Raw genomic sequence first — 57,393 nt, 5'->3', positions numbered from 1 at the left:
CGCGGCTGTTGGACCGACGCAGCGGCTCTGCTGACGCCACACGTCGGCAAGACCGCGAACGCGGGAGCCGCCGTGCAGCGGACCGCGCTGCTCGTCGAACGGTGCCTGTTCACCGGTCAGGGCTGGGCCGAGGCCGAGGACGCGCTGCGCATCGCCGAGGCGGTCGCGCAGGACGACGACGACCGGGGCGCCGCCGCGTGCGAGCGGGGCCAGCTGGCGTACGCCGCGACCGTGCTCGGCGTACGGGACCGGGCCGACGAGGCCCGCTCCGCGCTGGGCCGGGCGGCGGCCCTGCTGTCGCCGGGGTCCCGGACCCGCCCGCTGCTGGACTTCCGGCGCGGCCTGGTCGCGGAGCACCTCGCGGACGCCCCGCAGGCGGCCCGTCCGGCGTACCACCGGGCGCACGCGGGAGCCGTCGCCCACGGGGACACGCTCCTGCTGTCCTTCACCTGGCGGCACCTGGCGGCGCTGGCCCTGCGGGACGGCGAGGTGGCGGAGGCCCGCCACGGCTTCCTGGAGTCCCTGCGGATCCGGGAGGAGCTGGGCTTCCTGGTCGGCACGGCCCCGGCACTGGCCGCCCTGGCCGAAGCCGAACCGGAACCGGAGGCAGCCCGTCTGCGTGCCGAGGCCCGCCGCCTGTTCCACCTCCTGGGCGGCATCCCCACCTGGCTGGCGGACCAGCTCCACACCGCGCCCGCGGCGTAGCGGCCCCCGCGGCGCCGGTCTGCGGCGGAGCCCCAGCGGCGGGGGCGGGCCGCGTCAGGGGGCGGAGCCCGCGAAGTGTTCGCGGACCAGGGACTCCACGACCGGGAGGTCACCGGCGGCCAGAGCCTCCAGCAGCGCCGCATGCTCCGCCGCATCGGCGACGAGATCCGCCCGGCGGACCCGCGGAGCGCCCGGCAGCGGCCACTGCGCCCGCCGGTGCAGCTCTTCGGCCACCCGGACCAGCTGCGCGTTGCCCGCCAGCGCGAGGACCTCGCGGTGGAAGGCCCGGTCCGCCTCCGCATACCCCGGCACGTCCCCGGCCGCCGCGGCCTCCGCCGTGGCGGCCGCGGCCGGCCGCAGGGCCTCCCAGGTCTCCGCGGGCACGGAGCGGGCCAGCCGGAGCATGACCGGGACCTCCAGCATGGCCCGTACTTCGGCCAGCTCCGCCAGCTCGCGCGGCGTGCGCGACAGAACGCGGAAGCCCCGGTTCGGGAGGCATTCCACCGCCCCCTCCAGGGCCAGCTGCTGCATCGCCTCGCGCACGGGCGTCGCGGACACGCCGAAGCGGTCCCCCAGCGCCGGGCCCGAGTAGATCTCGCCCGGCACCAGCTCGCCGTCGACCAGCGCCGCGCGCAGCGCCTCGAGGACCTGTCCGCGCACGGAATGGCGCAGCACCTTGCGCGTCTGTGCCGGTACCCGGGCTCGGGCCGTGTCGTGCACTCGGTCCTCCTCGGTGTATCGGCCTGTCCCGAGGATACGGCCTGACCGAGATCGGGTAAGGTAAGGCTAACCTGCTAACGATCGCGCGATTTGGTGGTCCGCCATGACCGTCACGGCCTTTCCCCCCGTCGCCGCCTCCCCGGTGGCGGACGCGTACGCCCGGCTGGCCGAGGCCTACGCCGGGCTGCTGGTCGTCGAGCGGCCCGCGCACGAACCCGCCCCTCGCGGTGCGGGATGGGTCGGCGCGGACGAGCTCGCGGCGGGCGGACCGGCCCTGGACGCCTTCCTCGCCTGGGACGAGGCCCAGGTCCTGCGGGACTACGGGCACCAGGCCCGCCCCGACGTCGTCGCGAGCTTCGGACTGCACCGGTACGCGTGGCCGGCCTGCCTGCTGATCACCCTGCCCTGGTTCCTGCACCGGCGGGTCCCCAGCCTCCCGGCCGCCCAGGTGGCCTTCCACCGGACGCTGGGCCGGATGGCCGTACACGTCGAGGGTTTCGCCTGCCTTCCGGACGACCCGGCGGCCGCCCTCCCCGGGGCCCGGGTCGTGCCCGACGAGGAGGCGCTGCGCGCCGAGGTGCGGGCTGCGGTGGCCCAGCACCTCGAACCGGTACTGGCGGGCTTCGGCCCGCGCATGCGGCGCGGGCGCCGCGCCCTGTGGGGCATGGTGACCGACGAGGTCGTCGAGAGCCTCTGGTACGTCGGCCACCTGCTCGGCGAGGAGCAGCGGGCCATGGCCGAGCTGGAGGCCCTGCTGCCCGGCTCGACCGCCCCGTACACCGGGGGTGCGGGATTCCGTACGCTCTCCGCGCCGGACGGCAGCGCGCTGCCCACGCGGGACCGGGCCAGCTGCTGCCTCTTCTACACGATCCGGCCGGACGACACCTGTGTCACCTGCCCCCGGACCTGCGACGCGGACCGCCTCGCCCGCCTCACGGCGGCGGCCGAGGCGATCCCGAGCTGAACCCACCCCCAAGGGTGACGCTAATCGAACCCAACTCTCGTTATGCGGGCGCCAGTTCGAACCACAACACCCTATCCGGCGGGCCCCGCCCCCCGATGGCGTCCACTTGCCCCGAAACCGGCATGCCGAGCCGATCGGCTGCGCCACTATGGCGCCGGAAGGCCGCACACGCGAGGCAGAGGCAAGGGACATCCGCATGAGACTGACCGACATATCGCTGGACTGGCTGCTGCCCGGCAGCCTGTTGATCCTGGGCGTACTTGCGGCAGTTGCGGTACTGGCCCGGGGCAAGCGCGAGAGCGAGAAGGCCGCTGCCGACGACAGCTGGGAGCGCAGCGAGGAGCGCCGCAGGCGCAAGGAGGCCGTCTACGGAACCGCCTCCTACGTCCTGCTCTTCTGCTGCGCGGCGGTCGCCGCCGCGCTCTCCTTCCACGGACTGGTCGGCTTCGGACGGCAGAACCTCAACCTCTCCGGGGGCTGGGAGTACCTGGTCCCCTTCGGCCTCGACGGCGCCGCCATGTTCTGCTCGGTGCTCGCCGTCCGCGAGGCCAGCCACGGCGACGCGGCCCTCGGCTCGCGCATGCTGGTCTGGCTGTTCGCGGGCGCGGCCGCCTGGTTCAACTGGGTGCACGCGCCGCGGGGGCTGGGCCACGACGGGGCCCCGCAGTTCTTCGCCGGCATGTCGCTCTCCGCGGCCGTCCTCTTCGACCGGGCACTCAAACAGACCCGCCGGGCGGCGCTGCGCGAACAGGGCCTGATCCCCCGGCCGCTGCCGCAGATCCGGATGGTCCGCTGGCTGCGGGCACCCCGGGAGACCTTCGGCGCGTGGTCGCTCATGCTGCTGGAAGGGGTGCGCACCCTCGACGAGGCCGTGGACGAGGTGCGCGAGGACAAGAAGGAGAAGGAGAACGACCGGCACCGCCGGCGGGAGCAGCACCGCCTGGACCGTGCGCACATCAGGGCGCTGGGCCGGCAGCACCGGGCCTTCGGCCGGGTGCGCGCCCGCCAGGTCGAGCTCCCGGAACTGACCCAGGGAGCGGGCTCCGCGCCGGTCGGCGCGGAGCCGGCCATACCGGAATCGGGACAACTGCCGCCACGCCGAAGGCCCTCCCTGCAGGCCGTCAGCCGGACCCAATCCCTTGAGGTGACCGGCCCCCGGACGGTGGACCTCACCGCCGAGGACGACACCCAGACGATTCCCCGGCTCGACTCGCTGGAGCGCAAACTGAAGGACCTGGAGCAGCAGTTCGGCTGACCCGCCCCGGTCCTGGACCCCGGAGGGCTCGCCCGCTCAGGCGAGTCCTCCGTCCAGTTCGAACCAGACCACCTTGCCGCGGCCCGGTTCCACCACGTCCACGCCCCACGCGTCGGCGAGCGCCTGCACCAGCAGCAGCCCCCTGCCGTGCGTACCGTCGTCGGCGGTCGGTACGTACGGCAGGGGCCGCCGGGAGGCGTAGTCCCGGACCTCCACCCGCAGCCGGGCGGCGGCGATGCTCGCGGAGACCTCCGCACCCTGCTCGGTGTGGACGAGGGCGTTGGTGACGAGCTCGGTGATCAGGAGCTCGGCCACCTCCGCGGCATCGGCGCGGCACCGGTGGCGCAGCAACTCCCGTAAGGACCGCCGGATTTCACCCACGGCTTTCAGATCCGCCCGGCGCACGCTCCGGCTGATCTCCAGCCCGTCCACCGCTCCCCCGTCCCCGGCCGAGGGAACGCGAGGTACCGGCCGACCCCTCTTCCACGGCTTCCCCGTGTTCGCCCCCACCCGCACGGCGGTGTACCTCCCGCGTTCATTGCTCTCGAACAGGTCTACGGGATGCATGCCCCCCGGACCGGTCCGCACTCCTGCGGGCTCACGGGCGGGGCAGGTTGCGGAGGTTGGATCGAGCCATCTGGATCATCCGGCCCACCCCGCCGTCCAGCACGATCTTGCTGGCGGAAAGGGCGAATCCGGTCACCATCTCGGCGCTGATCCTCGGCGGAATCGACAGGGCGTTGGGGTCGGTCACCACGTCCACCAGAGCGGGTCCCCGGTGCTTGAACGCGTCCTTCAAAGCCCCTGTGAGCTGCTTGGGCTTCTCCACGCGGACCCCGTACGCCCCCGCCGCGCGGGCGATGGCGGCGAAATCGGGATTCGTGTTCGTCGTCCCGTAGGAGGGCAGGCCGGAAACCAGCATCTCCAACTCGACCATGCCCAGGGATGAGTTGTTGAACAGGACCACTTTGACGGGCAGGTCGTACTGCACCAGGGTGAGGAAATCTCCCATCAGCATCGAGAAACCGCCGTCACCCGACATCGACACCACTTGACGGCCCGGGTCGGTGAACTGTGCGCCGATGGCCTGCGGGAGGGCGTTGGCCATCGAGCCGTGGCTGAAGGAACCGATGATGCGCCGCTTGCCGTTCGGGGAAAGATAGCGCGCCGCCCACACGTTGCACATGCCGGTGTCGACGGTGAACACGGCGTCGTCGTCGGCGAGTTCGTCGAGCACCGCGGCCACGTACTCGGGGTGGATGGGCGTGTGCTTCTCCACCTTGCGGGTGTAGGCCTTGACCACGCCTTCCAGGGCGTCGGCGTGCTTCTTCAGCATCCGGTCCAGGAAGCGGCGGTCCGTCTTGGCCCGCACCCGCGTGTTCAGGGCGCGCAGGGTCTCCCGTACGTCTCCCCAGACGGCGAGGTCCAGCTGGGAGCGGCGGCCGAGGTGTTCGGGCCGGATGTCCACCTGGACGATCTTCACGTCGTCGGGGAGGAAGGCGTTGTACGGGAAGTCGGTGCCGAGCAGGATCAGCAGATCGCACTCGTGGGTCGCCTCGTAGGCCGCGCCGTAGCCGAGGAGGCCGCTCATGCCGACGTCGTACGGATTCTCGTACTGGATCCACTCCTTGCCGCGCAGGGCGTGCCCGATGGGCGCCTTGACCCGGCCGGCGAACTCCATGACCTCGGCGTGCGCCCCGGCGGTGCCGCTGCCGCAGAAGAGCGTGACCTTGCCGGCCTCGTCGACGAGGCGGACCAGCTTCTCGATCTCCCCTTCGCCGGGGCGGACCGAGGGCCGGGCGGTGACGAGCGCGTGCTCGACCGACTTCTCCGTCGCGGGCTGCGCGGCCACGTCCCCGGGCAGCGCGACGACACCGACCCCGCTGCGGCCCACGGCGTGCTGGATGGCGGTCTGGAGCACCCGCGGCATCTGCCGGGGATTGGAGATCAGCTCGCTGTAGTGGCTGCACTCGGTGAACAGCCGGTCGGGGTGCGTTTCCTGGAAGTAGCCGAGGCCGATCTCGGAGGAGGGGATGTGGGAGGCGAGCGCGAGGACCGGGGCCATGGAGCGGTGGGCGTCGTACAGGCCGTTGATCAGGTGCAGGTTCCCCGGGCCGCAGGACCCCGCGCAGGCGGCGAGGCGGCCGGTGATCTGGGCCTCGGCGCCGGCCGCGAAGGCCGCCGTCTCCTCGTGGCGGACCTGGATCCAGTCGATGCCACCCGTCCGGCGGATGGCGTCCACCACCGGGTTGAGGCTGTCGCCGACGACCCCGTACAGGCGGCGCACGCCCGCGCGCACGAGGATGTCGACGAACTGTTCTGCCACGTTCTGCTTGGCCATGCCTCCTATCCAGCCATGGGTGTGCCGGTTACGCCTCCCAGACCGCGGCGGCCGTGCGGTCGTCGGCGTAGCCCTTGAGCCGGAGCTGGGTGTCCGCGAGGAAGGCCGCGAGGCCGGGCGGTTCCGGCTCGGCCCAGCGCGCGGCGAGCTCGGCCGGGAGGTCCGGCTCCTCGCGCATCGGCTCCGCCAGGCCGCCGGAACACAGCAGCAGGGTGTCGCCGGGGCGGGCCACGGAGGCCCGGAACCGGAAGCCGCCCTCGGCGTCCTCGTCCGGCCCGGGCGGGGCGGACGGGCCGGGCGCGGCGGACGGGCCGTCCGGCTCCAGGTCCTGCCAGGCGCCGTCCCGCAGCCGGAAGAGCCCGCCCGCCCCGGAGCCGAAGCACACCCGGGTGCGGCATTCGGGGTCCACCGGGAGCAGCAGTGCGCGTACTCCGGCCGTGTAGGCCTCCTCGTCGAGCCCGAGCTCGGCGGCGCGGGCGCGCAGCCGCCCGTACCCGCGGTCGGTGAGGCGCTGGAGGCCCGAGCGCAGGGCGTCGCGGCGCCCGGCCCGGATGTCCTCGGCCAGCCGCTCCTGGCTCCGCCCGACGGCCCCCGCGATGGTCCGGCACAGCTCGGCGGCGGCCTCGGCGGCTCCGGGGGCGGCCCGGTCGCCGCCGGCGAGGGCCACCAGGACCAGGGCGTCGTCGCCGCCGCCGAACCGGGCGGTGAGCAGGAAGTCGCGGCGGGCCTCGCCGCGGAACCGGGCGGAGTCCCCGCGCAGGGAGACGGCGCGCAGGGTGTACGTGCCGTAGCGGGCGCCCTCCAGGACCGTGTCGGGGATCAGCCCGTCCAGGGCGGCCGGGTCGGCGGGCGGGAGCGCGCCGGGCTCGGCGGCGTAGGTCGGCGCGCGGTCGCCGAGGTGGCGCACCTCGGGCCGCCGTTGCGCCGCCGCGGGCTCCGCGACGGTTTGGGGCCCCGGCGCCTCCTCGGCCCGGCCCCCCTCCCGCGGCACCTCCCACCGCCATACGGGCAGCTCGGGCACCGCCTCGGCCCCCCGCACGGGCGGCACGTCCACTCCCCCGAGCGCGTACCCGGTCACACCCCCTTCCCGCGGATCCCGCGCAGCGCCTGCCGGCGGCCGGGCGGGTGGAGGCGGCGGGGCGGCCGCCGCCGGCGGGGCGGTCGGGGGCGCGGCAGCGGCCTGCTGCGGGGCAGCCGGAGGCGGGGCAGCGGCCCTTGGCGGGACGGGGCCGGTCGGCGGCGGGGCAACGGGAGGCAGCCCGGCGGCCGAAGGCGCGCCGGCGGCCGCAGGCGGCGGGCCGGCGGGAGGCCGGCCGGCAACCCCGGGCGGGGCGGCAGCCGGAGGCGGGGCGGCCGTTGGCGGCGCGGCGGCCTGGGGCGGCGGCGCTGCCGGAGGCGGGGCAGCGGGCGGGGCGGTGGCCCGAGGGGCGGCGGGGGGCCATCCCGGCGGGGGTGGCGGTGGGGAGCGGCGGGGGCCCGGGACCAGTGGCTCCGGGGCGGGCGGGCCGTGCGGCGGACCAGGCGGACGCGCCGGGAGTCCCGCCGGCCCCGACACCGGCTCGGGCCCTGGCCGCCCCGGCCGCCCTGGTTCTGGCCGCCCCGGCCCCGAAGCCTGCCCCGGCAACGGCACTGACGCGTGCCCCGGCCCCGAAGCCGGTCCGGATCCCGGGCCCGGCCCTGCTCCCGGGACGGAACCCGATCCCGGCCCGGGCCCAGGCGTCGGCCCCGACGCCTGTCCCGGCACCGACGCCGATCCCGATCCGGATACCTGTCGCGACCCCGATGCCGGGCCCGATCCCGGGACGGAACCCGAACCCGGGACGGAGCCCGGCGTCGGCCCCGTTCCCGGGCCCGGCTCCGTCGTCACGTCCGCCGCCGTGTGGAAGCGGTGGTCCAAGGTGTCCCCCGGGTCGGGTGACGGGACCGTGTCCGGGTCCTCGTAGAGCTTCTGCCACCAGTCGTCCGCGCCCCGCTGACTCATGCCGTCATTCTCGGCCTCCCGCGCGGGCGGAAAACACCGAATGCGCGAAAAGGGTCCATCGGGCCGCCGCCCGGTGGACCCTCCACCCTTACCCGTACGGACTAGCGGACGTCGTACGCCCGCGCGACCGTCTGGGTAACGGAGGCACCGTTCGCGTCGGTCAGTTCGACCTTCAGCGACACCTGCTTGCCGGAGGCCCCGGCGTGGTCCACGACCGCGCTCCACGTGCCGCCGCGCTCGCTCACCTTCGCCTCGGTCCAGTTCTCGCCGTCGTAGGAGTACGACAGCTTCGCCGCCTTCACCGCGCCCGGGGCGTAGCCCGCGTGCCCCGTGACGCTCAGGCCGATGCCCTGGCCGTTCGCCGCCGCGACCGTCTTCATCCCGTCCAGCGGGGCCGCGTACCGCGGGAAGAGGATCGGCAGCCCCTGCGAGTACGCCGACGCGTCGAGCTTCGAGGTGAAGCCCCAGGTCGTCCGGACCGAGGTGGACCGCTGCCAGGTGCGCGCCGGCGGGCCGATCTTCTCGATGGCCTGGGTCAGTTCGTACCGGCCCTCCTCGGCCGGGATCTCGAAGACCCCGAACGGGTACCAGCTCTCGCCGATGACCTCGCCGTCGCGCTCGAGCCGGAGGTTGCCGATGTCACCGAAGGAGCCCGTCTGGGCGGCGTGCCGGCTGTCGCCCCACATGGCGGGGGCGAAGCCGATGAGGTTGCCCTGCCGCTCGGCGGCCAGCGTCTCCGTGCCGGACAGGTCGCGCGGCGCGACCGGCCCGATCACCCCGTCGTACCAACTCGCGCTGGTCTTCCGGCCCTTGGTGTGGGTGTGCTGCTCGCCGACCATGAACTCGCCCCAGGGGAAGCTGCTGGAGAGCAGCTGGTCCCAGGCCGTGTCCCCGGCGGTGTAGAACTCGGTGCGCTTGCCCGGCGCGGCGACGGTCTCGATCCCGCCGAAGTACACCGCGCTGCCGATCGGCCGGTAGGCGCCGGCCAGGTCGATGAAGTCGGCCGCCACGCCCATGGAGTGGTACGTGGACTCCACCTGGCCGAGCTCCCGGTCGCGCACCCGGTAGGTGTGGCCGGCCCTGACCTCTCCCGTCTCGGGGAAGGCGAGGGTGTAGACGTACGGGCTCTTCGCCGTGGCCTTCCAGGACAGCGTTACCTCGCCCGCCGCCAGCCTGTCCAGGAGCGCCTTGCCCTCGGCGGCCTCGATGGACATCGCGGGCAGCGGGCCGCCCCCGTAGCCGGTGAAGGCGACCCAGCGGCCGGGGGCCTCGCGGTAGGCGAGCACCGCCTTGGCTCCGGCGGCCTTCGCGTTCTGCACGACCTCGTACAGCGCCCCGTCCGCGGCCTTGACCAGGACGACCGCGTCCTTGGCGGCGACCGAGGCGAGCTCCTCCGGGGTGCCGGCGCCCGCGTCGACCAGCGGCGCGCTGCCGTTCCCGTCGAGGTTGTCGCTGCCGGTGGACGCGGTGATCGGGTGCAGGACCGGACCGCCGTCGGCCTTCAGCTCGGAGACGAGCGGCGCACCCGCCCGCCAGTAGCTGCCGAACTCGAACTCGCCGTCCTTCGCGCGCCCTTCGACGGAGGAGTAGAAGCCGCGGATGGTCCGGCCGCCCGCGGCGGTGCCGGCGTGCAGCCACAGGCCGTCCCAGCTGCGGGCGAATCCGAGGGTGGTGTTGCGGGCCTCGAGCGGCTTGTCGGCCTCGACGGCCAGGCGCCCGGCCTTGCGGGCGTCGAGCACGACGGTCGTGTCCTTCTTCACCTCGAGCTGCGGGCGGCCGAGGTAGGTGAGCGAGTCGATCAGCCGGTCGTCTCCCCCACCCGCGTCGGGGGTGCCGACGAAGGCGGAGAGGAAGTAGGCGCCCGGCCGGACGCGGTAGACCTGGTCGGCGGAGCCGTCGTTGAAGCGGCGCTCGCCGGTGGCGTCGTCAGTGCCGATCACGTCCAGGGAAGACGGTCCGGCGGCCGGCTCGCCCGCGCGGTCGAGGAGCTTGACGCGCAGGGTCACCGTCTCCGGCTCCACGTGGAGGGAGAACGGGGTGGAGACGCGCACGCCGTTCGCCGTGGCGACGATCCGGCCGGTGACGTCCCCGTACTGGGAGCGCTCCAGCTTGGCGGCCGGATCGAGGGCGAGCGGCACCTTGACGGTGGCGCCGACCGGGACGGTCACGGTGCGCCGGTCGAGGCGGGCGAGCCGGCTGCGGACGGCGGAGCCGTCGTTGCCGGTGACCTTCTCGACGGCGAGGTCCAGGGTGACCGGCGCGGCGCCCGTGTTGGTGTACGGGACCTCGACGGTCGTCCGGTCGCTGCGGTCCTGCGGCCAGTCGTACGTGCCGCCCTGGACGGCGGGGGCGCCGGTGACGGTCGTGTCGACGGCCGCCTGGACGTCGAGGCGGCCGCCGCCGGTCTCCCGTACGTCCCCCGGCACCGCGGTGTTCGCCGAGCCGACGAGGGCCGCCTTGACCTGCTGCGAGGTCCAGTCCGGGTGGCGCTGCTTGACGAGGGCGGCGGCGCCCGCGACGTGCGGGGTGGCCATCGAGGTGCCGGACATGCCCTGGTACGCATACACCCCGCGGCCGCCCGCCGCGGCGGCCGAGATGCCGACGCCGGGGGCGGCGATCTCGGGCTTGAGGGTGTGCTGGAGTCCGGCCGGGCCGCGGCTGGAGAAGACGGCCGTGGTGTCGTCGCGGTCGACGGCGCCCACCGTCAGCACACTGGCGGTGCAGCCGGGCGAGGAGACGGTGTTGTTGCCGGGGCCCGAGTTGCCGGCGGCGACGACGAAGAGCGGGCCCTGCTGGGAGAGCCGTTCGGCGGCCGCGGCGAGCGGGTCGTCGCAGGCGGTCTGGGAGGGGTCGCCGAGGCTCATGGAGACCACGTCGGCCTTGCTCGCGACGGCCCACTCCATGCCGGCGATGATCCACGAATCGAGGCCGTAGCCCGCGTCGTTAAGGACCTTGCCGCTGAGCAGTCCGGCGCCCGGGGCCACGCCCTTCTTGGCGCCGCCGCTCTCGGCTCCGGAACCGCCGACGGTGGAGATGGTGTGGGTGCCGTGCCCCTGCCGGTCGGCGTCGGTGTCCGAGTCGGTGAAGTTCTTCGAGTCGAGGACGCGGCCCTTGAGGTCGGGGTGCTCGAGGTCGGTGCCGGTGTCGAGGACGGCGACCTTGGTGCCCTTGCCGTCGTATCCGGCGGCCCAGGCGGCGGTGGCGTTCACCTGCCGGGTGGAGCGCTCGAGGTTCGCCTGGACCTTGCCGTCCAGCCAGAGCTTCTTCAGGCCGCCGGAGACGGAGCGCGCGCGGGCGTCCGTACCGGTGCCGGTGATGTCGGCCCAGAAGTCGGCGGCCTGCTCCTTGTCGGCGGACAGGGCGACGCCGCCGATGGAGTCGAGGACCAGGGAGCGCTCGGCGCCGCGGGGTGCGGGCGGGGCGCTGCGCGCCGCGTTCACGGAGCCGTCGTAGACCGCGATGAGCGGGAGCTTCTTCGCGTGCGCGTCGTCGTAGCCCTGCCGGATGAGGCCGGTGACGTTGAAGAGCTCGTGGTCGGCCTTGCCGGCGGCGAGGGCCTTCGCCGCGCTCTGCGGGTAGACGTAGAGGTCCTTGCCGGACTGGCGGGTCTGCACCACCGGCTGCGAGCCGTCGGGGCGGGGCATTGCGGTTGCGGCGGTGCGGCCGGCGGCGTCGGTGGAGACCACGATCCGGTCGCCGGTGACGAGGGTGACCGTGACGGGTGCGGTGGGCTGCTGTCCGGCCGCCTCGCTGCCCACGAGTGGTCTTCTGTCGGGCGCTCCGTCGCTCGGCTGTGCCGCCGACGGGCCGACGGCGGTGACGGCCAGGACGGCTGCTGCGGCCGCCCCGAGCGTCGTTCGCGATATCGGGCGCATCGCTCTCCCCAGGTGAATTCCGGCCAACTGCGGCATTGCGCGGCAAAGCTGCCGCGCAAATGGCTTCTGGACGGCGGATGTTGGTGCTGCGGTGGCGTCACCTTGGCAGAGGGGCGGGGGGTGCGGCGATGATGTCGTCGGCGGGTTTGCGCCGTGGCCGCTTCCCGCCAGGCGCGGGGCTGAGAGGTGGGTGTTCGGGTTGCTGGGTGCGATAGGCCTCGACGAGGGCCAGGAGGCGGCGTACCGCGCGCTGGTGGCGCTGGGGGCGGCGGAGGTGCCCGATCTCGCGCACCGGCTGACCCTGCCGGTGCCGCAGACGGAGCGGGCGCTGCGGCACCTGGAGCGCCACGGATTGGCCGCGCAGTCCTCGGCGCGCCCGGGGCGCTGGGTGGCGGCGCCGCCCGGGGTCGCCCTGGGGGCGCTCCTGACCCAGCAGCGGCACGAGCTGGAGCAGGCGGAGCTGGCGGCGGCGCTGCTGGCGGAGGAGTACCGGGCCGAGGCGGCCGAGCCGGCGGTGCACGACCTCGTGGAGGTGGTGCAGGGCGCGAGCGCGGTGGCGCACCGCTTCCACCAGCTCCAGCTGGGGGCCGAGCGGGAGGTGTGCGCGCTGGTCAGCGGCCGGCCGCAGGTGGTGACGGGTACGGAGAACGAGGCGGAGGACCGGGCCGCCGTACGCGGCGTCGCCTACCGTGTGGTGATCGAACGGGAGGTGCTGACCCTGCCGAGCGGGATCCGGGAGGTGTCGGCGGCGCTGGCCCGGGGCGAACGGGTCCGGGTGACGGGCGAGGTCCCGACGAAGCTGGTGATCGCGGACCGGACCCTGGCGATGGTCCCGCTGACGGGCCGCGGCGCGGAGCCGGCGGCGCTGGTGGTGCACGCGTCGGGGCTGTTGGAGTCGCTGACCGGCCTGTTCGAGGCGGTGTGGCGGGAGTCGCTGCCGCTGCGGCTGGGCGCGTCGGGCGGGCCCGAGGAGTCGGACGGCGGTCCGGACGCCACCGACCTGGAGATCCTGACCCTGCTGCTGGCGGGGATGACGGACGCGAGCGTGGCGAAGCACCTGGAGCTGGGCCTGCGGACGGTGCAGCGGCGGGTCAAGGGCCTGATGGAGCTGGCGGCGGTCACGACGCGGCTCCAGCTGGGGTGGCACGCGTACGAACGGGGCTGGGTGGCCCGATAGCCCCTGGTCGGTCAGGCTGAGCCCATGGATCTGCCGCAGCTGCTCCTGGTGGGGCTGGTGCTGCTCCTCGGGGTGGTCGGGGTGCTGGTCCCGGGCGTGCCGGGGACCTGGCTGGTGTGGGCGGGGCTGATGTGGTGGGCGCTGCACGAGCGGGCGACCGCGGCGTGGACCGTGCTGGTCGCGGCGACGGCCCTGCTGCTGGTGGTCCAGGTGGTGAAGTGGCTGCTTCCGCCGCGGCGGCTGCGGGGGGTGGGGGTGACCAGCCTGATGGCGGTGTACGCGGGCGCCGGGGCGGTACTGGGCTTCGTGCTGGTCCCCGTGCTGGGGGCGGTCCCGGGTTTCGTGGGCGGCATCTACCTGTGCGAGAGGCGCCGCCTGGGGACGCACGGCGAGGCGTGGGCGTCGGTGCGGGCGGTGATGCGGGCGGTGGGGACGAGTGTGCTGGTGGAGCTGTTCGCGTGCCTGCTGGTGGTGGGGGCGTGGCTCGGCACGGTGATGGCGGGGGTCTGACGCGCGTGCGGCCCCGGGCTGCGGTCCTAGGACCGCAGGCCGATGCGGGTGGCCGCGGTGCCTGCGAGGCTTTCGGCCATGAGGGACTTCGAGGGTTTCAGCGAGGCCGAGCTGGCGTACCTCCGCTACCAGCGGCTGGGCCGGCTGGCGACGGTGGACGCGGCGGGGCAGCCGCAGGCGAACCCGGTGGGGTTCTTCCCGCAGGAGGACGGGACGATCCTCGTCGGCGGCATGGCCATGGGCACGTCGAAGAAGTGGCGCAACCTCCGGGCGAACCCGCGGCTGGCGTTGGTCGTGGACGACCTGGTCAGCGCCCGGCCGTGGCGGGTCCGCGGGATCGAGATCCGCGGGCACGCCACCCTTGAGGTCGGCCCGCACGTGCTCGGGCCGCACTTCAGCCCGGAGGTCATCCGGATCCACCCGGACCGCGTCCACGCGTGGGGGCTGTGACCCGCCCGCCGCTGCGCGGCAGGCCCGAGACGCAGCTCGGCCGCGTCCAGGCCCGCCGGCGTGTGGGGGCGCGGGTTTCGGGGGCGGAGCCCCCGGCAGCGGCGCCCCACCCGGCAACCCCCGGCCCCCGGACCGGGTCAGGCGCGGCCGCCCCGCTTCGCGGCGTAGTTCGCTCGGCCCTGCGCCGACTTGAGGCGCCAGTCGCGACGGATCTCCGAGCGCAGCCTCGCGTCCGTTTTCGCCACGATCCGCTGGTTCTCCCGGAGCAGCTTGCGGTAGCTGTCCAGGCGCCGCTCCGGCAGCTCTCCGGAGTCCACGGCGGCCCGCACCCCGCACCCCGGCTCCGCCTCGTGCGCGCAGTCGTGGAAGCGGCAGGTCCGCGCGTACTCCTCGATCTCCGAGAAGACCTGGCCGACGCCGGTCCCGGCGTCCCAGAGCCCGACACCGCGCAGTCCGGGCGTGTCGATCAGGACCCCGCCGCCCGGCAGGGCGAGCAGGTTGCGCGTCGTGGTCGTGTGGCGGCCCTTGCCGTCGACCTCGCGGGCCTCCTGGACCTCCATGACGTCCGCGCCGAGCAGCGTGTTGGCCAGGGTGGACTTGCCGGCGCCCGAGATGCCGAGCAGCACGCTCGTACCGCCGCCGACGAGTGCGGTGAGGACGTCCGTGCCCTCTCCGGTGAGGGAGGAGACGGTCAGCACCCGGACCCCGGGCGCGGCGGTCTCCACGTCCTGGACCAGGTGCGCGAGCGTCGCCGGGTCCGGGACCAGGTCGGCCTTGGTGAGGACGACCAGCGGCTGCGCCCCCGATTCCCACGCGAGGGCCAGGAAGCGCTCGATGCGCCCCAGGTCCAGTTCCACGGCGAGGGAGACGGCGATGACCGCGTGGTCGACGTTGGCGGCGAGGATCTGCCCCTCGGACCGCTGGGAGGAGGTGGACCGTACGAAGGCGGTGCGGCGGGGCAGGTACGCCTTCACGTAGCGGGGGTTGCCCGCGGGCTCGACCGCTGCCCAGTCGCCGGTGCAGATGACCCTCAGCGGGTCGTGCGGGGTGACGAAGGCGGTGTCGGCGCGGACGATGCCGTCCTCGGTGATGACGTCGCACTGACCGCGGTCGACGCGTACGACCCGGCCGGGCAGGAGGCCCTGCTCGGCGTACGGGGTGAACTCGGCCGCCCACGCGTCGTCCCAGCCGAAGGGGGCGAGGGCGTGCGGGAGCGAGGCCTGCGGGGAGGAGGAAAGAGACAAGGGGAACCCTTCACAGGGTGGCCCCGGCAGCGCGCGTCCGCTCGCTCAGCGGCGGCGGCGCGCGAAGTGGTGTGAGGTCAGCCGGAGACCACGGAAGTGACATTGATGGTCTTCTGAATGCGGGCAGTGCCCTGCGCGATGACAGTCATCAACTGGCTCACCTCCGGATCGTGCACGTACTGACGGTCCCGCACCGATCGGCGGAACGGATCCAACGTAACAAGTGCCCTCACGCACGCGCCATTTCTTTTTCTGCGCGCTAGGCCGGCTCGCCGAAGTGGTCCAGGAGTCTTTGCTGGAGGGCGACGAGCACCGGGGTCGGCTGCTTGAGCATCGAGAGGCGGTACGCCGCCGTGGGGGCGTAACCGCCGGCCTCGCCCACGGCCGCTGCGACCACATAGCCGTTCAGCGCGTCCACGTTCGACGCGCCCCCGTGATCCTGCCCGGTGGGAAGCAGATGGCGGTCCAGGGGGGTCTCGTCGCTGGTGACCGCGTTCGCGACCGCCGACGGCTGCCAGTCCCTGGCATTGGTGAGGGAGTGGTGGGTGTCGAACCGTACGGTGACCGTTTCACCTGCGCCGATCGCCACGCTGTACCGGCCTCTTCGTCGGTGAAGACGTGATCGACCTCCGACAGGTCACTGCGGTAGACGCTGACCTTGATCATGAAGATCGGACTCTTGTCCGACACTGCTCGCACCTGTCCGAACACCAGGGTCTCCTCCCGGTCGGACTGCCGCTGGAAACCACCCCTGCATCCAGTCTGTGCACGCCCCACCGCCGCCGCCAGTCGTACCCGCCGGGCAGCCCGCCCCGCGGTGGGCGAGCCCTCGCCCGGGCAGCGCGGGGCCGGCCGCCGGCCCCGGCCGCCGCCGGGTTCAACCGAAGCGGACGGGCAGGTGCTTGATGCCGTTGATGAAGTCCGAGCGCAGTCGGCGCACCTCCCCGGTGACCTCGACGTCGGGGTAGTGGCGGAGGAGTTCGCGGAGCAGGGCCTTGATCTGGGTCCGGGCCAGACCCGCGCCCAGGCAGAAGTGCGGGCCCCCGCCGCCGAAGGCGAGGTGGTCGTTCGGGGTGCGGCGGATGTCGAAGGCGAAGGGGTCGGCGAAGACCTCCTCGTCGCGGTTGGCGGAGGTGTAGTACGTGACCACCTTCCGGCCCGCGGCGATCGGACGCCCTCGCAGGACGGTGTCGCGCGTGGCGGTGCGCCGGAAGTTGTGGATCGAGCCGCCCCAGCGCAGGAACTCCTCCACGGCCGAGGTCCACAAGGCCTCGTCCTGCGGGGACGCGGCCAGTTCTGCGCGGGCCGCCGGATGCCCGGCCAGCGCCAGCACGGTGGCGGACAGCAGGTTGCGGGTGGTCTCGTTGCCCGCGACGCACAGCAGCACGAAGAACATGCTGATCTCGTCCGGGGTGAGCCGGTCCCCGCCCACCTCCGCGTGGACCAGCGTCGAGAGGATGTCCTCACGCGGGTGCGCCCGCCGCTCGGCGGCCAGCGCGTCGCAGTAGGCGTAGATCTCGGCGGCCGCGAGGTCGCTGTCGTGCTTGCCCGCCGAGAGCTCCGGGTCCTGGCCGCCGGCCATCCGGTTGCTCCAGTCGAAGATCAGCCGCTCGTCGCCCGGGGGTACGCCGACCATCTCGCAGATCGTCTGGATCGGCAGCCAGGCTGCCACCTCCCCGACGAAGTCCATCTCGCGTCCGGGGGTGACCGCGGTGTCCACCAGGGACGCCGCCCGCTCCGCGATCCGGGCCGCCAGCCGCCGTACCACCCGGGGGGTGAAGCCGGCGCTGACCAGGGCGCGGTAGCGGGAGTGGCGCGGGGCGTCCATGCCGAGCAGGACCAGCCGCAGGGTCGCGAGGGACTCGGGGCTCTGGTCGCGGACCATGAAGGAGCCGAGCTCGGTGGACCACAGCTCGGGGTCGCGGCTGATCTCCTTGACGTCGGCGTGGCGGGTGACGGCGTAGAAGCCCTCGTGGCCGCCCGGCACCTCGTGCCAGTGCACCGGGTCCTCCCGGCGCAGCCGGGCGAACTGCTCGTGCGGGACCCCGCGGGCCCAGGTGTCTTCCAGCAGGTCGATCTCACCGGTGGGGATCACGGTCCACTTCCGTTCGGGAGAGGGGCTCGGGAGAGGGGGTCGGGAGGGGGTGTCAGCAGGGCGCTCAGTGCTTCCACGACGAGGGTGTCGGGGATGCCCCGGGGGTCGAGGCGGTGCTGCATCGCCAGGCCGAGCAGGACGCCCAGGACCAGGGCGCCGGTCTCCTCCGGCGGCCGGGCGAGCGGGGTGCCGGTGGCCTCGGCCCAGTCCTCGAGGCCCTCGCCGAGCTGGGCGCGGACCTCTGCGTAGCGCTGGGCGAGCAGGCCGCCGAGGAGCGGGCCACGGGCGGCGTGCAGCCACAGCTCGGCCTCCAGGAGCAGCCAGGAGTCGCCCCGCTCGGGGTGCGGGCGGGTGAGGCTGCCCCACATGGCGGAGAAGTGCGTGGCGGGATCCGCCGGGTCCGCGCTGTCCGCGATCTCGGCGGCGAGTTCCTCGGCGGTCCGCTCCTTCCAGACCTCCAGCAGGGCGAGCAACAGGCCCTCCTTGCCTCCGAAATGGCTGTAGAGGGCGCCGGTGGTCCGGCCGGCGGCGTCCGCGACGGCCTCCGCGGAGACGGCGTGGAAGCCCTTGCGGGCGAAGAGTCCGGCGGCGGCGTCGATGAGGCGCGAACGGGTCTGGGACTTGCGCTGCGCCTGGCGCGACCGCGCCTGCGGCGTACCCGGCCGGCCTGCCGTGTGCGGCGCGGTCGGCGCGAGGGGCTGCTCCGGCGCGTGCTCCGGGCCGGAGCGCGGTGTGGGCGGGTTCGGCGGCACGGGACCTCCGGCAACTTATATCGGCTTCCCGATATAAGCTGCGCCCCGACCTGACGCCCCGTCAATCCCTGCGACCGCGCTGTCTCAGTGCTTGCGCAGCCGCGAGGTGTAGTCCTCCGGCGGCAGGAACTTCGACCACCGTTCGGGGAACTCGGAGGGCATCCCCTCGTCCTCGTCGTCCTCCGACTCGCCCTCCGCCATCGCCCGCCAGGCCGCGGCCCGCGCGATCAGCTGGGCGGCCTCCGCCTCGCGGGCCCGCTCGTTGGCCTCGCGCGCCGCCGCGGTGGCCACCGAGGGCCAGACGCGGTCGATCGCCGCGTTGACGGCGGCCCCGACGAGGACCGCGAAGGCCGAGATGCCGATCCACAGCAGCACGGCCACCGGCGCCGCCAGCGAGCCGTAGATCGTCGGCCCCTCCACGGTGTTGGTGAGGTAGATCCGCAGCAGGAACGAGCCCACCACCCACATCGCGAGGGCCACCAGCGCGCCCGGCACGTCCTCGATCCACGGCGAGCGCACCGGCACGGACACGTGGTACAGCGTGGTCAGGAAGACGATGGACAGCAGGGTGACGGTCGGCCAGTACAGCACCGCGATCACGCTGGTGCCCCAGGGCACCAGCCGTACGACCGCGTCGGGTCCGACCACCATCAGCGGCAGCACGACCGCGCCGATCACCAGCGCGATGATGTACAGCAGGAAGGCCAGCAGCCGGGTCTTGACGATGCCGCGGTGCCCGTCGAGCCCGTACATCACCGTGATGGTGTCGATGAAGACGTTCACCGCGCGCGAGCCCGACCACAGGGCGAAGGCGAAACCGAGCGAGATCAGGTCCGGGCGGCCGCGGCCCGTCACATCGTCCAGCATCGGCTTGGCGATCTCGTTGACGCCCCGGTCGGACAGGATCGTGCCGACCGCCCCCAGGATGTTCTCCTCGATGCTGGCCACCGTCGTCGTGCCCGTCCAGCCGTCCACGTAGCCGAGGAGGCCCAGCAGGCCGAGGAAGAGCGGGGGCAGCGAGAGCAGGGTGAAGAAGGCCGCCTCGGCGGCGAGGCCGAGGATCCGGTACTCGATGCACGAGTTGACGGTGTCCTTCAGGAGCAGCCAGCCCATCTTCCGCTTCGACACGTTGCGGTAGAGGGCGCGGGCCCGGTGGAGCCGTCCATGACGTACCAGGATCCGCTCTGGTGTTTCTTTTGCTGGCTGCACGTCCTTACGGTATCCGCATGGCAGCCACCACCCACACAGTCACCAATCAGGCCCCGCCGCTCGTGGGCCACGACGTCTACGGGGGCGACCGGGCCCTCACCGAGGGCGTCGAGCGTCATCTCGCCTCCGCCGCCCCCGAACTGCTCGGCGAGGTACGGCAGGAGCTCACCGTGCTCGGGCGTGCCGCCGGTTCCGCTCAGGCCCAGGAGTGGGGCCGGCTGGCGAACGAGAATCCACCCGTGCTGCGGACGCACGACCGGTACGGGAACCGCATCGACGAGGTGGAGTTCCACCCCGCCTGGCACCAGCTGCTCGGGAAGGCCGTGTCCGCCGGGCTCACCGACGCCTGGGGGCGGCCGAGCGGGCACCTGCGGCGTGCCGCCGGGTTCTTCGTGTGGTCCCAGGCCGAGGCCGGGCACGGCTGCCCCGTCTCGATGACGCACGCCGCGGTGCCGGCGCTGCGGGCCGATCCGGAACTGGCGGCCGAGTGGGAGCCGCGGCTGACCTCGCACGTGTACGAGGAGGGGCTGGCGCCGGCGGCGGAGAAGGCCGGCGTGCTCTTCGGCATGGGGATGACGGAGAAGCAGGGCGGCAGCGACGTACGGGCGAACACGACGGCCGCGGCGCCGCTGGACGCCTCGGGCGAGTACCTGCTGACCGGGCACAAGTGGTTCTGCTCGGCGCCGATGTCCGACGGGTTCCTGGTACTGGCGCAGGCTCCGGGCGGGCTGACCTGCTTCCTCGTGCCGCGGGTGCTGCCGGACGGCACGCGCAACGTGTTCGCGATCCAGCGGCTGAAGGACAAGCTGGGCAACAAGTCGAACGCGTCGAGCGAGGTGGAGTTCGACGGCACCTGGGCGCGGCGGGTGGGCGAGGAGGGCCGGGGGGTGCGGACGATCATCGAGATGGTCGCGGCGACCCGGCTGGACTGTGTCATCGGCTCGGCCTCGCTGATGCGGCAGGCCCTGACGCAGGCCGCTCACCATGCGGAGCACCGCTCTGCTTTCGGAGCACCGCTCATCGACCAGCCGCTGATGCGCAACGTCCTCGCCGACCTCGCCCTGGAGTCGGAGGCGGCCACCACCCTGACCCTGCGGCTCGCGGCCGCCTACGACGCCGGGACCGACCAGGAGAAGGCCTTCCTGCGGCTCGCCGTGCCGGCCGCCAAGTACTGGGTGACCAAGCGCTGTACGCCGATGGTGGCGGAGGCACTGGAGTGTCTGGGCGGCAACGGCTACGTCGAGGAGTCCGGCATGCCGAGACTGCTGCGCGAATCCCCGCTGAACTCCATCTGGGAGGGCTCGGGCAACGTCCAGGCCCTGGACGTGCTGCGGGCCCTCCAGCGGGAGCCGCAGGCGCTGAACGCGTTCCTCCAGGAGGTCGGCCAGGCCCGGGGCGCGGACCACCGGCTGGATTCGGCCATCAAGGACCTGCTGGCGGAGCTCGCCGATCTCGAGGGCATCGAGGCCCGGGCCCGCCGGGTCGTCGAGCGCATGGCCCTGGTGCTCCAGGGATCGCTGCTGGTGCGGTGGGCCCCGCCGGCGGTGGCGGACGCCTTCTGCGCCTCGCGGCTGGGCGGTGACTGGGGGGCGGCCTTCGGCACGCTGCCGCACAGCCTCGACCTGGGCGCCGTCGTGGAACGAGCGCGGATCACGGGCGGGGAGTAGTCCCCAAACCGCTCCGAGCCGGGATCCGGGCCCGTCGACCGGGAACAGGGGTGGCGCCGCGCCGACTCGGCACCACCCCTGATCCGAGAAGCCCCGAGGAGGAGCTGTCACGCCGCTCAGCGACGTCCGGACAGTTTCGGTCGGGTGACCGGGACTTGGCGAGAGTTGCATACCGTTGCAACCTTTGAGTCGTCCTGTTCGCACGGGGAGGTTCCGGTGGCCGACACCACAGGCAGCACGGTCGATGTGGCCCGCATCTCGGCCATGGACGCGCGGGAGGCCGCTCGTCTGCTCAAGGGCGTACGGGCGGCGGCGCTGGCCGGGGACCGCCCCCCGGCCGCGCCGCGCCCGGAGATCGCCGAGTCCTGGCGCCGGATGATGGCGGGCGGGGTGCACCCGGACCGGGACGCGCGCTCGCGGATGCTCTCGGCCGCCGAGACCGAGGAGCGGCGGCACGTCTCGCCGCTGCGGGAGATCCTCCCGGTGCTCCGGGAGGGGCTGCTTCCGGCCCTGGACGAAGCCCTGCACATCATGGTCGTGGCCGACGCGGAGGGCCGGCTGCTGTGGCGGGAGGGCCACTCCTCCATCCTGCGCAAGGCGGACCGGCTCGGCTTCGCCGTGGGGGCCGACTGGGACGAGGCCGTGGTCGGCACGAACGGGGTGGGCACCGCCCTGGTGACCCGGCGTCCGGTCCAGGTGTTCTCGGCGGAGCACTTCGTCTCCAGCCATCACGACTGGACCTGCGCGGGGGCGCCCGTACGGGACCCGCGCGACGGACGCCTGCTGGGCGTGGTCGACGTGAGCGGCCCGCTGGCCACCATGCACCCGGCGACCCTGGCGTGGGTGAGCTCGGTGGCCCGGCTCGCGGAGCGGGAGCTGCGCGTACGGCACCTGGAGTCGCTGGAGCGGCTGCGGGCGGTGGCGGCCCCGCTGCTGGCCCGCCTGCCCGGGCGGGCGCTGGCCGTGGACCCCAACGGCTGGACGGCGGCCGTGACGGGCCTGGCCCCCGTGGACCGCGTCCCGCTTCCGAAGTCCTTCGGCCCGGGGCGGGTGCGGCTGGCGCAGCTCGGCGACTGCGCGGTGGAGCCGCTGCCCGGCGGCTGGCTGCTGCGGATCGCGCAGGAGCGTACGACCGCCGGGGTGACCCGCGTGGTCCTCGACCTCAGCCGGGCGAGAACCTGGTCGGCGACGGTGTACGGGGCCGCCGGGAGCTGGTCGCAGGAGCTGAGCCCGCGCCACGCGGAGCTGCTGTTCCTGCTGGCGGAGAGCCCGCGGGGGCGCTCGGCGGCGGAGCTTTCCGGGGAGCTGTTCGGCGACCCGACCCGCACGGTGACGGTCCGGGCGGAGATGTCGCGGGTACGCCGCAACCTGGCGGGCGTGCTGGCCCACCGGCCGTACCGCTTCGCGGAGGACGTGGAGGTGGAGCTGATCCGCCCCGAGGACCCGGCCGGGCTGCTCCCCCACTCCACCGCGCCCGCGGTGATCAGGGCCCGCCTGGGCCATGGGGGGCCGGGCATGATTCCCTGACCTGCATGAGCACCATCACACTCACCACCTGGTCCCTGGAAATGACCTCCCCGGACGATCTGGTTCCGGCGGCCGTACCGGGCCCGGAGATCACCGTCTCCCGGGCGGAGGTCCCCTCGCCGGAGTTCAGCCGCTTCCTCTACGCCTCCGTCGGCGGGGACATCCACTGGACGGACCGGCTGTCGCTGACCCGCGACCAGTGGGTGGAGCAGCTGGGGCGGCCGGGCGTGGAGACGTGGGTGGCGTACGACCGGGGCACGCCGGCGGGGTACGTGGAGTTCGACCCGCAGGACGACGGTGCGGTGGAGATCATCTACTTCGGCCTGCTGCCGGATTTCCGGGGGCGGCGGATCGGGGGGCACCTGCTGTCGGTGGGCGTCGCCCGGGCCTGGGACCTCGCGTCCCGGTGGCCGGACCGCGAGCCGACGCGACGGGTCTGGCTCCACACGTGCAGCCAGGACGGGCCGACGGCGATGGACAACTACCTGCGGCGCGGGTTCAAGCTGTTCAAGACGGAAACGGAGTCCAAGGAGGACACGCCGACCCCGGGCCCCTGGCCGGGCGCGTAGCCCGAGTCCGGCCCCGCCGGCGTGTGAGGCGCGGGGGTGCGGGGGTGCGGGGACAGAGCTCCCGGCGCGGCGCCGCACCCGCCCGCGGACGGTGACCGCGATCACGTCGTATCACCATGCGGGACGACTTCGTCCGAATTCTGGACACTAGTGGACTCCTCCAATCGGCACATGACACGCTTCCGCCATGAATGGAGCTGGAATTGCCTTGGTGAGTCGGCGGCACGTCGACCTCGGCCGCATGTCCAGCGCCATCTGTCCGGCCTGCTGACGGAACCAGCAATCGCCGCACACCGCCACCATCCCGGCATCGTCGCCGCGGAAGTGGCGATCGTCTCAGCCCCCTGACGGCCGAATACCGCCTGCCCGCCGGCCACCCCGGCAAAGGCGGCAATCAGCCACACCCGCTCAGCGACGCCGACGTGACGGGGGCGTACCCCCGCTCCCCCCTGTGCCCCCGCTCCTGCCCTGAGCCGCCGAAGAAGGACGTACCCGCCATGGCCGCCACTCCCGAAACGCCCGCAGCCGCCGCCGCGCGCCGCAAGACAGGCCGTCACCGCGGTGAGGGTCAGTGGGCTGTCGGACACCACACGCCCCTCAACGGCAACGAGCAGTTCAAGAAGGACGACGACGGTCTCAACGTGCGGACACGCATTGAGACGATCTACTCCAAGACCGGCTTCGACTCGATCGACCCCAACGACCTGCGCGGACGCATGCGCTGGTGGGGCCTCTACACCCAGCGCAAGCCCGGGATCGACGGCGGCAAGACCGCGATCCTGGAGCCGGAGGAGCTGGACGACAAGTACTTCATGCTGCGCGTCCGCATCGACGGCGGCCGGCTGACCACCGAGCAGCTCCGCGTCATCGGTGAGATCTCCCAGGAGTTCGCCCGCGGGACGGCCGACCTCACCGACCGCCAGAACGTGCAGTACCACTGGATCCGGATCGAGGACGTCCCGGAGATCTGGCGCCGGCTGGAGGCCGTCGGGCTGTCCACCACCGAGGCCTGCGGTGACACGCCCCGCGTCATCCTCGGCTCGCCCGTCGCCGGCATCGCGCAGGACGAGATCATCGACGGCACCCCCGCCATCGACGAGATCTACCGCCGCATCGTGGGCAACAAGGACTTCTCCAACCTGCCCCGCAAGTTCAAGTCCGCGATCTCCGGCTCGCCGCTGCTCGACGTGGCGCACGAGATCAACGACATCGCGTTCGTCGGCGTGAACCACCCCGAGCACGGTCCCGGCTTCGACGTCTGGGTCGGCGGCGGCCTCTCCACCAACCCCAAGCTGGGCGTCCGCCTGGGCACCTGGGTCTCGCTCGACGAGGTCCCGGACGTCTACGAGGGCGTCATCTCGATCTTCCGCGACTACGGCTACCGCCGGCTGCGCACCCGCGCCCGCCTGAAGTTCCTCGTCGCCGACTGGGGCCCGGCCAAGTTCCGCCAGGTCCTGGAGGACGAGTACCTGAAGCGGAAGCTGACCGACGGCCCCGCGCCCGAGCAGCCCTCCGGCCAGTGGCGCGACCACGTCGGCGTCCACCAGCAGCAGGACGGCAAGTTCTACGTCGGCTTCGCGCCCCGCGTCGGCCGTGTCGACGGCGCCACCCTGACCAAGATCGCGGACATCGCCGAGCAGCACGGCTCCGGCCGGCTGCGCACCACCGCCGAGCAGAAGATGATCGTCCTCGACATCGAGGCCGACCGGGTCGACTCGGTGGTCTCGGCCCTGGAGTCGCTCGACCTGCGGGTCAAGCCGTCCCCGTTCCGCCGCGGCACGATGGCCTGCACCGGCATCGAGTTCTGCAAGCTGGCCATCGTCGAGACGAAGGCGCGCGGCGCCTCGCTGATCGACGAGCTGGAGCGCCGCCTGCCGGACTTCGCCGAGCCGCTGACCATCAACATCAACGGCTGCCCGAACGCCTGCGCCCGTATCCAGGTGGCGGACATCGGTCTCAAGGGCCAGCTGGTCCTGGACGACGACGGCAACCAGGTGGAGGGCTACCAGGTCCACCTGGGCGGCGCCCTCGGCCTGGAGGCCGGCTTCGGCCGCAAGGTCCGCGGTCTCAAGGTCACCTCGGCCGGACTGCCCGACTACGTCGAGCGGGTCGTCAAGCAGTACGAGGAGCAGCGCGAGGACGGCGAGCGGTTCGCGGCCTGGGTCGCCCGCGCGGACGAGAAGAGCCTCTCGTGAGCGAGCGCGCCGCACCGTTCTACTGCCCGTACTGCGGCGACGAGGACCTGTTTCCCCACGAGACGGGCCACGGCGCCTGGGAATGCAGGGCCTGCAACCGAGCCTTCCAGCTGAAGTACCTCGGGCTGCTCGCCCGGGGTGTTCAGTCCAACGCAGCTGGAGGGGACGAGATATGACCACCGCTCAAGACGTCGGTCTCAAGGACCTTGCCGAGCGGGCGGGCCGGGACCTGGAGGACGCCTCCGCGCTGGAGATCCTCACCTGGGCGGCCGAGACCTTCGGCAGGAAGTTCGCCGTGACCTCCTCCATGGAGGACGCGGTCGTCGCCCACCTGGCCTCCCGCGCCTTCCCCGGCGTGGACGTGGTCTTCCTCGACACGGGCTACCACTTCGAGGAGACCATCGGCACCCGCGACGCGGTCGAGGCGGTGATGGACGTCAACGTCATCACCCTCACGCCGCGCCGGACGGTGGCCGAGCAGGACGCGGAGTACGGCCCAAAGCTGCACGACCGCGACCCCGACCTGTGCTGCGCCCTGCGCAAGGTCAAGCCCCTCGAAGAGGGTCTGACCGCGTACGACGCCTGGGCGACGGGCCTGCGCCGCGACGAGTCCCCGACCCGGGCGAACACCCCGGTCGTCGGCTGGGACGAGAAGCGGCAGAAGGTCAAGATCTCGCCGATCGCCCGCTGGACCCAGGACGACGTGGACGCGTACGTGGCCGAGCACGGGGTGCTCACCAACCCGCTGCTGATGGACGGCTACACCTCCGTCGGCTGCGCCCCCTGCACCCGCCGCGTGGCGGAGGGCGAGGACGCGCGGGCCGGCCGGTGGGCCGGGCGGGGCAAGACCGAGTGCGGACTGCACGGCTGATGACGACCAGCGAAGAACTTACGGAGACGAACCAGATGAGCGTGAGCGACCAGGGCGCCACCGTGTGGCTGACCGGGCTGCCGAGCGCGGGCAAGACCACCATCGCCTACGCGCTGGCCGAGCGGCTGCGCGCCGAGGGCCACCGCGTGGAGGTGCTCGACGGGGACGAGATCCGCGAGTTCCTCTCCGCCGGGCTGGGCTTCGGCCGCGAGGACCGGCACACCAACGTGCAGCGGATCGGCTTCGTCGCCGAGCTCCTCGCGAGCAACGGCGTCAAGGCGCTGGTACCGGTGATCGCGCCGTTCGCGGACAGCCGCGAGGCCGTCCGCAAGCGGCACGCGGCCGCGGAGACGAACTACCTGGAGGTCCACGTGGCCACCCCGGTGGAGGTCTGCTCCGAGCGTGACGTGAAGGGCCTGTACGCCAAGCAGGCGGCGGGCGAGATCTCCGGTCTGACCGGGGTCGACGACCCGTACGAGGCTCCGGAGTCCCCGGACCTCCGTATCGAGTCGCACACGCAGACCGTGCAGGAGTCGGCTTCGGCCCTGCACGCGCTGCTCACCGAGAGGGGTCTGGCATGACCACGGTCGCCCACCTGCACGAAGCTGCGGACAATTCCTCTGGGTCCGCGCCCTACGCGCTGTCGCACCTCGACGCCCTCGAGTCGGAGGCCGTGCACATCTTCCGCGAGGTGGCGGGCGAGTTCGAGAAGCCGGTGATCCTTTTCTCCGGCGGCAAGGACTCCATCGTCATGCTGCACCTGGCGCTGAAGGCGTTCGCGCCGGCGCCGGTGCCCTTCACCCTCCTGCACGTCGACACGGGGCACAACTTCCCCGAGGTGCTCGAGTACCGCGACCGCACGGTCGCCCGGCACGGCCTGCGCCTGCACGTCGCGTCCGTCCAGGACTACATCGACGCGGGCAAGCTGCGCGAGCGCCCGGACGGCACCCGCAACCCGCTGCAGACCGTCCCGCTGACCGAGGCGATCCAGAGCCTCAAGTTCGACGCCGTGTTCGGCGGCGGCCGCCGCGACGAGGAGAAGGCCCGCGCCAAGGAGCGGGTGTTCAGCCTGCGCGACGAGTTCTCCCAGTGGGACCCGCGCCGCCAGCGCCCCGAGCTGTGGCAGCTCTACAACGGCCGCCACGCGCCCGGTGAGCACGTGCGCGTCTTCCCGCTCTCCAACTGGACCGAGCTGGACGTCTGGCAGTACATCGCCCGCGAGGGCATCGAGCTGCCGGAGATCTACTTCGCGCACGAGCGCGAGGTCTTCCAGCGCAACGGGATGTGGCTGACGGCCGGCGAGTGGGGCGGCCCCAAGGAGGGCGAGACGCCCGAGACGCGGCTCATCCGCTACCGCACGGTCGGTGACATGTCCTGCACGGGCGCCGTCGACTCCGACGCCGCCACGCTGGACGCCGTGATCGCCGAGATCGCCGTCTCCCGGCTCACCGAGCGGGGCGCGACCCGCGCCGACGACAAGATGTCCGAGGCCGCGATGGAAGACCGCAAGCGCGAAGGGTACTTCTAACATGACCAGCACCACCGATCAGTTCGCCAGCCTGGCCGACCCTTCAGTGACCACGCTGCTGCGCTTCGCGACCGCCGGCTCCGTCGACGACGGCAAGTCCACCCTGGTGGGCCGGCTGCTGCACGACTCCAAGTCGGTCCTGACCGACCAGATGGAGGCCGTCGAGGCCGTCTCCGCCCAGCGCGGCCAGGACGCCCCCGACCTCGCGCTGCTCACCGACGGCCTGCGGGCCGAGCGGGAGCAGGGCATCACCATCGACGTCGCGTACCGCTACTTCGCCACCGCGCGCCGCCGGTTCATCCTCGCCGACACCCCCGGGCACGTGCAGTACACCCGGAACATGGTCACCGGCGCCTCCACCGCCGACCTGGCCGTGGTCCTGGTCGACGCCCGCAACGGAGTGATCGAGCAGACCCGCCGGCACGCGGCCGTGGCCGCCCTGCTGCGCGTCCCGCACGTGGTGCTGGCCGTCAACAAGATGGACCTCGTGGGCTACCAGGAGTCCGTCTTCGCGGCGATCGCCGAGGAGTTCACCGCGTACGCCTCGGACCTCGGCGTCCCGGAGATCACCGCGATCCCGATCTCCGCGCTGGCCGGGGACAACGTGGTGGACCCGTCGGCGAACATGGACTGGTACGGCGGGCCGACGGTGCTCGAGCACCTGGAGACCGTCCCGGTCAGCCACGACCTCACCGCCTGCCCGGCGCGTTTTCCGGTGCAGTACGTGATCCGTCCGCAGACCGCCGAGCACCCGGACTACCGGGGCTACGCGGGCCAGATCGCCTCCGGCGTGCTGCGGGTCGGCGAGGCCGTGACCGTCCTGCCGTCCGGCCGCACCTCGGTCATCGAGGGCATCGACGCGCTCGGCGAGAGCGTCGACATCGCCTGGGCCCCGCAGTCGGTGACCGTGCGGCTCAAGGACGACATCGACATCTCGCGCGGCGACCTGATCGCGCCGTCCGCGAGCGCGCCGGCCACCACGCAGGACGTCGAGGCGACGGTCTGCCACGTGGCGGACCAGCCCCTGGCCGTCGGCGCCCGGGTGCTGATCAAGCACACGACGCGCACGGTCAAGGCGATCGTCAAGGAGATCCCCTCGCGGCTGACCCTGGACGACCTGTCGCAGCACCCGAACCCCGGGCAGCTGGTGGCCAACGACATCGGCCGCGTGGTCGTCCGCACCGCCGAGCCGCTCGCGCTCGACGCGTACGCCGACTCGCGCCGCACCGGCTCCTTCCTGCTGATCGACCCGGCCGACGGAACCACGCTGGCCGCGGGCATGGCGGGCGAGTCCTTCGTCTCAACGGCCGGGCCCGGCGACCAAGCAGTCCAGGCCGACGAGGAAGGGTGGGACTTCTAACCCATGCCCTCCGACATCTACTCGACCTTCGCGAAGGAGGGCGGCCGCGTGGGCAGCGGCGCCCTCGGCAGCGGCCAGGGAGGGGTGGCGCGATGTGCGCGATGACGTACGCGCACCGCTTGCGCGCCCACACCCCCCACGAGCTGTACCTGCCCCTGCTCCACAAACGAAGACGTGCGTCATGAGATGACCACGTCACGAGAGGAAGTCCTCCCGTGCCTGCCACCGCATTCACCCGTACGACCCTGCGCCGCGGCGCCGTCGCCGCCGCCGCGCTGCCGCTGCTGATCGGCGCGCTCGCCTCCTGCGGCTACGGCTCCCAGGCCGAGAAGGACGAGCCCAAGGCGGCCAACGCCGCCGCCGAGGGCAAGAAGCTCTCCGCCACCGAGGTCCGCATCGGGTACTTCCCGAACCTGACGCACGCCACCGCCCTGGTCGGCCTCCAGGAAGGCCTGATCCAGAAGGAACTGGGCGGCACGAAGATCAAGCCGCAGGCCTTCAACGCCGGTCCGTCCGAGATCGAGGCCCTCAACGGCGGCTCTCTCGACATCGGCTTCATCGGCCCCTCGCCGGCGATCAACGGCTACGTGAAGTCCAAGGGCTCCAACCTGCGGATCGTCTCCGGTTCGGCCTCCGGCGGCGTCAAGCTCGTGGTGAACCCGGACAAGATCAAGACCCTGGACGACCTCAAGGGCAAGAAGATCGCCACCCCGCAGAAGGGGAACACGCAGGACGTCGCGTTCCTCAACTGGATCGCCGAGAAGGGCTGGACGGTCGACCCGGAGTCCGGCAAGGGCGACGTCTCCGTCGTCCGCACGGACAACAAGGTGACCCCGGACGCGTTCAAGCAGGGCTCGATCGACGGCGCCTGGGTGCCCGAGCCCACGGCCTCCAAGCTGGTCTCCGACGGCGGTTCCGTCCTCCTCGACGAGGCCACCCTGTGGCCCGACAAGAAGTTCGTGATCACGAACGTCATCGTGTCGCAGAAGTTCCTCAAGGAGCACCCGGACGTGGTCGAGGCGGTCCTCGCGGGCACCGTGAAGACCAACGAGTGGATCAACGCCAACCCGGACAAGGCGAAGGCCTCCGCGAACGCCAAGCTCGAGGCCGAGGGCGGCAAGCCGCTCGACGCGAAGATCATCGACCCGGCCTGGCCGAGCATCGCGATCACCGACGACCCGCTGGCCGCCACGCTGAAGACGCAGGCCGACCACGCGGTCAAGGCCCATCTCATCGAGCAGCCCGACCTGACCGGCATCTACGACCTGACGCTCCTGAACAAGGTGCTGAAGGCCGCCGGCAAGCCCGAGGTCTCCGACGCCGGTCTCGGCGCCAAGTAACCCCGCAATCCAGCAACCCCAGGAGGTGACGACCATGGCCACCACGCTTGCCAAGGCTGCCGAGGGCACCGTAGCGGAGCTCGCGCACGCCGCCCGCATCGAGCACGTCTCGAAGTCCTTCTCCGGCCCTGCCGGATCGCAGCTCGTCCTGGACGACATCAGCCTCGATGTCGCTCCCGGAGAGTTCGTCACCATCCTGGGTGCCTCGGGGTGCGGCAAGTCCACCCTGCTCAACCTGGTCGCGGGCCTGGACAAGCCGTCCGCGGGGTCCATCGAGACCCCCGGCCGGCCGGCGCTCATGTTCCAGGAGCACGCCCTCTTCCCGTGGCTGACCGCGGGCAAGAACATCGAACTCGCGCTGCGACTGCGCGGGGTGCCCAAGGCCGACCGCCGTGCGGAGGCCGAGCGGCTGCTGGAGCTGGTCCGGCTCGGCGGCGCGTACGGCAAGCGCGTGCACGAGCTGTCGGGCGGCATGCGCCAGCGCGTGGCCCTGGCCCGGGCGCTCGCCCAGGACAGCCAACTTCTGCTGATGGACGAGCCGTTCGCCGCGCTCGACGCCATCACCCGGGACGTGCTGCACGGCGAGCTCACCCGCATCTGGGCCGAGACCAACCTGTCGGTCCTCTTCGTCACGCACAACGTGCGCGAGGCCGTGCGGCTCGCGCAGCGCGTGGTCCTGCTCTCCTCCCGGCCCGGCCGGGTCGCGAAGGAATGGACCGTGGGCATCCCCCAGCCGCGCCGCATCGAGGACGCGGACGTGGCGGAACTGTCCCTTGAGATCACTGAACACCTGCGTGGGGAGATCCGCCGCCATGGCCAGCACTGACACCACCCCGAAGCTCGCGGGCAAGGGCAGGCAGGACGACCTGGCGGGCCTGGAGGCCGGCCTGGACGCCCTCGACGCGGTCCAGACCCACCGCACACCGGTCCGCGAGGTCCTCGTCAAGAAGGTCCTGCCGCCGGTCCTGGCCATCGGCCTGGTCCTCGTGGTCTGGCAGATCCTGGTCGCGGCGGAGGTCACCGAGCAGACCAAGCTGCCCGCGCTGTCCGCGGTCTGGGACAGCCTGTCCGACATGTGGCTCAAGGGCACCCTGCTCGAGGTCGTCTGGACCAGCGTGTCGCGCGGCCTGCTCGGCTTCCTGCTGGCCCTGGCCATCGGTACCCCGCTCGGACTGCTCGTCGCCCGGGTGAAGTTCGTCCGCGCCGCGATCGGCCCGATCCTCCAGGGCCTGCAGTCGCTGCCGTCGGTGGCCTGGGTGCCGCCGGCCGTCCTGTGGTTCGGCCTGAACGACGCGATGATGTACACGGTGATCCTGCTGGGCGCCGTCCCGTCCATCGCGAACGGCCTCGTCTCCGGCATCGACCAGATCCCGCCGCTGTACCTGCGGGCCGGGCGGACCCTGGGCGCCACCGGACTGGTGGGGGCCCGGCACATCGTCATGCCGGCCGCGCTGCCGGGCTACCTGGCCGGTCTGAAGCAGGGCTGGGCCTTCTCCTGGCGCTCGCTGATGGCCGCCGAGATCATCGCCAGCTCCCCCGACCTGGGCCTGGGCCTGGGCCAGTTGCTGGAGAACGGCCGCAACAACATCGACCTGCCGGGCGTGTTCCTCGCGATCATCCTGATCCTGGTGGTCGGCATCGCCATCGACCTGCTCATCTTCAGCCCGGTCGAGCGGTGGGTCCTGCGCAGCCGCGGCCTGCTGGTCAAGTGAGTCCCGTGTTCCCCGCGCCCTCCCCCGCCCCGTCTCCCGCACCCGCCCTGCTCGTCATGGCCCACGGCAGCCGCGACCCGCGGCACGCGGCGACCGTGCACGCCCTCACCGGGCGCGTGCGGGCGCTGCGGCCCGGGCTGCGGGTGGAGACGGCCTTCCTGGACTTCAACACCCCGACGGTGGGCCAGGCGCTGTCCTCGCTCTACCTGTCCGGCGCACGGGAGGTCGTGGCGCTCCCCCTCCTCCTGACGCGCGCCTTCCACGCGAAGTCCGACATACCGGCGGCGCTGGCCGAGTCGACGGCCCGGCTGCCGGGGCTGTCGGTGCGGGTGGCCGATGTCCTCGGCCCCTCCCCGCTCCTGCTCTCGGCCCTCGAACGCCGGCTGGCCGAGGCCGGACTCACCCCGGCGGACCGCGCCACCACCGCGGTGGTGCTCGCGTCCGCCGGATCCACAGACCCGGAGGCGATCGCAGCGATCGCTGAAACCGCGCGGGAGTGGCGGCACACCGGTTGGTGCGCCGTGCGGCCTGCGTTCGCCTCCGGAGCCTTTCCCGCGGGGTTCTCCCGTACGGAGGACGCCGTACGGGCGCTGCGGGCGGAGGGCTTCGCACGGGTGGCGGTGGCGCCGTACGTGATCGCGCCCGGGCGGCTCCCGGACCGCATCGCGGCGGGCGCCGAAGCCGCGGGTGCCGATGTCGTGGCGGATGTTCTGGGCCCGGCCCCCGAGCTCGCCCGCCTGCTGCTGCGCCGCTTCGACACCGCCGCCGCCTCCGCCCCCGCAAGGCTCGCGGCCCTGACGGCCTGAGCCCCGTCTCCCGGGGGGAGCCGGGTGCCCCTCACGCCCGGGCGGCGGCCTCGTCGGCCAGGGCGGTCAGGTCCTCGATGGACATCGCGCCCGGCGGGAGCCCCTCGCGGGCGAAGATGTTGGCCGCGTGCCGCAGCACGTCGTTCACCGGCGTCGCAACCCCGTGCAGCCGGCCCAGCAGCGAGATCTCCCCGTTGAGGTAGTCCGCCTCCACCGATCCGGTGCCCCGCGCCAGGCTCTGCCACGAGGACCCGCCCCGAACCCCCGGCGGCTGGTCCACCTTGCCGTCGCGCGCGGCCGCCTGCTCCGCGTCCGAGGCGTAGGCGATGCCGGCCGCCCCGAAGACCGCCTTCGCCTCGCGGACCGCCCGCAGCAGCAGCGCGGCCTTCGCCGCGTGCGGCTCCGGGCCGGTGGTCGCCTGCACCGCGTTGCCCAGGTTCCCCAGCAGCTTCGCGTACTTCCACCGCATCACGTCGCCGACCACCGGCGCCTCGAAGCCGGCCTCGCCGAGGTCCGCCGCGACCGCCCGCGCCAGCGGGTCCGTACCGCCCGCCGCCAGGCCCACGTGCAGGATCCCGGTCAGCGGCGCGCACAGCGCCGAGACCACGCCCGGCTCCAGGAAGGTCGCGGGCAGCCACACGCACACCCCGTACACCCGCGCGAAGCGCCGCAGGGCCAGCCGCTCGCTCTCGACGCCGTTCTGCGCGCACAGCACCGGCAGGCGCTGCGCCGCCGTCCCGCCGCCCGCGACCTCCGCGTCGCCCCACGCGTCGAGCGCGGCGATCGCGTGCTGGGTCTTGACGGCCAGCAGCAGTACGTCGTCCGGGCGCAGTTCGCCCAGTTCGGCCGGCCCGGTGACCACGGGCAGCCGGTGCACCCGGGTGCCGTCGGCCGTCGTGAGCCGCAGACCGTCCGCCCGCAGGGCTTCCGCGTGTGCCCCGCGCGCGACGAGGACGACCTCGCCGCCCGCCTCCGCGAGCCGTCCGCCGATGGTGGCGCCCACCGCGCCCGCGCCGATGATGATGTACCGCATGCCTACGAGCCTGGCACATCCCGCCGCTTGCGTTACGGTCGGGGCATGGTGGAAGAGGTGTTCGCCCTCGGTGGGGATGTGCCCGTGAGGCGGCTCGGCTTCGGTACGGGCGGTCTCGTCGGGCCCGGCTTCTGGGGTCCGCGCGGCAGCCGGGCCCAGGCGCGGGCGCTGCTGCGCACGGCGGTGGACCGCGGGGTCACCCTCATCGACACCGCCGACAACTACGGCCCCGGTCTGGCGGAGGAGCTGGTCGCCGAGGCCCTGTATCCGTACGGGGAGCAGCTGCTCGTCGCCACGAAGGGCGGGGTGGTGCGCACCGGCCCGGACCGGTGGCACGTGGACGGCCGCCCGGAGCGGCTGCGGGAGATGTGCGAGGCGAGCCTGCGGCGGCTGCGCGCGGAGCGGATCGGGCTCTACCAGCTGCACCGCTTCGACCCGGCGGTTCCGATGGCCGAACAGCTGGGGGCGCTCGCCGAGTTGCGGGCGGAGGGCAAGATCCGGCACATCGGGCTGGACACGGTCACCGCGGAGCAGCTTCGTGCGGCACGGGAGTCGGTGCCGGTGGCCGCGGTGCAGAACGCGTACAACCTGCTGGACCGCGGTTCGGCGGAGGTGCTGGCGCTGTGCGAGGCGCACGGGATCGCCTTCCTCCCGTACTACCCCCTGGGCAGCGGCTCCCTGACCCGGGAGGGCGCGGCCGCCGTCAGCACGGTGGCCGCGGCGCACGGTGCGAGCCCGGGCCAGGTCGCCCTGGCGTGGCTCCTGCACCGCTCCCCCGTCCTGTGCCCGACGCCGGGCACCGGTTCGCCCGCCCACCTGGCGGAGAACCTGGACGCGGTGACGGTGCACCTCACCGCGCGGGAGAGGGAGCTGCTGGACGCGCTCTGCTAGGGCGGCCGGCGGCGGCCGGCGCACGTCCGCCGGGTCAGGCCGCGGTCAGCTCGACGAGCTTGACGACCGTGTTCCAGTTGCGGGTGGTGACGTCGACGCCCTTGACCACGGCGGGCTTGGCGAGGGCCTCGGCGAGTTTGGAGCGGCCCAGCCCGTTCGGGGCGTAGAGGTACAGGACGCGGTCGCCGAGCCGGTACTCCTCGGGGAGGTACGCCGCCCGGTCGAGCGCGGCGAAGCGCTCCGCGCCGGGCTGTTCGGAGAAGAAGGTGGCGTGGAGCTGCTTGCCCTCCAGCTCGGCGGCCGGGAACGGGCAGGCGTCGGCGACGGCCTTCAAGTAGGCGCCGTCCACGACCAGGCACGCCACCCGGAAGCCGAAGCGGGCCTCGATGGCCGCCTCCAGCTCCCGGGCGAGCGCCTTCGGGTCCCTCTGCGCACTGCTGAAGACGGCGTTGCCGCTCTGCAGGTACGTCTGTACGTCGCCATGGCCGAGCCCCTCCAGTACGGAGCGCAGCTCCGCCATGGGGACCTTCTTGCTCCCGCCGACATTGATCCCGCGCAGCAGCGCCGCGTATTTCTTGGCCATGAGGGCACCATAGGGCGCCCCTATGACAGTTCGGCCTCGATGAGGTCGGCGGCCTGGTGCGTGCCGCCCTCCGCGGCCATCCGGGTGCGGACCGCCTCGCAGCGGGCCGCGACCGCGGGGTCGGAGGTCAGGGTGAGGACCGCCTCGCGGAGGGTGGCGGCGTCCGCCCGGTCCATCGGGACGTGCCGGGCCACGCCGAGCGCGGCCAGCATGTCGGCGTTGCCGAACTGGTCGACGGCCTGCGGGACGGCGACCATCGGGGTGGCGGTGGCGAGGCCCTCCTGGCTGCCGCCGGCGCCCGCGTGGGTGATGAAGGCGTCGGCCTGGCGCAGGATGTCCAGTTGGGGGACCCAGCGGTGGACCTCGACGTTGGCGGGGACCGCGCCGAGTTCGGCCTCATCGGTGAACTTGCCGATCTGCAGGACGACATGCCAGTCGGGCAGGTCACCGAAGGCCTCGGCGCAGGCGCGGTAGAAGGCGGGCTGCTTGGTGAAGGCGGAGCCGAGGGAGACCAGGAGCACCTTCTTGCCCTCGGCCGACTCCGGGCGCCGCCACTGCCCCTGGACCGCCGTGCGGTCGCCCTGGCAGGCGCCGACGAAGGTGTACACGGAGGGGTCGACGCGGTCGGCGTTCGGCTGGAGTGCCCGCGGGATCAGGACGAGGCTGCGGCGCGGGCGGCCCTGGAAGCGGTCGACCTGGTCGCCGAGCCCGTTCTCGGTCAGCCAGGCGGCGAACCGGGCGTAGTAGGCCTGTCCGCGCTCGGACGCCTTGAGGTCGGCGAACATCGGCTCGGCCACCTCCTCCTCGTACCCCTCCCAGGCGACCAGGTTCGGGGAGAGGGAGACGGCCGGAACTCCCCAGCGGTGGGCGAGCACGGGCGCCGGGTAGGCGGTGATGTCGTGGATGACGAGGTCCGGTTCGTCGCCCTCGAAGGCGGCCGCGAGCTGCGGGAGCGCCTGGATCGCGTCGTCCAGGAAGGGTTCGAGGTTGTCGATGAGTTCGGTGCCCCAGGCCTCCGGGTCGTCGTCGGTGGGGAGGGTGGAGTTCCAGATCACCGGGGTGGCGCCGGTCTCGGCGACCTTCTCGGCGAAGGAGGCGGGGATCGCGTAGCTGACGCGGTGGCCCCGGGCGACGAGTTCCCGGATCACTTCGATGCTCGGGTTCACGTGCCCGTGGGCGGCGATGGAGAACATGGCGATGTGTGCGGGCTTGGCTGAGGTCATGAGCCGACCATAACGAGACGAGACGTCTCGTGCAATCTCATTGACCTCCCGCAGGCCTGCCTGCGCAGGGCCTGATGGCACGCCAGGGCAGCGCACACCCGGATGGGAGACTTGGCGCATTCACGACGATCCGGATCCGGAGTACGAGATGGACGAGGCGCGGGCCAGGGACGTACTGGCGGCCGCGGGCCTGGGCGGCGACGGCGCCGCGCTGCTGGCCCTGGGCGAGAACGCGGTCTTCGCGGCCGGGGAGCTGGTGGTGAAGGTGGGCCGCGCGGACCCGGCGCTGGCAGCGCGGGCCGCGCGCGAACTGGCCGTCGCCTCCTGGCTGGAGGAGGCCGGTGTCCCGGCGGTGCGGGCGGCCGAGCCGGAGCCGCGGCTGGTGGACGGGCACCCCGTGACGCTGTGGCACCGGCTCCCGGACGCGGTGCGTCCGGCAGAACCGGAGGACCTGGCGGCGTTGCTGCGGCGGATCCACGCCCTGCCGGCGCCGCCGTTCCCGCTCGCCGCGCGGGATCTGCTGGGCGGTGTCGAACGCTGGCTTCGGCTGGCCGGCGACGCGATCGACGCGGCGGACGCGGCCTACCTGCGGGCCCGCCGCGACGCCTGCGCGGGCGAGCTCGCCGGACTGGTTCCGCACCTGCCGCCGGGTCCGATCCACGGCGACGCCCTGCCCCGCAACGTGCACGTGGGCCCGGACGGACCGGTCCTGGTCGACCTGGAGACCGTCTCGTCCGACCTGCGCGAGCACGACCTGGTGGTGATGGCGCTCTCCCGCGACCGGTACGGGCTGCCCGCCGCGGCGTACGGGGCGTTCGTGACGGCGTACGGCTGGGACGTGCGCGACTGGGAGGGCTGCGCGGTACTGCGCGGGGCCCGCGAGACGGCGGGCTGCGCCTGGATCTCCCAGCACGCGCCGGCCAACCCGAAGGCGCTGGCCGAATTCCGCCGCCGCGTGGACTCCCTGCGGGAGGGCGCGTCCGAGGTCCGCTGGCACCCGTTCTAGAGGGTTTCGGCCAGGCCGCCGCCAGGACGGCGGTCAGACGGCGGTCAGACGGCCGCCAGGGCGCCGTCAGACCGCGGGACCGGCGGTCTCGCCGACCGCCAGGGCGAAGGCTTCCGCCTGCGCGGAGGGCCGGGTGCGGTGGCGGATGAGGCCCAGTTCGGAGTCGGGCAGGCCCTGCACCGGGACGAAGGTGAGGGAGTCGCGGCGCCCGTGGTAGTCGGCGGTGGACCGGCACAGCAGCATGGCGCCGCGGTTGGCCGCCGTCAGACTCAGGCCCTCCTGCAGCGTGTTGACGCTGGGTCCGGCCGGCACGGGAAGGCCGCCCGGGGTCAGGCCGGGGGCCTGGGCGTGGCGCCAGTAGTCGGGGGCGCCGCCGTCGATGCCGATGAGCCGGCAGTCGGCGAGTTCCTCGGCGGAGAGCGACTCCCGGGCGGCGAAGGGGTGCCGGACGGACACGGCGAGGGTCTGCGGCTGCCGGGAGAAGACCGGGCCGAGGACGAGGTCTTCCTCGGCCACCGGCAGCAGGACCACCGCGCAGTCCACCTCCTGGCGGCGCAGCGGCCCGAAGGGGTCGGACAGCGGGATCTCGACGATGTCGATCGCGCAGTCGGGATACCGGTCCCCGAACAGGGCGATCGCCCGGCTGAGGTAGTCGTCGACGGTGCCCTGGAAGCCGATGCGCAGCTCCCCTCCCATGCCCCGCGCGGCGGCCCGGGCCTCGTCGACCGTGGCGCGCAGGGCGTCATACGCGGGGCGCAGGCCCGCGAGGAAGCTCTCGCCCAGCGGGGTCAGGCGCACGCGGCGGCTGGTGCGTTCGACGAGCGGGGCGCCGATGCGGCTCTCCAGGGAGCGCAGCAGCTGGCTGACCCGGCTCTGGGAGACGTACAGCCGCTCGCCGGTCCGTCCGAAGTGCAACTCCTGGGCGAGCACCAGGAACGTCTCCAGCTCGCGTATCTCGACACCGCTCATGGTTTCCTTTCTACACCGCCGGCCCGCGCGGCCGATCGAGTAGCCCTGCTTATCGAAGGATGAGGGATCGGCCGTTGTTCCCGCAGGTCGGGGCGGGTTGGCTGGTCGCATGGCACAGACTGAGGAAATTGCAGACACCACCGGGGTGCCGGAGCGATCCGCGGCCCGCGGCTGGCTCGGCGTCGCGGCGGTCGCGAGCGCGACGTTCACGGTGGTGACGTCCGAGATGCTGCCCGTGGGCCTGCTGACGCCCATCGGGGACGCGCTGAAGGTGACCGAGGGCACCGCCGGACTGACCCTGACCATCACCGGCCTGGTCGGCGCGGTGTCCGCTCCGCTGCTGACACCGCTGTTGGGGCGGTTCGACCGGCGGACGGTGCTGTGTGCGCTGATGGCGGTCCTGACGGTGGGCAACCTGCTCGCGGCGTGGACGCCGAACTTCGCGGTGATGGTGGCCGCCCGCGTGCTGGTCGGCATCGGCATGGGCGGCGTGTGGGCGATCGCGGCGGGCCTGGCGGTACGCCTGGTGCCGCCGAAGTCCATCGGCTCCGCGACCTCGCTGATCTTCAGCGGTATCGCGGTGGCGTCGGTGCTCGGCGTCCCGGCGGGTACCTACATCGGCGAACTGGCCGACTGGCGGGCGGCGTTCGTGACGGTGGGCGTGCTGGCGCTGGTGGTACTGGTCGCCCTGGCGGTCCTGCTGCCGCGGCTGCCCGCCGAGCAGGAGGTGCGGCTCGGCGGTGTGATGCGGCTGTTCGGCGAGGCGCGGGTGCGGACCGGGCTGCTGGTGGTGGCGCTGCTGGTCACCGGTCACTTCGCCGCCTACACCTACGTGCGTCCCGTGCTCGAGGAGGTCTCGGGGGCGAGCGCCGGGATGATCGGCACGCTGCTGCTGGTGTACGGAGTCGCCGGCGTGGCCGGCAACTTCGCCGCGGGCGCGGGCGCCGGCCGGTCCCCGCGCTCCACGCTGCTGGTGATCAGCGCGGTACTGGCGGCCACGGTCGCGCTGGTTCCGGTACTCGGCGGCTCCGTGCTGACCGCCGGGGTGCTGCTCGCCGTCTGGGGCCTGTCGTACGGCGGTGTCTCGGTCAGCACCCAGACCTGGCTGCTGGCTTCGGCTCCCGAAGCGCGCGAGGCGGCTTCCTCGCTGTTCGTCGGCGTGTTCAACGGGGCGATCGCCCTGGGCGCGCTGCTCGGCGGGCTGGCCGCGGACGGCGCGGGAGTCACCGCGGTGATGTGGCTGGGCGGCGGCCTCGCCGTCGCGGCCCTCGCGGTGACGGCACTGGGCAAGGCGCCCGCGTCCGGGCGGCTCTGAGACCGGGCGCCCCTGAGACCGGGCCCGGCGCCCACCCCCGGGCCGCGCCACCCCGAATCCCGGGGCCGGCCGGCCGGGCGCCGGGCCTACGACCGGCCGCCTGAGCCCTCCGTCCGCAGCGGGACGGTACGGACCGGCTCGGGCGGTACGGCTGGGGCGGTACGGGCGGGCCTGCCCGTACCGCCCGCGGCGGCCAACCGGCCGCGGCGGTCAGCCGTCGACGGTGTCGAGGAACCCGGTGATGAGCCGGGCCCACTCGGCCGGCCGCTCCGCGGCGATGGCGTGGCCGCAGTCCAGCGTCGCCAGCCGGGCTCCCGGGATGCCGTCCGCGAGTTCGCGGGAGTGAACGGGAGTGGTGAGCAGGTCGCCGAGGGGCGAGACCACGAGGACCGGTACCGCGATCCGCGCCAGGTCGGCCCGTACGTCGATGTCGTCGAAGAGGGCGAGCTGCGCGTCGGTGCCCGGCGGCATCCCGGCGGAGAACAGCTCTACCTGTTCCTCGATCTCCGCGTGGGAGCGCGCGTCGAGCCAGTGGGTGCCCCCGACCACGAGGGAGAGGTAGGAGGCCAGGACCCGGCTGTCGCCGCCCGGCGCGCCGAGCGCCCGCCAGGTGTCGATCACCAGCTTGAGACGCGCGTTCGGCCGGGCGAATCCGGCGGAAAGAACAAGAGCGGTAACCCGCTCGGGATGGCGCACTGCGGCTCGTGCGGCCACCGTCGCACCCATGGAGAATCCGGATATCGCAAAAGAATGCACGCCGGATTGCACAGCGCTTTCCACAATGTGGTCGGCGAGCTGGTCGAGTGTCAGCGGACGGTCTGGGAGGGGGTTATTCCCGGAGCCCGGATAATCCGGTCCGACGACGGTCCGACGGCTGGCGAGACTTTCGAGGACCGGTCCGTAACTGTCCTCGATGTCGCTGCCCGCACCATGCGCGAGCAGCAGTCCTGGTCCGCTGCCGCGCACGATGACGGATTTCCGGGAAGGAAGCAGAGGGGTCATGTCCGAGATGTTAGCGAGGGCGCGGGAAAATCCTCCAGGAATATCGCGCGGATCACATATTCCCCGCTGTGACTACTTGATCGAGTAGTCCTCCTCCACTCATACGAGTAGTGGTGAACCGGATTGGGGGAAACGTAGGCTCCTGAGCATCGGACGGCAAACATTCCGGCTGTCCGAATTAGCGAAGGAAGGCCGATGCTCGCAACACGCCAGCTCCCTCTGTCCGCCTACCAGCTGGACATTTGGGCTGCCGAGTCCACCGCGCCGGGTGACCCCCAGTTCAACGTGGTCATTCATGAGCGGGTGGCCGGCGATGTCGACGTGGACAGCTTGAAGGAATCGCTGGAAGACGCCCTGCGGAACAACGACGCGTTCCGGCTGCGCTTCGGCGACCAGGACGGAATCCCCTGCCAGTGGGTGGCCGGGACCGACGCCGAGGAGGAGGCGGGCCCCTGGGTCCAGTACGTCGACTTCTCCGGCGCGGCCGACCCCGCGGCGGCCTGCGCGGCGTGGCAGGAGTACTCCTTCACGCATCCCTTCACCCTGCGGCGTTCGCGTTTGTTCACGGCCGCCGTGCTGCGTGAAAGTGCCTCGGTCGTCCACGTCCACCTCAATGCCCACCACCTGATCGCCGACGCCTGGGCGCTGAACCAGGTCAGCCGGCAGCTGTGGGAGCGCTACGCCGACCGGGCGGCCGCGGCCATGGCGGCCGGGACCGGCGCCGTGCCCGTGGACCGTCCCGCTCCCCCGTCCGCCACCGCGCTCGTCGAGGCGGACGCCGCCTACCGCGCCTCCGGCGCCTTCGAGGAGGACCGGGCGTACTTCCGCGACGCGCTGAAGGGCGTCCAGCCCGCCCTGTTCACCCGCGCCACCGCGGCTCCCGCGGACGCCGGGCGCCGCCGGGCCCGTCACACCTTCACCGTCGACGCCGACCTGGTCCGCCGCATCCGCGGCGGCGGCAGCTCCCCGTTCGCGTTCCTCGCGGCCGCCTTCGCCACCTACTTCTCGCGCGTGCACCGCAGCGAGGAGCTGGTGCTCGGCGTCCCCTTCCGCAACCGGCACTCGGACGCGGACCTCGAGACCGTCGGCCAGCTGGCCAACAACCTCCCGCTGCGCGTGCCGGTCGGCCCCTCGGCCACCCTGCACGAGCTGGCCGCCTCCGTCCGCCGCAGCACGGACGCGCTGCGCGCCCACCAGCGGCTCGCCCTCGGCGACGTCCTGCGCGACCTCCCGGCCGCCGGCGCCGGCTCCCGCCGGCTCTTCGACATCACCCTCTCCTACCTGCGCCACCCGCGGCCCGCGCCGCTGCCGGGCGCCTCGGTGGAGTCCGCCGTCCTGGCGCCCGTCCACCACCAGGACGCGCTGTCCGTGATGGTGCACGCCTTCGAGGACGACGCCGACCTGCGGGTCGACCTCGACTACGCCGTCGACGTCTTCGACGGGGACTACCCCATCACCTCGGTCGCCGGTCACCTGCTGCGCCTCATCGGGGCGGGGCTCGACGAACCCGGCCGGCCCGCGGCGACGCTGCCGGTCCTGGACGAGGCCGAGCAGGAGGACCTCACCCTGCTGCGGCAGGGGCCCGACGTCCCGTACGCCCACGACCGGACCGTGCACGGCCTGATCGCCGACCAGGCCGCCCGCACCCCGGACCGGACCGCCGTCACCGGCGCCGACGGCACCCCGCCGCTGACCTACGCGGACCTGGACACCCGCTCCAACCAAGTGGCGCACGCCCTGCGCGCCCGGGGCGTGGGCGTCGGCGACCGGGTGGCCGTCCTCATGGACCGCTCCCCGCAGCTGATCGTCGCCCTCCTCGGCGTCCTCAAGTCCGGCGGCGCCTACGTCCCCGTGGACCCCGGCTATCCGGCGGAGCGGATCGGCTTCCTCCTGCAGGACAGCCGGGCCAAGGTGGTGCTGACCGACAGCGGCACGCCGGCCATGGACCAAGGCGTGCCCGTCCTGCGCACCGACGAGCTGCTGACCGGCCCGGGCGAGCCGCTCGAGGACCGGGCAGGCCCGCGCGACCTCGCGTACGTGATCTACACCTCCGGCTCCACCGGCCGGCCCAAGGGCGTCATGGTCGAGCACCACTCGGTGGTCAACCGGCTCGCCTGGATGCAGAAGGCCTACCCGGTCGGCGGGGGCGACGTCCTGCTCCAGAAGACGCCGATCTCCTTCGACGTCTCCGTGTGGGAGCTGTTCTGGTGGGCGATCGAGGGCGCGGGGCTCGCCCTGCTGCCCGTCGGCGGCCAGCGCGACCCGCGCGGGATCCTGCGCACCATCGCCGAACAGCGGGTCACCACCCTGCACTTCGTCCCCTCCATGCTGGGCCCGTTCCTGGACCTGCTGGAGGACCGCCCGGAGCTGCGCGCCGAAGCCGCGTCCCTGCGCCAGGTGTTCTGCAGCGGCGAGGCCCTGCCCGCCGCGCGCGTGGAGCAGTTCAACCGGGTCTTCGGGCCCCGCGGTGCGAGCGCTCCCCGGCTGGTCAACCTGTACGGGCCCACCGAGGCCACCGTCGACGTGTCGTACTTCGACTGCCCGACGGCCACCGAGGGGCCGGTCCGCCGGGTCCCCATCGGCCGCCCCATCGACAACACCCGGCTGTACGTCCTGGACGCGCACGGCGGGCTCCAGCCGGCCGGCGTCCCCGGCGAGCTGTGCATCGGCGGCGTCGGCGTCGCCCGCGGCTACCTGGAGCGGCCCGAGCTGACGGCGGAGAAGTTCACCGAGGACCCCTTCTCGCCGGGCGGACGGCTCTACCGCACCGGCGACCTCGCCCGCTGGCTGGCCGACGGCACCCTGGAGTACCTCGGCCGCATCGACGGCCAGGTCAAGATCCGCGGCAACCGGGTGGAGCTCGGCGAGGTCCAGAACCGGCTGGCCTCGGTGGCCGGCGTACGGGACGCCGTCGTGGTCGACCACCAGTCGGGCAGCCGCGGCACCCTGCTTATCGGCTACTACGTCGCCGACACCGAGCTCAGCCCGGCCCTGCTGCGCACCGAACTCGCCGCCGCGCTGCCCGAGTTCATGGTGCCGGCGCACTTCATCCGGATCGACACCGTCCCCCTGACCCCGAACGGCAAGGCCGACCGCCGCGCCCTGCCGGCCCCCTCGGCCGCCGCCGGGCCGCAGTACACGGCGCCGCGCAACGCCACCGAGGAGACGCTCGCCGCGATCTGGGCGGACGTGCTGGAGGCGGAGCGGGTCGGGATCCACGACGACTACTTCGCCCTCGGCGGGGACTCCATCACGATGCTGCGCATCCGCGCCCGGGCCGGGAAGGCCGGCATCGCGTTCGACCTGACGGACCTGGTGCAGCAGCCGACCGTCGCCCAGCTGGCCGCCAGGTCGGCCGCGGTCGGCGCAGCCCCCGCGCCCGCCGCCGAACTCGCCCCGTTCGCCCTGGTCTCGGGCGTCGACCGGGCCCGTCTCGAAGGGCGCGCCGACGCCTACCCGCTCACCCGCCTGCAGCTCGGACTGCTCTACCACAGCCGGGCCGAGCAGGACTCCGCCGTCTACCGCGACGTCTTCCAGTACAGCGTCACGGCGGCGTGGGACGAGGAGGCGTTCCGGGGCGCCTTCGAACGGCTCGTCGCACGCCACCCCGTCCTGCGCTCCTCCTTCGACCTGGGCTCCTTCTCCGAGCCGCTCCAGATCGTGGACCACCAGGTGGCCGGCGGCTTCGACGCCGTGGACCTGAGGGGCCGCGAGGAGGCCGCGGCGCTCGCCGAGATCCGGTCCCACGTCGACGAACGGCGCTACCACCGCTACGACTTCGAGCAGGCTCCGCTCTACCACCTGCGCGCCCACGTCCGCGAGGAGACGCTCGAGCTGGTCCTGAGCTTCCACCACGCGATCCTCGACGGCGGCAGCGTGGCCACCCTGGTCGCCGAGCTGCTGCGGGACTACCTGCACGCTCTGGGCCACCCCATCGACGCCGTGGCCGAGACCGCCCTCCCCTCGGCGGCCCACCACGTACGGGCCGAACGCGAGGCACTGGCGTCGGAGCCGGCCCGCGCCTTCTGGCGCGAGCGGCTGCGGGACGCTCCGCTGCTGCGCCTGGAGGCCTTCCGCGGGCACGAGGCCCCGGGTCCGGACACCCAGATCACCCGGATCGTGGACCTTCCCGCCGAACTCACCGAACAGGCCGGCCGGTTCGCCCGGGAGCGGGCGCTGCCCCTGAAGTCGGTGCTGTTCGCGGCGCACTGCCTGACGCTGGGGCTGTTCTCCGGCTCCGACGACATCACCACCGGCCTGGTCACCCACGGCCGCCCCGAGCTGGAGGACGCCGACCGCATCGCGGGCCTCTTCCTCAACACGATGCCCGTGCGGCTCGGTACCGCCGCCGACAGCTGGGCCGACGTGGTCAGGGCCGCCTTCCGGCAGGAGCAGCAGAGCCACGCCCACCGGCGCTACCCGCTCAGCGCGATCCAGGAGGACCGGGGTTCCACCGTCCTGGAGACCGCCTTCAACTACATCCGCTTCCGCCAGCTGGCCGCCGTCTTCGAGCTGCCCGGGGTCCGCCTCCTGGACTTCCAAACCTGGGAGGAGACCAACTTCCAGCTGCTGGTCAACGCCATGACCGACCCGGTGGACGGCTCCGTCCGGCTGCGGCTGGACCACCACGGGCTGACCTTCACACCGGCCCAGGCCGACCTGTACGCCGAGCGGTTCACGGCGATCCTGGACCGGCTGGTCCACCATCCGGACGAGGCACCGGACTTCGGCTTCCTGGCACCCGAACCGGTGCGGGACGGGGCTCGGGACCGGCAGGACGCCGCCGCCCCGCCGGACGTCGTTCGCGCCGTCGCGGAGCAGACCGCCCGCACCCCGGACGCGACGGCCGTGGTCTTCGGCGCCCGCCGCTGGACCTACGCCGAACTGGACGCGGCTGCCGACCGGGTGGCCCGCGAGCTGATCGCGCTCGGTTCGCGGCCCGGTGACCGGATCGGCATCGCGATGGACCGCTCGCCGGAGACGATCGCCGTCATCCTCGGCGTCATGAAGGCCGGCGCCGCCACCGTGCCGCTGGACGTCGGCTACCCGGTGGACCGGCTGACCGCGATGGTCGAGCAGGCCCGCCCGTTCCGGGTCATCGCGAACGCCGCCCACGGCGCCGTGTTCGGCGGGCCGGAGCTCGTCCTCCCGGCCGAGGAGATCTTCGCCGGGGACGGCTCGCGGCCGTACCTGCCGCGGATCCCGGCGGAGGTGACGCAGGAGATCACCCCCGACTCGATCGCCTACGTCCTGTTCACCTCGGGCTCCACCGGCGCGCCCAAGGGCGTGGCGATGCCGCACCGTTCACTGGCCCACTTGGTCGCCTGGCAGAACGGCATCCCCAGCGGAGTCGTCGGCGGCGTGACCGCCCAGTACGCGCCGATGAGCTTCGACGTCTCCTTCCAGGAGATCTTCTCCACCCTCGCGGGCGGCGGCACCCTGCTCCTGCTCTCCGAGGACGAGCGCCGCGACATGCCTGCCCTGCTGCGCCTGCTCGACCGGGAGGGCGTGGAGCGCATCTGCCTCCCGTACGTCGCGCTCCAGCAGCTGGCCGAGACCGCGGACGCGCTCGGGCTCGCCCCGCGCTCGCTGAGGGCCCTGCTCTCCTCCGGCGAGCAGCTGCGCGTCACCGACGAGATACGCGGGCTGTGCGCGGCCCTGCCCGGGGTGATCCTGGAGAACCAGTACGGGCCGACCGAGTCGCACGTGGTGACCGCGTACACGATGCAGGGCGACCCCGCCGCCTTCCCGGCCCTGCCGCCCATCGGGCGGGCCATCGCCGGCTCCGCGGTGCACGTCCTGGACAGCCGGATGCGGCCGGTCCCGGCCGGGGTGCGCGGTGAGCTGTACCTGTCGGGCGCCTGCCTGGCGGAGGGCTACGTGGGCCGCCCGGACCTGACCGAGGAGCGGTTCGTCCCGCACCCGTCACCCGCGGCCGCCGCGGCGGGGGTGCGCCTGTACCGCACCGGCGACCTGGGCTTCACCCTGCCCGGCGGTGACGTGGTGTGCCTGGGCCGGGCCGACGCGCAGGTCAAGGTGCGCGGCTACCGGGTGGAGCCGGCCGAGGTGGAGCTGGCCATCACCCGCTTCGCGGCGGGCCACCCGGGCATCGCGGAGGCCGCGGTCGTCGCCCGGCGCCGGGAGGGCAACGACTCCTTCCTCGCCGCGTTCCTGACGGGCGACCCCGACGGGGCGGACCTCACGCTGCTGCGCAAGCAGCTGCGGACGGTGCTGCCCGAGTACATGATGCCCTCGCACTTCGAGTGGCTGGCGGCGCTGCCGCTGACGCCGAGCGGCAAGCGCGACGACAAGGCGCTGCGCGGCGCCGCGCTGAGCACGGGGGCGACCGCCGACGCGGCCGCGGCCCCGCGCGACGCGTACGAGGAGACGCTGGTGGAGATCGTCGGCGATCTGCTCCAGCTGCCCGCGCTGGGCGTGCACGACAACATCTTCGACCTCGGGGCGACCTCGCTGACCGCGATGCGCCTGGTCGTGCAGATCGAGCAGCGCTACGGGATCAGCGTCCCGCTCTCGGAGTTCGTGTCGGCGCCGACCGTGGCCGAACTGGCGGCGCGGCTGCGCTCGGGCGAGGCGATGACGGCCTTCGACCCGCTGGTGCCCATCCGTCCGGCCGGGTCGAAGCGCCCGGTGTTCTTCGTCCACCCGATGGGCGGGAACGTGCTCTGCTACGTCCGGTTCGCCAAGTACCTGGAGGAGGACCAGCCGTTCTACGCCCTCCAGGCGGCCGGCGGCGATCCCGGTACCGAACCGCTGCGCAGCGTCGAGGAGATCGCGGCCAGTTACATCGAGGCGATGCGCCGGGTGCAGCCGAGCGGCCCGTACGTGGTCGGCGGCTGGTCGTTCGGCGGTTTCGTGGCCTTCGAGATCGCCCGGCAGCTGCGGGCGGCCGGGGAGGACATCGCCCGGCTGGTGCTGCTGGACACGACCGCCCTCAATCCGGGCCGGCGCCTGACCACGGACGACGAGGCCCTCCTCGGCTGGTTCTTCTGGGAGCTGCTGTGGCTGCAGCGCGGGGGCGACTCCCCGCTGGAGCTGATCCCGGACCGGCTGACGACGCTGGAGGAGAAGTTCGACTTCATCGCCCGGCTCGCCATCGACGAGGGCGTGCTGCCCGCGGGGAGCACCGGGGCCGTCGTGCGGCGCCTGTTCCACGTGTACGAGGCCAACTGGAAGGCGGCGTTCGCCTACCGGCCCGAGGTGGTGGACCAGGACATGGTCCTCATCCACGCCGCGCAGCCGCTGCCCGGGGTCCTCAACTCGATGCACACGGCCATCGAGAGCATGCACGCGGACCCGAGCAACGGCTGGGGCGAGCGCACCAGCGGCACGCTCGAGGTCGTGGACGTACCCGGCGACCACCTCACGATCATGGAGGAGCCGTACGTGGCCCACATGGTCAGGGTCGTCACCGAACTGATCGGACAGTGAGATGACACGGATGACAGACCGCAAGAAGGCCCTGGTGATCGGCGCGGGGATCGGCGGCCTCACCGCCGCCGTCGCACTGCGCGAGGCGGGTCTCGAGGTCGAGGTGCACGAGCGGGCGGGCGAGCTGCGGGCCGCGGGCTCCGGCCTCTCGGTGATGAGCAACGCGGTGGGCGCGCTGAACTCGCTGGGCGTCGGGATCGACCTGGAGAAGCGCGGGGAGGCCCTGCGCTCCTACCACGTCAAGACGGCCTCGGGCCGGCTGATCCGGGAGTTCCCCTTCCCGGACATCATCGGCAGGCTGGGGGTGCCCAGTGTGCTCATCACCCGGGCGGACCTCCAGCAGTCGCTGCTGGAGGCGGCGGAGGGCATCCCGCTGCACTTCGGCGCGGCGGCAACCGGGTTCGAGACGGAGGAGGTGCCGGGCGGCGGGGTGCGGGTCGCGTTCGACGACGGGACCACCGCCGAGGGGGACGTGCTGATCGGGGCCGACGGCTTCAACTCGGCGGTCCGCCGGCAGCTGGTGGGGCCGGAGGACTCGCAGGACAGCGGCTACATCTGCTGGCTCGCGGTGGTGCCGTTCTCGCACCCGCGCTTCACCCCGGGCTCGGTGACCCACTTCTGGGGCAGCGGCAAGCGCTTCGGGCTCGTGGACATGGGCGCCGGGAGGCTGTACTGGTGGGGCACCAAGAACATGCCGGCCGAGCTCTCGCGGGACTGGAAGGGCGGCAAGGCGGAGATCCTGCACGCCTACGACGGCTGGGCGGACGAGGTGCGGCAGGCGATCCTGGCCACCCCCGAGGAGTCGATCATCGCCGTGCCCTCCCGGGACCGGGCGTTCCTGGAGCGCTGGGGCCGGGGGCCGGTGACCCTGCTGGGGGACGCCGCGCACCCGATGCTCACGAGTCTCGGCCAGGGCTCGGGCATGGCGATCGAGGACGCCGTGGTGCTCGGGCGGGCCCTGAAGGGCACGCCCGACCTGCCGCGGGCCCTGCGCCGGTACGAGGACGAGCGCCGCGAGCGGACCCGGGGGATGGTGGCCGCCTCGCGCGGCATCAGTTCCTTCGAGCAGTCCGAGGACCCGTTCCGCCGACCGGTGCGGGACGCGTACTTCCGGTTCATTCCGCAGGCCAGGCTCACCCGCACGCTGGAGGACGCCCTCACCTTCCCGGCGGTGGCCGGATGAGCGCCCCCGCTTCCCGTAGGAGAGATCTCGTGTCAGCCGCTTCGCAGCGCGCCGCCCTGTCCCCGCGCGGCCGTTCCGTACTCGTCACCGGGGCCTCCTCGGGCCTGGGCCGGGTCTGCGCGCTCCAGCTGGAGGAGGCGGGCTTCCGGGTGTTCGCCGGTGTCCGCAAGGAGGCCGACGGCCTGGCGCTCGCCGAGGCCGGCGCGCACGGCCGGATCGTCCCGGTGCTGGTCGACGTGACGGACGGGAAGTCGGTGGCCGCGGCCGCCGAACGGGTCGCTGCCGACGTGGGCGAGGACGGCCTGTGGGGGCTCGTGAACAACGCGGGCATCTGCGTCTCGGCCCCGCTGGAGTGCGTCTCGCCGGAGCGGCTGCGCGAGCAGCTGGACACCAACGTGGTCGGGCAGCTCGCCGTCACCCAGGCGTTCCTGCCGCTGCTGCGGCGCACCCGCGGCCGGGTGGTCAACGTGACCTCGGGCCTGGGCAGTGTGGCGATCCCGTTCCTCGGGGCGTACGCGGCGGCGCAGTTCGCCAAGGAGGCCCTGACCGACGTACTGCGGCGGGAGCTGGCGCCGCAGGGGGTGGACGTCACCCTGGTGCAGCCCGGCGCCATCATGACGCCGATCTGGGGCAAGGTCTCCGACGTCGCGCGGGCCGCGATGGACGGGGTGCCGGAGCAGCTGGCCGAGCTGTACCGGATCCCCTTCAACCGGTTCCTGCACCAGAACGAGCGGCAGGCGCGGGAGAGCCCCACCCGTCCGGAGGACTTCGCGGAGACGGTCCGCCAGGCCCTGACGGCCCGGCGGCCCAGGACCCGCTACCGGGTGGGTCCGGACGCCCGGAAGGTGAGCGTGCTGGCGCGGGTGCTGCCCGACACGGCGCTCGACCGGTACCTGCGGCCGATCACCGAGTAGTCGCGCGAGCCGGGGCCTCCCGGCCTGCGTAATGGGTGCAGCCGCCGAGGAGGCCGTACAGAACAAGCCAGTTGGCACGCCCGCCGAGAGGCGGCGAGCGGTGATAACCCGCCAGATGGTGGCTCATAGCAGCAAGTTGTGCGGGATATGGCCATCGTCACAGTTTGACCCGTCTTCTCGGCGGGCGTGCCCAACGCCCCAGATCCGGCCCGGATTTCCTCGCTTCCGCCCGCGGGCCGGACCTCCGTCGCGACGCCGTTTTGCCGCGCGGCCGTGTGAACGGTCCGTCAATTCCCTGCGTGACCTGACTCCGCCGTGGGTGCGAACCAGCCGAATTAGCGTGACCACCGAGGCTTTCCGGACGCGGCGACCCGGGAGCGGACCGACCCCGGCCGGCGGCCGGGCCGCCAACCCCGACCGCCGACCCCGACCGTTCGACAAAGGATGAGGACCATGGCGCACACCGTGCGGCCTCCCGTTCCCGAAACCCGCGCCGACGGCGGCGCGTTGACCCGATTCGCCGCCCGGCACGGCAGCACGCTGCGGCGGGCCCGCGAAGTGATCCGCACCCGCGAGCACTGGTCGCCGTACGCGGAGGACCCGGAGGACCCGCAGGCCTACGGCCCGGGCGCGAAAGCCGCCGGCGAGGCCGCCTTCCGCAAGCTCCTCGGCCGGCCCTTCGAGCTCGGCCAGCCCGGCCTCGACGGCACCGTGGGCCCCGCCCCGGAAACCGGCGGCGAGCGCTCCCCGTACGGCGGTCCGCTGGAGATCTCCTACCCGCACTGCGACCCCGGCGTCCTGCTGCCCGCCATGCAGGCCGCGCTGCCCGCCTGGCGCGACGCGGGCCCCGAGGCCCGGGCGGCGGTCTGCGCCGAGATCCTCCACCGGATCAACGCCCGCAGCTCCGAGTTCGCCCACGCGGCCGTGCACACCAGCGGCCACAACTTCCTGATGGCCTTCCACGCCGGGGCCGTCCACGCCCAGGACCGCGGTCTCGAGGCGGTGGCCTGCGCGCTGGCCGAACAGACCCGGCTGCCGGCCGCCTCGGTCTGGCGCAAGCCCCGGGGCGAGGGCCGGGCCGTCACCCTGGCCAAGACCTTCAAGACGGTGCCCCGGGGCGTCTCCCTGGTCATCGCCAACAGCGTCTTCCCCACCTGGAACAGCTACCCGGCCCTCTTCGCCTCACTGGCCACCGGCAACCCCGTCCTGGTCAAACCGCACCCGTCGGCCGTCCTGCCGCTGGCGCTCACCGTCCGGATCGCCCGCGAGGTGCTGGCCGAGGCCGGCTTCCCGGCCGACCTGGTGTGCCTGGCGGCCGAACACCCCGGCGAAGGCCTGGCACGCCGGCTGGCCACCCGCCCCGAGGTCCGCCTCGTCGACTACGCGGGCGGCACCGCCTTCGGCGACTGGCTGGAGGACAACGCCCGACAGGCCCGCGTCTTCACCGCCGGCTCCGCCGTCAACACCCTGCTCGTCGAATCGACCGGCGACTACCGCGACATGCTCGCCAACCTCGCCTTCTCGGTCTCCCTCTACAGCGGGCAGCTGTGCACCAGCCCCCAGAACCTGCTGATCCCGCGCGCCGGGATCAGCACCGACGAGGGGCACCGGACCTACGAGGAGATCGTCGCCGACCTCGGGGCCGCCCTCACCGCGCTGCTCGCCGACGACTCCGCGGCCGCCGGCATCCTGGGCGCGCTCCTGGGACCCCCGGTCCTGGAGCGGCTCGAACGGGTGATGGCCGGCGAGGCCGGGACCGTGGCCGTGCCCTCCCGCGCCGTACGCGACCCGGCGCACCCGGAGGCGGTCATCCGCACCCCGGCCGTGGTGACGCTCGACGCGAACCGGTCCGCCGACCGGGACACGCTGCTCACCGAATGGCTCGGCCCGGTGGTCTTCGCCGTCGCGGTGGACTCCGTCGCCGACGCGGTCGCGCTGGTCTCCCGTACCACCCGCGAGTGCGGCGCGCTGTCCGTCGGCCTGTACTCCACGTCGCCCGAGGTGGAAGCGGCGATGGAACAGGCCTGCGCCGAGGCCGGGGTGATGCTGTCCGCGAACCTGATGGGCGACTGGTACATCTCCCAGTCGGCCGTCTACTCCGATCTGCACGGCACGGGCATGAACCCGTCGGGAAACGCGGTGTACTGCGACACCTCCTTCGTGTCCGCGCGTTTCCACACCGTCGGCGTACGCCGCTACGGCGGCTCGATATGAACAGCACCCTCACCCACATGCCGCTGCGCGGGCGCGAGCGGGAGATGCGGCTCATCCGCGAAGTGCTGGAGTACGGCCGCCGCTCCGGCCCCGCCGTCCTGTCGATCGAGGGGATGCCCGGCATCGGCAAGACCCGGCTGCTGCGGGAAGCCGCCCTCCTCGCCGACGGCCTGGGCTACACCGGACACCACCCCGACCCGTGGGCGGACCCCCGCCACCCGCGGCGCCGGACCCCGCCGGCCCGGCACACCCGCGGCCGGCCCGGCCGCTGCCACGCACCGGCGGGGCCCGTCCTCGTGCTGGTCGACGACACCCGACGCTCCGTGGACGGGCCGCCGCGGATGCCCTTCGCCCCCCGCGAACGGCCCGGCGGCGACCCCGTGGTCTGGCTGGTGGCCCACCGGCCCGGCGAGGGACCGGCCCTGCCGGCCGGCCTCACGGGCCGCAGCGAGCGGCTGTCGCTGGGCCCGCTGGGACCGTCCCCCTCGCTGAGCCTGGCCCACGACCTGCTGGGCGCGCCGCCCGCACCGGCCCTGGTCCAGCTGATCGACCAGGCCGGCGGGCACCCGCGGCTGCTGATCGAACTGCTCACCGGTCTCCAGGAGGAAGGCTCCCTGGAGACCGTGGACGACGAGGTCCGGCTGCTGACCTCGCGGCTCCCCGCCCGCCTGGCCACCCGGGTACGGGCCACCCTGGAGCGCTTCTCCCCCGGCTGCCGCCAACTGCTGTGCGTGGCCTCCCTCCTGGGGTGCGAGGTGGTCTACGAGGACCTGGCGCTGATGCTGCGCACCTCGGTCTCCGCCCTGCTCCCCGCCCTGGAAGAGGTGGCGGCGACCGGCGTCGTGCGGAGCGACGGCGGCCGGGCCGTGTTCTCCAACCCGCTGCTGCGCCGGCTGATCTCGGACTCCATGCCCGACTCGCTGCGCCTCTCCCTCCAGCGCGAGGCGGCGGCGCTGCGGGCGACGGCGGGGCTCGCCGAGGCGCCGCCCGCCGGACCGGAACTCAGCGAGCAGCAGCGGGCACTGGTGGGGCTGGTGCGCGAGGGCCTCACCAACCAGCAGATCGCCCGGCGGCTCGCGCTGTCCCCGCACACCGTCAACTACCACCTCCGGAAGCTGTTCAAGACCTACGGGGTGAGCTCGCGGATCGACCTGCTGACGGCGGCGGAGCACCTGGACACCGCCGGCCGGGCCGCCCGCGCCCGCCAGAACTGACCCAGTCCACCGCATGGACGCACACCGCACCGACCGTGGAGACCCGTACCCGTGACCGATCCCGATCTCGTCCTGGCCGGCACCTGGCCCCGCCCCGACACCCCGCCCCCGGCCCGGCGCACCGGCTGGCTGCGGGAGGCCCTGCGCGCCGAACCCGACGACGGGCGCTCACCCCAGCTGCTGGACGAGGTGCGCTGCGACGTCCTCGTCGTGGGCGGCGGCTTCACCGGCCTGTGGACCGCGCTGGAGATCCTGCGGCGGGCACCGGGCACGGACATCGTGCTGATCGAGGCCGATGTGTGCGGCGGCGGCGCCAGCGGCGCCAACGCGGGCTATCTGATGCCGATGTGGGCCCGGTTCAGCAGCCTCGTCGCGATCGGCGGGCCCGAGGAGGCGCGCCGGCTGGGCGAGGCCTCCGCCCGGGCCGTCGACGACATCCTGGCCTTCACCGAGGACCACGGCATCGACGTCGAGTACACGCGCGGTCCGTGGCTGTGGGCCGCCTCCTCACCGGCCCAGCGCGGGGCGTGGCGGCAGACCCTGGAGGACCTGCGCCGGGCCGGGACGGAGCCGCTGCACGAGGTGTCCGCCGCCGAGTCCCGCCGGGCGGTCGGCACCCGCAACCACTTCGGCGGTGTCCTCGACCCGGGCTGCGCCACGCTCCAGCCCGCCAAGCTGACGCGCGGCATGCGCCGGGTGGCGATCGAGGCGGGCGTCCGCGTCCACGAGCGCACCCCGCTGACCGCGCTGCGCGGCGCGCCCGGCGGAGCCACCACCGCCCACACCCCCTACGGGCGGGTCCGCGCCGAGCGGGTCGTGCTGGCCATCAACGCCTGGGCCGGGCAGTTGGAGGACCTCGGCCGCCGGATGGTGACCGTGGCCAGCGACACCGTCCTGACCGAGCCCGTCCCGGAGCGGCTGGAGGCGCTCGGCTGGGACGGGCGCACCTCGGTCTGCGACTCCCGCCGCAGGCTGAACTACTACCGCACGACCCCGGACGGCAGGCTGCTCTTCGGCAAGGGCGGCTCCGGCGTGGCCTTCGGCCAGAGCGGGGCGGACACCCTGTGGGGCGACCCGCTGCGCCCCGCCGAGCTGCGGCGCCAGCTCGGCCGGCTCTTCCCGGAGCTCGCCGACGCGCCGGTGGACTCGGCGTGGACCGCCCCCGTCGAATACTCGACCACCTCGCTGCCCTTCGCCGGCTGGCTGAAGTCCGTGCCCGGAGTCTGCTACGCCACGGGTTACTCGGGGGACGGGGTGGGCCCCTCCCGGCTGATGGCCAAGGTGCTGGCCTCCCTCGTGCTGGGCACGAAGGACGAATGGTCGGGCTCGGCCTTCACCCGCCCGCCGGGCGGCTGGATCCCCCCGGAACCGGTCCGCTACCCCGGCGCCCGCCTGGTCATCCCGGCCCTCCGGGCGGTCGAGCACCGCGAGGACCGCGGCCTGGGAGTACCCGCCCTGGTGAAGCGCCTCGCCTCGATCGACCCGTCCGCCTTCCGCCTCTGACGTCCGCCCCTGACGTCCGCCTCCGACCCGCCCCGCAGACGCGGTCAGCCGACCGCCGGGACCAGGCCGCGCAGCGGCCAGGCGGTGTCGATCACCGCGTCCGGGGTGCCCTGGCGGCGGAGGTAGGACTGGAAGTCCCGGGCCCAGCGGGCATGCCAGGTGCCCTGGCGGGCGTGCAGGTCGGCCGGGGTGAGCGCGGCCACTTCGGGGTGGCGCGCGGCTATCGCGCGCGCCACCTCCACCGCGGCCAGGGCGTCCGCCCCGGCGTCGTGCGCGGAGTCCAGGGTGACCCCGTACACCCCGCAGACCGCTTCCAGCGTGCGCTTGCCGCGCCGGTAGCGGTCGACGGCCCGGTCGATGGTCAGCGGGTCCACCACCGGCCCGGTCGCCGCCCCGCCCAGCCGGTCGGCGAGCGACGGCAGCCCGTGCCGGGCCAGTTCCGCGGAGAGCAGGGTCAGGTCGAAGGCCGCGTTGTAGGCGACGACCACCGCCCCGCCCCGCCAGTGGGCCACCAGCGCCCGGGCGACCTCCTCGGCGACCTCCCGCACCGGGCGGCCCTCGGCGACGGCCCGCTCCGTGCTGATCCCGTGGATCGCCGAGGCCCCTTCCGGAATCGGTATCCCCGGGTCCGCGAGCCAGCCGCGCCGCTCGCGCACCTCGCCGCCCCGCACCTCGACCACCGCCGCCGTCACGATCCGCGACTCCCCCGGCTCGGTGCCGGTCGTCTCCAGGTCGAACCCGATCAGCACACCGCCGTGCCAGTCCCCCATCACGCGCCCTTCCCCCCGTACAGCTTCGGTCAACGGCTTTCAGCCTGCCACGGGCCACTGACAGGCCGGCCCCCGGGGGCGCGGCGGGGGGAGGGCGACACGCCGCTGGCACGACGGCGACACGCCGGGCGTCACGACACCGGCCGGGAGTCCTCCCACACCGATTCGAATTCCTCGCGGTACGTCGCGAACAGTCCGTGGTCGGCGTCCTTCGGCACGCCGCGGCCGCCGCCGCGCAGGACCAGGACGGGCGATTCCATGCCGCGCGCCCGGCGCAGGTACGACTGGACCACCGCGATCCCGGAGGACTGCCCCTCCACCAGATAGGCGGTGAAGCGGGGGGTCTCGTCGAAGACGTGGATCTCGAAGCGCGAGGGGTCCCGCAGGCCCGCCCGGACCCGGCGGACGTGCAGGATGTTCATCTCCACCGAGCGGCTCAGCTCGCCCTTGCGCAGGCCGAGCTCGCGCTCGCGCCGTTTGACGGCGCTGCTCGCCGGGTTCAGGAACAGCAGCCGCACCCGGCAGCCGGCCTCCGTGAGCCGGACGAGTCTTCGGCCCGAGAAGTTCTGGACCAGCAGGTTGAGGCCTATGCCGATGGCGTCCAGCCGCCGCGCGCCGCCGAACAGGTCCTCCGCCGGAAGCTGGCGCTGCAGGCGCACCCGGTCCGGGTGGACCGAGATGACGTCGGCGTACCGGTCGCCCACCAGGTCCTCGACGGCGTCGATCGGCAGCCGGTCGGCCGAGGGGCTGCCCGAGCCCCCGCCCAGCACCTCCAGCAGCCTCGCCGAGGCCCGCTCCGCCTGTTCCAGCACCGGGCGGGACAGCGCCCGGTTGCGGGAGACGACGTTGCGGGTGACCTCCAGCTCGTCCAGGGCCAGCTCGATCTCCCGCCGGTCGTCGAAGTACGGCTCGAAGCAGGGCCAGTGCTGGACCATCAGCTCGCGCAGCTGCGGCAGCGTCAGGAAGCTGAGCACGTTGTCGTCGGCCGAGTCGAGCAGGTACCCCTTGCGCCGGCTGACCTCGCGCACGGCCACCGCCCGCTGCACCCACTCCTGCCCGGCGGGCCCGGCGGCCGCCACCACCCAGTCGTCCCCGCCGTGCACCGGCTCGTAGATCGGCCGCAGCACCGCTCCGACCACCGACCGCAGCCGCTGTTCGATGAGGTTCAGCCAGATGTACGCACGGCCGGCCCGCTGGGCCCGCGTACGGACCTCGCTCCAGGCCTCCGCTCCCCAGTCCAGCTCGGCGCCGGCCCGGGCGCTCCCGGCCGC

General features: G+C 73.4%; 45 protein-coding genes and 1 pseudogene (2 of these 46 only partly in view). 29 read left to right on the top strand and 17 right to left on the bottom strand.

Going from position 1 to position 57,393, the window contains the following annotated elements; translation table 11 throughout:
* A protein-coding gene (locus ACIPUC_RS24725) for a hypothetical protein (RefSeq protein ID WP_446592213.1) crosses the window boundary here: on the top strand, nucleotides 1-705 show its 3' portion. It extends 81 nt beyond the left edge of the window; the window shows 705 of its 786 coding nt (coding positions 82-786); its start codon lies off the left edge, out of view; it ends in the stop codon at nucleotides 703-705.
* A 54-nt stretch (nucleotides 706-759) separates the two neighbouring features.
* Here the strand turns inward: ACIPUC_RS24725 and ACIPUC_RS24720 are convergent, their stop codons facing one another.
* The gene (locus tag ACIPUC_RS24720; RefSeq protein WP_446592211.1) at nucleotides 760-1,425 is read right to left on the bottom strand and encodes a GntR family transcriptional regulator; all 666 of its coding nucleotides are present in this window, start codon (nucleotides 1,423-1,425) and stop codon (nucleotides 760-762) included.
* A 103-nt stretch (nucleotides 1,426-1,528) separates the two neighbouring features.
* Here ACIPUC_RS24720 and ACIPUC_RS24715 point away from each other — a divergent pair, with 103 nt between their 5' ends.
* Both ACIPUC_RS24715 and ACIPUC_RS24710 read left to right on the top strand, forming a co-directional pair.
* On the top strand, nucleotides 1,529-2,389 hold the full coding sequence (locus tag ACIPUC_RS24715; protein ID WP_446592210.1) for a (2Fe-2S)-binding protein: 861 nt from the start codon (nucleotides 1,529-1,531) through the stop codon (nucleotides 2,387-2,389).
* Between the two features lie 196 nt (nucleotides 2,390-2,585).
* Nucleotides 2,586-3,644 carry a DUF2637 domain-containing protein gene (locus ACIPUC_RS24710; protein WP_446592209.1) on the top strand — a complete coding sequence of 353 codons (1,059 nt, stop codon included), beginning with the start codon at nucleotides 2,586-2,588 and terminating at the stop codon, nucleotides 3,642-3,644.
* Nucleotides 3,645-3,680: 36 nt separating this feature from the next.
* Here ACIPUC_RS24710 and ACIPUC_RS24705 read toward each other — a convergent pair whose 3' ends face one another.
* The 4 genes from ACIPUC_RS24705 to ACIPUC_RS24690 form a co-directional block, all read right to left on the bottom strand.
* A complete protein-coding gene (locus ACIPUC_RS24705; protein WP_446592285.1) occupies nucleotides 3,681-4,067 on the bottom strand; it encodes an ATP-binding protein in 387 nt (128 codons plus the stop codon).
* A gap of 175 nt (nucleotides 4,068-4,242) precedes the next feature.
* A complete protein-coding gene (locus ACIPUC_RS24700; RefSeq protein WP_446592207.1) occupies nucleotides 4,243-5,985 on the bottom strand; it encodes a pyruvate dehydrogenase in 1,743 nt (580 codons plus the stop codon).
* 28 nt (nucleotides 5,986-6,013) lie between these two features.
* Nucleotides 6,014-7,063 (bottom strand): protein phosphatase 2C domain-containing protein, encoded by a 1,050-nt coding sequence (locus tag ACIPUC_RS24695; protein WP_446592205.1) that lies wholly within the window; start codon nucleotides 7,061-7,063, stop codon nucleotides 6,014-6,016.
* A gap of 1,004 nt (nucleotides 7,064-8,067) precedes the next feature.
* Nucleotides 8,068-11,841, bottom strand: coding sequence for a S8 family peptidase (locus tag ACIPUC_RS24690; RefSeq protein ID WP_446592203.1), 3,774 nt, complete (start codon nucleotides 11,839-11,841; stop codon nucleotides 8,068-8,070).
* Nucleotides 11,842-12,040: 199 nt separating this feature from the next.
* On the opposite strand from ACIPUC_RS24690, the gene ACIPUC_RS24685 reads away from it, so the two are divergent.
* The 3 genes from ACIPUC_RS24685 to ACIPUC_RS24675 all read left to right on the top strand — a co-directional run bounded on the left by ACIPUC_RS24685 (nucleotide 12,041) and on the right by ACIPUC_RS24675 (nucleotide 13,978).
* Nucleotides 12,041-13,018 carry a helix-turn-helix domain-containing protein gene (locus tag ACIPUC_RS24685; RefSeq protein WP_446592284.1) on the top strand — a complete coding sequence of 326 codons (978 nt, stop codon included), beginning with the start codon at nucleotides 12,041-12,043 and terminating at the stop codon, nucleotides 13,016-13,018.
* A gap of 24 nt (nucleotides 13,019-13,042) precedes the next feature.
* Complete coding sequence (locus tag ACIPUC_RS24680; RefSeq protein WP_446592201.1) at nucleotides 13,043-13,528, top strand: DUF456 domain-containing protein; 486 nt, start codon at nucleotides 13,043-13,045, stop codon at nucleotides 13,526-13,528.
* A 78-nt stretch (nucleotides 13,529-13,606) separates the two neighbouring features.
* Entirely contained in the window at nucleotides 13,607-13,978 is a 372-nt protein-coding gene (locus ACIPUC_RS24675; protein ID WP_446592199.1) for a PPOX class F420-dependent oxidoreductase, read from the top strand.
* A 137-nt stretch (nucleotides 13,979-14,115) separates the two neighbouring features.
* Here the strand turns inward: ACIPUC_RS24675 and rsgA are convergent, their stop codons facing one another.
* From rsgA to ACIPUC_RS24650, 5 genes are all read right to left on the bottom strand, one after another.
* The gene (rsgA, locus tag ACIPUC_RS24670; RefSeq protein WP_446592197.1) at nucleotides 14,116-15,222 is read right to left on the bottom strand and encodes a ribosome small subunit-dependent GTPase A; all 1,107 of its coding nucleotides are present in this window, start codon (nucleotides 15,220-15,222) and stop codon (nucleotides 14,116-14,118) included.
* A 259-nt stretch (nucleotides 15,223-15,481) separates the two neighbouring features.
* Nucleotides 15,482-15,811, bottom strand: a complete 330-nt coding sequence (locus tag ACIPUC_RS24665; RefSeq protein WP_446592195.1) for a carboxypeptidase regulatory-like domain-containing protein — start codon at nucleotides 15,809-15,811, stop codon at nucleotides 15,482-15,484.
* Between the two features lie 288 nt (nucleotides 15,812-16,099).
* Entirely contained in the window at nucleotides 16,100-17,317 is a 1,218-nt protein-coding gene (locus tag ACIPUC_RS24660; RefSeq protein ID WP_446592193.1) for a cytochrome P450, read from the bottom strand.
* Nucleotides 17,314-18,069, bottom strand: coding sequence for a TetR/AcrR family transcriptional regulator (locus ACIPUC_RS24655; protein WP_446592191.1), 756 nt, complete (start codon nucleotides 18,067-18,069; stop codon nucleotides 17,314-17,316). Before ACIPUC_RS24655 ends, ACIPUC_RS24660 begins: the two co-directional genes overlap by 4 nt.
* 84 nt (nucleotides 18,070-18,153) lie before the next feature.
* Entirely contained in the window at nucleotides 18,154-19,278 is a 1,125-nt protein-coding gene (locus tag ACIPUC_RS24650) for a YihY/virulence factor BrkB family protein (RefSeq protein ID WP_446592189.1), read from the bottom strand.
* Nucleotides 19,279-19,295: 17 nt separating this feature from the next.
* Between ACIPUC_RS24650 and ACIPUC_RS24645 the strand changes: the two genes are divergently transcribed.
* The 14 genes from ACIPUC_RS24645 to ACIPUC_RS24580 all read left to right on the top strand — a co-directional run bounded on the left by ACIPUC_RS24645 (nucleotide 19,296) and on the right by ACIPUC_RS24580 (nucleotide 32,853).
* Complete coding sequence (locus tag ACIPUC_RS24645; protein ID WP_446592187.1) at nucleotides 19,296-20,945, top strand: acyl-CoA dehydrogenase family protein; 1,650 nt, start codon at nucleotides 19,296-19,298, stop codon at nucleotides 20,943-20,945.
* Nucleotides 20,946-21,209: 264 nt separating this feature from the next.
* Nucleotides 21,210-22,472: a GAF domain-containing protein gene (locus ACIPUC_RS24640; RefSeq protein ID WP_446592282.1), complete on the top strand. Its 1,263-nt coding sequence runs from the start codon at nucleotides 21,210-21,212 to the stop codon at nucleotides 22,470-22,472.
* Between the two features lie 5 nt (nucleotides 22,473-22,477).
* Nucleotides 22,478-23,041, top strand: coding sequence for a GNAT family N-acetyltransferase (locus ACIPUC_RS24635; protein WP_446592185.1), 564 nt, complete (start codon nucleotides 22,478-22,480; stop codon nucleotides 23,039-23,041).
* A 187-nt stretch (nucleotides 23,042-23,228) separates the two neighbouring features.
* Nucleotides 23,229-23,312 carry a putative leader peptide gene (locus tag ACIPUC_RS24630; protein WP_310942095.1) on the top strand — a complete coding sequence of 28 codons (84 nt, stop codon included), beginning with the start codon at nucleotides 23,229-23,231 and terminating at the stop codon, nucleotides 23,310-23,312.
* 226 nt (nucleotides 23,313-23,538) lie between these two features.
* On the top strand, nucleotides 23,539-25,236 hold the full coding sequence (locus tag ACIPUC_RS24625; RefSeq protein ID WP_446592183.1) for a nitrite/sulfite reductase: 1,698 nt from the start codon (nucleotides 23,539-23,541) through the stop codon (nucleotides 25,234-25,236).
* Nucleotides 25,233-25,412 carry a hypothetical protein gene (locus ACIPUC_RS24620; protein ID WP_267032026.1) on the top strand — a complete coding sequence of 60 codons (180 nt, stop codon included), beginning with the start codon at nucleotides 25,233-25,235 and terminating at the stop codon, nucleotides 25,410-25,412. The genes ACIPUC_RS24625 and ACIPUC_RS24620 overlap by 4 nt, the downstream gene beginning before the upstream one ends.
* A complete protein-coding gene (locus tag ACIPUC_RS24615) occupies nucleotides 25,409-26,107 on the top strand; it encodes a phosphoadenylyl-sulfate reductase (protein WP_446592182.1) in 699 nt (232 codons plus the stop codon). Before ACIPUC_RS24620 ends, ACIPUC_RS24615 begins: the two co-directional genes overlap by 4 nt.
* Nucleotides 26,108-26,142: 35 nt before the next feature.
* Nucleotides 26,143-26,688: an adenylyl-sulfate kinase gene (gene cysC, locus ACIPUC_RS24610; protein WP_446592181.1), complete on the top strand. Its 546-nt coding sequence runs from the start codon at nucleotides 26,143-26,145 to the stop codon at nucleotides 26,686-26,688.
* Entirely contained in the window at nucleotides 26,685-27,635 is a 951-nt protein-coding gene (gene cysD, locus ACIPUC_RS24605; RefSeq protein WP_446592179.1) for a sulfate adenylyltransferase subunit CysD, read from the top strand. The genes cysC and cysD overlap by 4 nt, the downstream gene beginning before the upstream one ends.
* Nucleotide 27,636: 1 nt before the next feature.
* Nucleotides 27,637-28,995 (top strand): sulfate adenylyltransferase subunit 1, encoded by a 1,359-nt coding sequence (locus tag ACIPUC_RS24600; RefSeq protein ID WP_446592178.1) that lies wholly within the window; start codon nucleotides 27,637-27,639, stop codon nucleotides 28,993-28,995.
* 215 nt (nucleotides 28,996-29,210) lie between these two features.
* On the top strand, nucleotides 29,211-30,335 hold the full coding sequence (locus ACIPUC_RS24595) for an ABC transporter substrate-binding protein (RefSeq protein WP_446592176.1): 1,125 nt from the start codon (nucleotides 29,211-29,213) through the stop codon (nucleotides 30,333-30,335).
* Between the two features lie 34 nt (nucleotides 30,336-30,369).
* Complete coding sequence (locus ACIPUC_RS24590) at nucleotides 30,370-31,161, top strand: ABC transporter ATP-binding protein (protein WP_446592174.1); 792 nt, start codon at nucleotides 30,370-30,372, stop codon at nucleotides 31,159-31,161.
* Entirely contained in the window at nucleotides 31,148-32,047 is a 900-nt protein-coding gene (locus ACIPUC_RS24585; RefSeq protein WP_446592173.1) for an ABC transporter permease, read from the top strand. The genes ACIPUC_RS24590 and ACIPUC_RS24585 overlap by 14 nt, the downstream gene beginning before the upstream one ends.
* A 56-nt stretch (nucleotides 32,048-32,103) precedes the next feature.
* Nucleotides 32,104-32,853 (top strand): sirohydrochlorin chelatase, encoded by a 750-nt coding sequence (locus tag ACIPUC_RS24580; RefSeq protein ID WP_446592280.1) that lies wholly within the window; start codon nucleotides 32,104-32,106, stop codon nucleotides 32,851-32,853.
* Nucleotides 32,854-32,884: 31 nt separating this feature from the next.
* Here the strand turns inward: ACIPUC_RS24580 and ACIPUC_RS24575 are convergent, their stop codons facing one another.
* Nucleotides 32,885-33,886 carry a ketopantoate reductase family protein gene (locus ACIPUC_RS24575; RefSeq protein ID WP_446592171.1) on the bottom strand — a complete coding sequence of 334 codons (1,002 nt, stop codon included), beginning with the start codon at nucleotides 33,884-33,886 and terminating at the stop codon, nucleotides 32,885-32,887.
* A gap of 45 nt (nucleotides 33,887-33,931) precedes the next feature.
* On the opposite strand from ACIPUC_RS24575, the gene ACIPUC_RS24570 reads away from it, so the two are divergent.
* Nucleotides 33,932-34,777, top strand: a complete 846-nt coding sequence (locus tag ACIPUC_RS24570; RefSeq protein WP_446592169.1) for an aldo/keto reductase — start codon at nucleotides 33,932-33,934, stop codon at nucleotides 34,775-34,777.
* Between the two features lie 34 nt (nucleotides 34,778-34,811).
* Here the strand turns inward: ACIPUC_RS24570 and ACIPUC_RS24565 are convergent, their stop codons facing one another.
* Together ACIPUC_RS24565 and mgt are read right to left on the bottom strand one after the other, a co-directional pair.
* A complete protein-coding gene (locus ACIPUC_RS24565) occupies nucleotides 34,812-35,360 on the bottom strand; it encodes a DUF1697 domain-containing protein (RefSeq protein WP_446592168.1) in 549 nt (182 codons plus the stop codon).
* 20 nt (nucleotides 35,361-35,380) lie between these two features.
* Nucleotides 35,381-36,624 (bottom strand): annotated as a pseudogene (mgt, locus tag ACIPUC_RS24560) (macrolide-inactivating glycosyltransferase).
* Nucleotides 36,625-36,731: 107 nt separating this feature from the next.
* Between mgt and ACIPUC_RS24555 the strand changes: the two are divergent.
* Entirely contained in the window at nucleotides 36,732-37,589 is an 858-nt protein-coding gene (locus ACIPUC_RS24555; RefSeq protein WP_446592167.1) for a phosphotransferase, read from the top strand.
* 66 nt (nucleotides 37,590-37,655) lie between these two features.
* Here the strand turns inward: ACIPUC_RS24555 and ACIPUC_RS24550 are convergent, their stop codons facing one another.
* The gene (locus ACIPUC_RS24550; protein ID WP_446592166.1) at nucleotides 37,656-38,558 is read right to left on the bottom strand and encodes a LysR family transcriptional regulator; all 903 of its coding nucleotides are present in this window, start codon (nucleotides 38,556-38,558) and stop codon (nucleotides 37,656-37,658) included.
* Nucleotides 38,559-38,667: 109 nt separating this feature from the next.
* Here ACIPUC_RS24550 and ACIPUC_RS24545 point away from each other — a divergent pair, with 109 nt between their 5' ends.
* Nucleotides 38,668-39,873 (top strand): MFS transporter, encoded by a 1,206-nt coding sequence (locus ACIPUC_RS24545; protein ID WP_446592164.1) that lies wholly within the window; start codon nucleotides 38,668-38,670, stop codon nucleotides 39,871-39,873.
* A 210-nt stretch (nucleotides 39,874-40,083) separates the two neighbouring features.
* On the opposite strand, the gene ACIPUC_RS24540 is transcribed toward ACIPUC_RS24545, so the two are convergent.
* Complete coding sequence (locus tag ACIPUC_RS24540) at nucleotides 40,084-40,875, bottom strand: alpha/beta fold hydrolase (RefSeq protein WP_446592163.1); 792 nt, start codon at nucleotides 40,873-40,875, stop codon at nucleotides 40,084-40,086.
* A 195-nt stretch (nucleotides 40,876-41,070) separates the two neighbouring features.
* On the opposite strand from ACIPUC_RS24540, the gene ACIPUC_RS24535 reads away from it, so the two are divergent.
* The 6 genes from ACIPUC_RS24535 to ACIPUC_RS24510 all read left to right on the top strand — a co-directional run bounded on the left by ACIPUC_RS24535 (nucleotide 41,071) and on the right by ACIPUC_RS24510 (nucleotide 55,352).
* Nucleotides 41,071-48,324: an amino acid adenylation domain-containing protein gene (locus ACIPUC_RS24535; protein WP_446592161.1), complete on the top strand. Its 7,254-nt coding sequence runs from the start codon at nucleotides 41,071-41,073 to the stop codon at nucleotides 48,322-48,324.
* Nucleotides 48,325-48,334: 10 nt separating this feature from the next.
* Complete coding sequence (locus ACIPUC_RS24530) at nucleotides 48,335-49,507, top strand: FAD-dependent monooxygenase (RefSeq protein WP_446592159.1); 1,173 nt, start codon at nucleotides 48,335-48,337, stop codon at nucleotides 49,505-49,507.
* 29 nt (nucleotides 49,508-49,536) lie between these two features.
* A complete protein-coding gene (locus ACIPUC_RS24525; protein WP_446592157.1) occupies nucleotides 49,537-50,421 on the top strand; it encodes an SDR family NAD(P)-dependent oxidoreductase in 885 nt (294 codons plus the stop codon).
* Nucleotides 50,422-50,874: 453 nt separating this feature from the next.
* Nucleotides 50,875-52,635: a phenylacetic acid degradation protein PaaN gene (gene paaN, locus ACIPUC_RS24520; RefSeq protein WP_446592153.1), complete on the top strand. Its 1,761-nt coding sequence runs from the start codon at nucleotides 50,875-50,877 to the stop codon at nucleotides 52,633-52,635.
* The gene (locus tag ACIPUC_RS24515) at nucleotides 52,632-53,849 is read left to right on the top strand and encodes a LuxR C-terminal-related transcriptional regulator (protein ID WP_446592152.1); all 1,218 of its coding nucleotides are present in this window, start codon (nucleotides 52,632-52,634) and stop codon (nucleotides 53,847-53,849) included. The genes paaN and ACIPUC_RS24515 overlap by 4 nt, the downstream gene beginning before the upstream one ends.
* Before the next feature lie 51 nt (nucleotides 53,850-53,900).
* A complete protein-coding gene (locus ACIPUC_RS24510; RefSeq protein ID WP_446592150.1) occupies nucleotides 53,901-55,352 on the top strand; it encodes an FAD-dependent oxidoreductase in 1,452 nt (483 codons plus the stop codon).
* 44 nt (nucleotides 55,353-55,396) lie between these two features.
* On the opposite strand, the gene ACIPUC_RS24505 is transcribed toward ACIPUC_RS24510, so the two are convergent.
* Entirely contained in the window at nucleotides 55,397-56,122 is a 726-nt protein-coding gene (locus ACIPUC_RS24505; RefSeq protein ID WP_446592148.1) for an exonuclease domain-containing protein, read from the bottom strand.
* 131 nt (nucleotides 56,123-56,253) lie between these two features.
* Nucleotides 56,254-57,393, bottom strand: the 3' portion of a protein-coding gene (locus tag ACIPUC_RS24500; RefSeq protein WP_446592146.1) for an SAV2148 family HEPN domain-containing protein. 111 nt of this gene lie beyond the right edge of the window; only the last 1,140 of its 1,251 coding nucleotides appear in the window; its start codon lies beyond the right edge, outside the window; its stop codon occupies nucleotides 56,254-56,256.

The sequence above is a fragment of the Streptomyces sp. LARHCF249 genome (assembly GCF_052871255.1).
This window is presented reverse-complemented; position numbering and strand designations above follow the sequence as displayed.

Bases quoted from the DNA above. Each gene is read 5' to 3' on its own strand.
- ACIPUC_RS24715 (WP_446592210.1), top strand. From the start codon at position 1,529: ATGACCGTCACGGCCTTTCCCCCCGTCGCCGCCTCCCCGGTGGCGGAC.
- ACIPUC_RS24710 (WP_446592209.1), top strand. From the start codon at position 2,586: ATGAGACTGACCGACATATCGCTGGACTGGCTGCTGCCCGGCAGCCTG.
- ACIPUC_RS24700 (WP_446592207.1), bottom strand. From the start codon at position 5,985: ATGGCCAAGCAGAACGTGGCAGAACAGTTCGTCGACATCCTCGTGCGC.
- ACIPUC_RS24690 (WP_446592203.1), bottom strand. From the start codon at position 11,841: ATGCGCCCGATATCGCGAACGACGCTCGGGGCGGCCGCAGCAGCCGTC.
- ACIPUC_RS24680 (WP_446592201.1), top strand. From the start codon at position 13,043: ATGGATCTGCCGCAGCTGCTCCTGGTGGGGCTGGTGCTGCTCCTCGGG.
- ACIPUC_RS24675 (WP_446592199.1), top strand. From the start codon at position 13,607: ATGAGGGACTTCGAGGGTTTCAGCGAGGCCGAGCTGGCGTACCTCCGC.
- ACIPUC_RS24645 (WP_446592187.1), top strand. From the start codon at position 19,296: ATGGCAGCCACCACCCACACAGTCACCAATCAGGCCCCGCCGCTCGTG.
- ACIPUC_RS24640 (WP_446592282.1), top strand. From the start codon at position 21,210: ATGGACGCGCGGGAGGCCGCTCGTCTGCTCAAGGGCGTACGGGCGGCG.
- ACIPUC_RS24635 (WP_446592185.1), top strand. From the start codon at position 22,478: ATGAGCACCATCACACTCACCACCTGGTCCCTGGAAATGACCTCCCCG.
- ACIPUC_RS24630 (WP_310942095.1), top strand. From the start codon at position 23,229: ATGAATGGAGCTGGAATTGCCTTGGTGAGTCGGCGGCACGTCGACCTC.
- ACIPUC_RS24625 (WP_446592183.1), top strand. From the start codon at position 23,539: ATGGCCGCCACTCCCGAAACGCCCGCAGCCGCCGCCGCGCGCCGCAAG.
- ACIPUC_RS24615 (WP_446592182.1), top strand. From the start codon at position 25,409: ATGACCACCGCTCAAGACGTCGGTCTCAAGGACCTTGCCGAGCGGGCG.
- cysC (WP_446592181.1), top strand. From the start codon at position 26,143: ATGAGCGTGAGCGACCAGGGCGCCACCGTGTGGCTGACCGGGCTGCCG.
- cysD (WP_446592179.1), top strand. From the start codon at position 26,685: ATGACCACGGTCGCCCACCTGCACGAAGCTGCGGACAATTCCTCTGGG.
- ACIPUC_RS24600 (WP_446592178.1), top strand. From the start codon at position 27,637: ATGACCAGCACCACCGATCAGTTCGCCAGCCTGGCCGACCCTTCAGTG.
- ACIPUC_RS24590 (WP_446592174.1), top strand. From the start codon at position 30,370: ATGGCCACCACGCTTGCCAAGGCTGCCGAGGGCACCGTAGCGGAGCTC.
- ACIPUC_RS24585 (WP_446592173.1), top strand. From the start codon at position 31,148: ATGGCCAGCACTGACACCACCCCGAAGCTCGCGGGCAAGGGCAGGCAG.
- ACIPUC_RS24580 (WP_446592280.1), top strand. From the start codon at position 32,104: ATGGCCCACGGCAGCCGCGACCCGCGGCACGCGGCGACCGTGCACGCC.
- ACIPUC_RS24575 (WP_446592171.1), bottom strand. From the start codon at position 33,886: ATGCGGTACATCATCATCGGCGCGGGCGCGGTGGGCGCCACCATCGGC.
- ACIPUC_RS24570 (WP_446592169.1), top strand. From the start codon at position 33,932: ATGGTGGAAGAGGTGTTCGCCCTCGGTGGGGATGTGCCCGTGAGGCGG.
- ACIPUC_RS24565 (WP_446592168.1), bottom strand. From the start codon at position 35,360: ATGGCCAAGAAATACGCGGCGCTGCTGCGCGGGATCAATGTCGGCGGG.
- ACIPUC_RS24555 (WP_446592167.1), top strand. From the start codon at position 36,732: ATGGACGAGGCGCGGGCCAGGGACGTACTGGCGGCCGCGGGCCTGGGC.
- ACIPUC_RS24550 (WP_446592166.1), bottom strand. From the start codon at position 38,558: ATGAGCGGTGTCGAGATACGCGAGCTGGAGACGTTCCTGGTGCTCGCC.
- ACIPUC_RS24545 (WP_446592164.1), top strand. From the start codon at position 38,668: ATGGCACAGACTGAGGAAATTGCAGACACCACCGGGGTGCCGGAGCGA.
- ACIPUC_RS24540 (WP_446592163.1), bottom strand. From the start codon at position 40,875: ATGACCCCTCTGCTTCCTTCCCGGAAATCCGTCATCGTGCGCGGCAGC.
- ACIPUC_RS24535 (WP_446592161.1), top strand. From the start codon at position 41,071: ATGCTCGCAACACGCCAGCTCCCTCTGTCCGCCTACCAGCTGGACATT.
- ACIPUC_RS24530 (WP_446592159.1), top strand. From the start codon at position 48,335: ATGACAGACCGCAAGAAGGCCCTGGTGATCGGCGCGGGGATCGGCGGC.
- paaN (WP_446592153.1), top strand. From the start codon at position 50,875: ATGGCGCACACCGTGCGGCCTCCCGTTCCCGAAACCCGCGCCGACGGC.
- ACIPUC_RS24515 (WP_446592152.1), top strand. From the start codon at position 52,632: ATGAACAGCACCCTCACCCACATGCCGCTGCGCGGGCGCGAGCGGGAG.
- ACIPUC_RS24505 (WP_446592148.1), bottom strand. From the start codon at position 56,122: ATGGGGGACTGGCACGGCGGTGTGCTGATCGGGTTCGACCTGGAGACG.